This is a genomic window from Nocardiopsis sp. B62 (genome assembly GCF_018070675.1).
GTDB classification, from domain to species: Bacteria; Actinomycetota; Actinomycetes; order Streptosporangiales; family Streptosporangiaceae; genus Nocardiopsis; species Nocardiopsis prasina.
On the sequence record NZ_JAGPXK010000028.1, the window covers coordinates 1 to 57,375 of the forward strand.

At 70.4% G+C, this 57,375-nt stretch carries 47 protein-coding genes and 1 tRNA gene (1 of these 48 only partly in view); 29 read left to right on the forward strand and 19 right to left on the reverse strand.

What is annotated here, in order from left to right:
- Positions 1-1,541: 1,541 nt before the first annotated feature.
- The 5 genes from KBX21_RS22350 to KBX21_RS22370 form a co-directional block, all read right to left on the reverse strand.
- A complete protein-coding gene (locus KBX21_RS22350; protein ID WP_210843504.1) occupies positions 1,542-2,339 on the reverse strand; it encodes a trypsin-like serine protease in 798 nt (265 codons plus the stop codon).
- Positions 2,340-2,494: 155 nt separating this feature from the next.
- Complete coding sequence (locus KBX21_RS22355; protein WP_210843506.1) at positions 2,495-3,481, reverse strand: M23 family metallopeptidase; 987 nt, start codon at positions 3,479-3,481, stop codon at positions 2,495-2,497.
- A gap of 137 nt (positions 3,482-3,618) precedes the next feature.
- Complete coding sequence (locus KBX21_RS22360; protein WP_282104581.1) at positions 3,619-4,188, reverse strand: methylated-DNA--[protein]-cysteine S-methyltransferase; 570 nt, start codon at positions 4,186-4,188, stop codon at positions 3,619-3,621.
- A complete protein-coding gene (locus KBX21_RS22365; RefSeq protein WP_049575683.1) occupies positions 4,185-5,624 on the reverse strand; it encodes an AlkA N-terminal domain-containing protein in 1,440 nt (479 codons plus the stop codon). The genes KBX21_RS22360 and KBX21_RS22365 overlap by 4 nt, the downstream gene beginning before the upstream one ends.
- Positions 5,625-5,676: 52 nt before the next feature.
- Positions 5,677-5,946, reverse strand: a complete 270-nt coding sequence (locus KBX21_RS22370; protein ID WP_049575686.1) for a hypothetical protein — start codon at positions 5,944-5,946, stop codon at positions 5,677-5,679.
- Positions 5,947-6,080: 134 nt separating this feature from the next.
- On the opposite strand from KBX21_RS22370, the gene KBX21_RS22375 reads away from it, so the two are divergent.
- The 3 genes from KBX21_RS22375 to sucD all read left to right on the forward strand — a co-directional run bounded on the left by KBX21_RS22375 (position 6,081) and on the right by sucD (position 8,932).
- The gene (locus KBX21_RS22375; protein WP_017545893.1) at positions 6,081-6,491 is read left to right on the forward strand and encodes a cobalamin B12-binding domain-containing protein; all 411 of its coding nucleotides are present in this window, start codon (positions 6,081-6,083) and stop codon (positions 6,489-6,491) included.
- Between the two features lie 368 nt (positions 6,492-6,859).
- Positions 6,860-8,041, forward strand: a complete 1,182-nt coding sequence (gene sucC, locus KBX21_RS22380) for an ADP-forming succinate--CoA ligase subunit beta (RefSeq protein ID WP_049575688.1) — start codon at positions 6,860-6,862, stop codon at positions 8,039-8,041.
- Positions 8,042-8,053: 12 nt separating this feature from the next.
- The gene (gene sucD, locus KBX21_RS22385) at positions 8,054-8,932 is read left to right on the forward strand and encodes a succinate--CoA ligase subunit alpha (RefSeq protein ID WP_017545891.1); all 879 of its coding nucleotides are present in this window, start codon (positions 8,054-8,056) and stop codon (positions 8,930-8,932) included.
- Between the two features lie 91 nt (positions 8,933-9,023).
- Here sucD and KBX21_RS22390 read toward each other — a convergent pair whose 3' ends face one another.
- On the reverse strand, positions 9,024-9,509 hold the full coding sequence (locus KBX21_RS22390; RefSeq protein WP_210843508.1) for a DUF1707 domain-containing protein: 486 nt from the start codon (positions 9,507-9,509) through the stop codon (positions 9,024-9,026).
- Between the two features lie 221 nt (positions 9,510-9,730).
- Between KBX21_RS22390 and KBX21_RS22395 the strand changes: the two genes are divergently transcribed.
- Positions 9,731-11,329, forward strand: coding sequence for a DUF6350 family protein (locus KBX21_RS22395; protein ID WP_210843509.1), 1,599 nt, complete (start codon positions 9,731-9,733; stop codon positions 11,327-11,329).
- A 102-nt stretch (positions 11,330-11,431) separates the two neighbouring features.
- On the opposite strand, the gene mfd is transcribed toward KBX21_RS22395, so the two are convergent.
- A complete protein-coding gene (mfd, locus tag KBX21_RS22400; protein ID WP_049575699.1) occupies positions 11,432-15,043 on the reverse strand; it encodes a transcription-repair coupling factor in 3,612 nt (1,203 codons plus the stop codon).
- Positions 15,044-15,449: 406 nt separating this feature from the next.
- Between mfd and cysC the strand changes: the two genes are divergently transcribed.
- Positions 15,450-17,033, forward strand: coding sequence for an adenylyl-sulfate kinase (gene cysC / locus KBX21_RS22405; RefSeq protein WP_210843511.1), 1,584 nt, complete (start codon positions 15,450-15,452; stop codon positions 17,031-17,033).
- A complete protein-coding gene (locus KBX21_RS22410) occupies positions 17,033-17,791 on the forward strand; it encodes a MazG family protein (protein ID WP_210843513.1) in 759 nt (252 codons plus the stop codon). The genes cysC and KBX21_RS22410 overlap by 1 nt, the downstream gene beginning before the upstream one ends.
- Before the next feature lie 297 nt (positions 17,792-18,088).
- Here KBX21_RS22410 and KBX21_RS22415 read toward each other — a convergent pair whose 3' ends face one another.
- Positions 18,089-18,619: a hypothetical protein gene (locus KBX21_RS22415; RefSeq protein WP_210843515.1), complete on the reverse strand. Its 531-nt coding sequence runs from the start codon at positions 18,617-18,619 to the stop codon at positions 18,089-18,091.
- Positions 18,620-19,461: 842 nt separating this feature from the next.
- Here KBX21_RS22415 and KBX21_RS22420 point away from each other — a divergent pair.
- Entirely contained in the window at positions 19,462-20,808 is a 1,347-nt protein-coding gene (locus KBX21_RS22420) for a short-chain fatty acid transporter (RefSeq protein WP_210843516.1), read from the forward strand.
- A 6-nt stretch (positions 20,809-20,814) separates the two neighbouring features.
- Here KBX21_RS22420 and KBX21_RS22425 read toward each other — a convergent pair whose 3' ends face one another.
- Positions 20,815-22,266: an FtsW/RodA/SpoVE family cell cycle protein gene (locus KBX21_RS22425; RefSeq protein WP_049575707.1), complete on the reverse strand. Its 1,452-nt coding sequence runs from the start codon at positions 22,264-22,266 to the stop codon at positions 20,815-20,817.
- A 303-nt stretch (positions 22,267-22,569) separates the two neighbouring features.
- On the opposite strand from KBX21_RS22425, the gene eno reads away from it, so the two are divergent.
- From eno to KBX21_RS22455, 6 genes are all read left to right on the forward strand, one after another.
- The gene (gene eno / locus KBX21_RS22430; RefSeq protein ID WP_049575710.1) at positions 22,570-23,853 is read left to right on the forward strand and encodes a phosphopyruvate hydratase; all 1,284 of its coding nucleotides are present in this window, start codon (positions 22,570-22,572) and stop codon (positions 23,851-23,853) included.
- Positions 23,854-24,015: 162 nt separating this feature from the next.
- Complete coding sequence (locus tag KBX21_RS22435; RefSeq protein WP_049575713.1) at positions 24,016-24,390, forward strand: septum formation initiator family protein; 375 nt, start codon at positions 24,016-24,018, stop codon at positions 24,388-24,390.
- A 52-nt stretch (positions 24,391-24,442) separates the two neighbouring features.
- Positions 24,443-25,027, forward strand: a complete 585-nt coding sequence (locus KBX21_RS22440) for a DUF501 domain-containing protein (protein ID WP_049575716.1) — start codon at positions 24,443-24,445, stop codon at positions 25,025-25,027.
- On the forward strand, positions 25,024-26,016 hold the full coding sequence (locus KBX21_RS22445; RefSeq protein WP_049575719.1) for a Ppx/GppA phosphatase family protein: 993 nt from the start codon (positions 25,024-25,026) through the stop codon (positions 26,014-26,016). Before KBX21_RS22440 ends, KBX21_RS22445 begins: the two co-directional genes overlap by 4 nt.
- 379 nt (positions 26,017-26,395) lie before the next feature.
- On the forward strand, positions 26,396-27,772 hold the full coding sequence (locus KBX21_RS22450) for an NAD(P)/FAD-dependent oxidoreductase (protein ID WP_049575722.1): 1,377 nt from the start codon (positions 26,396-26,398) through the stop codon (positions 27,770-27,772).
- A 130-nt stretch (positions 27,773-27,902) separates the two neighbouring features.
- Positions 27,903-27,976, forward strand: a tRNA-Leu gene (locus KBX21_RS22455).
- 538 nt (positions 27,977-28,514) lie between these two features.
- Here the strand turns inward: KBX21_RS22455 and KBX21_RS22460 are convergent.
- Positions 28,515-30,278 (reverse strand): helix-turn-helix domain-containing protein, encoded by a 1,764-nt coding sequence (locus KBX21_RS22460; RefSeq protein ID WP_049575725.1) that lies wholly within the window; start codon positions 30,276-30,278, stop codon positions 28,515-28,517.
- A gap of 220 nt (positions 30,279-30,498) precedes the next feature.
- On the opposite strand from KBX21_RS22460, the gene pruA reads away from it, so the two are divergent.
- The 3 genes from pruA (at position 30,499) to KBX21_RS22475 (ending at position 34,300) form a co-directional block, all read left to right on the forward strand.
- Positions 30,499-32,124, forward strand: a complete 1,626-nt coding sequence (gene pruA / locus KBX21_RS22465) for an L-glutamate gamma-semialdehyde dehydrogenase (RefSeq protein WP_210843518.1) — start codon at positions 30,499-30,501, stop codon at positions 32,122-32,124.
- 174 nt (positions 32,125-32,298) lie between these two features.
- Entirely contained in the window at positions 32,299-33,225 is a 927-nt protein-coding gene (locus tag KBX21_RS22470) for a proline dehydrogenase family protein (RefSeq protein WP_210843520.1), read from the forward strand.
- A 157-nt stretch (positions 33,226-33,382) separates the two neighbouring features.
- Positions 33,383-34,300 (forward strand): Bax inhibitor-1/YccA family protein, encoded by a 918-nt coding sequence (locus tag KBX21_RS22475; RefSeq protein ID WP_049575730.1) that lies wholly within the window; start codon positions 33,383-33,385, stop codon positions 34,298-34,300.
- 64 nt (positions 34,301-34,364) lie between these two features.
- Here KBX21_RS22475 and KBX21_RS22480 read toward each other — a convergent pair whose 3' ends face one another.
- The 3 genes from KBX21_RS22480 to KBX21_RS22490 form a co-directional block, all read right to left on the reverse strand.
- Positions 34,365-34,616, reverse strand: a complete 252-nt coding sequence (locus KBX21_RS22480; RefSeq protein WP_049575733.1) for a DUF4287 domain-containing protein — start codon at positions 34,614-34,616, stop codon at positions 34,365-34,367.
- Positions 34,617-34,823: 207 nt separating this feature from the next.
- A complete protein-coding gene (locus KBX21_RS22485; RefSeq protein WP_210843522.1) occupies positions 34,824-36,044 on the reverse strand; it encodes an acetyl-CoA C-acetyltransferase in 1,221 nt (406 codons plus the stop codon).
- Positions 36,045-36,089: 45 nt separating this feature from the next.
- Positions 36,090-37,148 (reverse strand): SGNH/GDSL hydrolase family protein, encoded by a 1,059-nt coding sequence (locus tag KBX21_RS22490; protein ID WP_210843524.1) that lies wholly within the window; start codon positions 37,146-37,148, stop codon positions 36,090-36,092.
- A 323-nt stretch (positions 37,149-37,471) separates the two neighbouring features.
- Here KBX21_RS22490 and KBX21_RS22495 point away from each other — a divergent pair, with 323 nt between their 5' ends.
- The 3 genes from KBX21_RS22495 to KBX21_RS22505 all read left to right on the forward strand — a co-directional run bounded on the left by KBX21_RS22495 (position 37,472) and on the right by KBX21_RS22505 (position 41,100).
- Positions 37,472-38,839 (forward strand): cystathionine beta-synthase, encoded by a 1,368-nt coding sequence (locus KBX21_RS22495; RefSeq protein WP_049575746.1) that lies wholly within the window; start codon positions 37,472-37,474, stop codon positions 38,837-38,839.
- A gap of 127 nt (positions 38,840-38,966) precedes the next feature.
- Positions 38,967-39,695, forward strand: coding sequence for an acyltransferase (locus KBX21_RS26985; protein WP_210843526.1), 729 nt, complete (start codon positions 38,967-38,969; stop codon positions 39,693-39,695).
- Between the two features lie 259 nt (positions 39,696-39,954).
- Positions 39,955-41,100, forward strand: coding sequence for a cystathionine gamma-synthase (locus KBX21_RS22505; protein WP_049568624.1), 1,146 nt, complete (start codon positions 39,955-39,957; stop codon positions 41,098-41,100).
- Positions 41,101-41,205: 105 nt separating this feature from the next.
- Here KBX21_RS22505 and KBX21_RS22510 read toward each other — a convergent pair whose 3' ends face one another.
- Positions 41,206-41,451: a hypothetical protein gene (locus tag KBX21_RS22510; RefSeq protein ID WP_049568627.1), complete on the reverse strand. Its 246-nt coding sequence runs from the start codon at positions 41,449-41,451 to the stop codon at positions 41,206-41,208.
- Between the two features lie 300 nt (positions 41,452-41,751).
- Here KBX21_RS22510 and KBX21_RS22515 point away from each other — a divergent pair, with 300 nt between their 5' ends.
- Together KBX21_RS22515 and KBX21_RS22520 are read left to right on the forward strand one after the other, a co-directional pair.
- Positions 41,752-42,483, forward strand: a complete 732-nt coding sequence (locus tag KBX21_RS22515; protein WP_049568630.1) for a GntR family transcriptional regulator — start codon at positions 41,752-41,754, stop codon at positions 42,481-42,483.
- Positions 42,484-42,491: 8 nt separating this feature from the next.
- Positions 42,492-43,301 (forward strand): GntR family transcriptional regulator, encoded by an 810-nt coding sequence (locus KBX21_RS22520; protein ID WP_210843528.1) that lies wholly within the window; start codon positions 42,492-42,494, stop codon positions 43,299-43,301.
- Positions 43,302-43,313: 12 nt separating this feature from the next.
- Here KBX21_RS22520 and KBX21_RS22525 read toward each other — a convergent pair whose 3' ends face one another.
- Together KBX21_RS22525 and KBX21_RS22530 are read right to left on the reverse strand one after the other, a co-directional pair.
- Positions 43,314-44,468 carry a VWA domain-containing protein gene (locus KBX21_RS22525; RefSeq protein ID WP_210843530.1) on the reverse strand — a complete coding sequence of 385 codons (1,155 nt, stop codon included), beginning with the start codon at positions 44,466-44,468 and terminating at the stop codon, positions 43,314-43,316.
- Entirely contained in the window at positions 44,468-45,889 is a 1,422-nt protein-coding gene (locus KBX21_RS22530; RefSeq protein WP_210843538.1) for a sigma 54-interacting transcriptional regulator, read from the reverse strand. The genes KBX21_RS22525 and KBX21_RS22530 overlap by 1 nt, the downstream gene beginning before the upstream one ends.
- Positions 45,890-46,081: 192 nt before the next feature.
- Here KBX21_RS22530 and KBX21_RS22535 point away from each other — a divergent pair, with 192 nt between their 5' ends.
- Together KBX21_RS22535 and KBX21_RS22540 are read left to right on the forward strand one after the other, a co-directional pair.
- Positions 46,082-47,236: an FIST N-terminal domain-containing protein gene (locus KBX21_RS22535; protein ID WP_199776481.1), complete on the forward strand. Its 1,155-nt coding sequence runs from the start codon at positions 46,082-46,084 to the stop codon at positions 47,234-47,236.
- 132 nt (positions 47,237-47,368) lie between these two features.
- Positions 47,369-48,730, forward strand: coding sequence for a hypothetical protein (locus KBX21_RS22540; RefSeq protein ID WP_210843541.1), 1,362 nt, complete (start codon positions 47,369-47,371; stop codon positions 48,728-48,730).
- A gap of 129 nt (positions 48,731-48,859) precedes the next feature.
- Here KBX21_RS22540 and greA read toward each other — a convergent pair whose 3' ends face one another.
- The gene (gene greA / locus KBX21_RS22545) at positions 48,860-49,360 is read right to left on the reverse strand and encodes a transcription elongation factor GreA (RefSeq protein WP_049568645.1); all 501 of its coding nucleotides are present in this window, start codon (positions 49,358-49,360) and stop codon (positions 48,860-48,862) included.
- Positions 49,361-49,508: 148 nt separating this feature from the next.
- Positions 49,509-49,925 carry a DUF4307 domain-containing protein gene (locus KBX21_RS22550; RefSeq protein WP_049568648.1) on the reverse strand — a complete coding sequence of 139 codons (417 nt, stop codon included), beginning with the start codon at positions 49,923-49,925 and terminating at the stop codon, positions 49,509-49,511.
- A 156-nt stretch (positions 49,926-50,081) separates the two neighbouring features.
- Here KBX21_RS22550 and mca point away from each other — a divergent pair, with 156 nt between their 5' ends.
- From mca to KBX21_RS22575, 5 genes are all read left to right on the forward strand, one after another.
- The gene (gene mca / locus KBX21_RS22555) at positions 50,082-50,960 is read left to right on the forward strand and encodes a mycothiol conjugate amidase Mca (protein WP_049568654.1); all 879 of its coding nucleotides are present in this window, start codon (positions 50,082-50,084) and stop codon (positions 50,958-50,960) included.
- A gap of 5 nt (positions 50,961-50,965) precedes the next feature.
- A complete protein-coding gene (locus tag KBX21_RS22560; RefSeq protein ID WP_049568657.1) occupies positions 50,966-51,250 on the forward strand; it encodes a hypothetical protein in 285 nt (94 codons plus the stop codon).
- Positions 51,251-51,333: 83 nt separating this feature from the next.
- Positions 51,334-52,032, forward strand: coding sequence for a GntR family transcriptional regulator (locus KBX21_RS22565; protein WP_210843543.1), 699 nt, complete (start codon positions 51,334-51,336; stop codon positions 52,030-52,032).
- 96 nt (positions 52,033-52,128) lie between these two features.
- Entirely contained in the window at positions 52,129-53,133 is a 1,005-nt protein-coding gene (locus KBX21_RS22570; RefSeq protein ID WP_210843546.1) for an ornithine cyclodeaminase family protein, read from the forward strand.
- Positions 53,134-53,177: 44 nt separating this feature from the next.
- Positions 53,178-55,211: a thioredoxin domain-containing protein gene (locus tag KBX21_RS22575; protein ID WP_210843549.1), complete on the forward strand. Its 2,034-nt coding sequence runs from the start codon at positions 53,178-53,180 to the stop codon at positions 55,209-55,211.
- An 88-nt stretch (positions 55,212-55,299) separates the two neighbouring features.
- On the opposite strand, the gene KBX21_RS22580 is transcribed toward KBX21_RS22575, so the two are convergent.
- The gene (locus KBX21_RS22580) at positions 55,300-56,667 is read right to left on the reverse strand and encodes a serine/threonine-protein kinase (RefSeq protein ID WP_049568670.1); all 1,368 of its coding nucleotides are present in this window, start codon (positions 56,665-56,667) and stop codon (positions 55,300-55,302) included.
- Positions 56,668-56,981: 314 nt separating this feature from the next.
- Here KBX21_RS22580 and KBX21_RS22585 point away from each other — a divergent pair, with 314 nt between their 5' ends.
- On the forward strand, positions 56,982-57,375 hold the 5' portion of the coding sequence (locus KBX21_RS22585) for an RNA polymerase sigma factor (RefSeq protein WP_049568674.1). It continues 218 nt past the right edge of the window; 394 of the gene's 612 nt are visible here — the first part of the coding sequence; its start codon is at positions 56,982-56,984; its stop codon lies beyond the right edge, outside the window.

Below are 57,375 nucleotides of genomic sequence, written 5' to 3' on the forward strand. Positions count from 1 at the left end.
GCCCTGTTGTGGGGTGGGAGAGTAGGTCGCTGCCACGGTTTTTCTTGATAGGGGAGGGGAAGGGCTTGTCCTTTGGGGCGGGTTCTTTCCCTTCTTTTTTGTTGGGGTTGTTTGTGCGTTTGTGAATTGTGTTGTGGTTGTGGTTGTGGTTTCTGGGTTGGGGGATGGGAGAAGCCCTGGGGGTCGAGGGCCGCTGGGGGTTGTGTGGGTGTTGGTGTGGGTGCGCGGCCTTGAGGGTTGTGGTTGCTGTTCGCTGTGGGTTCTGGGGTTGTGGTGCTGTAGCGGGAGGGTTCTACGGCCAACCCGTTTTTCCCATTAGCTAAAGGCGGTCGGGTGCCGGTTACTGCGTACCCCTTGGGGCTGAACTTTCCAATCAGGGCGGGGTGGGTGGATGGTGCTGTGCCCGCACCGCACTTGGCGGATGAGCGGTTTGGTGACACGTCTGGTAGTTCAGGGCCAAGTACGGCGACGGGCCACCCCCCAGGACTACCGGTGTGTTCCAGAGATGCGTGTCCCCACCTCTGGCGAAAACCCCCGCCGTCTAAGCACCGTTTACCGCTCTACGGCCAACCCGTACACACCCAGGCGGGCACACCACCAACCGTTTCTAGACCCCCAGAGTCTGAGGTGCGTTGCGCCGTGCGGGTTACTACAGCGCGTGATGAGGTTCAAGCAAACCCCTTGGCGCTGGGGGATCTGCGCACCGTGCACGTTCAACCACCCGGGGCGGGGGCGGTAGTAGCCCGTGCGCACCAACCCCCTGCCACCGGGGGTGTGAACGTGCACTTGTGCGCTGCCCCGGCCCGTGCGGGGTTGGAAGCGCAACCGTGCGCTGTAGTGACCCGCGCGGCACCAACCCCCTCAGGCCACAGGGGGTGTGCGCGTGCAGGTGTGCAGCCGCCTCAGCCCCCGAGGGTTTGTTTGAAGCCTCGTCCCCGCTGGTTGAACCCGCACGGCGCAAACCCCCTCAGACACAGCGGGGTACAGAGGTGCAGGTACGCGCTTCGCTCGGTGGTGCGGGTTGGCGGGAGTGCGGTGGTCGGCGCTCAGACGGCGGGGGTTTTCGCCAGTGCTGGGGACACGCATCTCTCGAACACGTCGGTTGTCCTGGGGGGTGGCCCGTCGCCGTACTTGGCCCTGACCTACCAGTCGTGCACCGTTCTGCTCATCCGCCAAGTGCGGTGCGGGCAGAGCACCATGCGCCCACCCCGCCCTGACCAGACTGAATGACCCCAAGGGGTACGCAGTAACCGGCACCCGACCGCCTTTAGCTAATGGGAAAAACGGGTTGGCCGTAGAACCCTCCCGCTACAGCAACCACAACCCCAACCCCAGAACCCTCCCGCTACAGCAACCCCAACCCCAGAACCCACAGCGAACAGCAACCACAGACGGACCCCCAGGTGGCCTGCGCCCCCAGGGGTTTTCACCTGCGGCCCCCGGGGGTTTTCGTCCGCGGTTCCGACCTCCTCGCGGTTCCGACCTCCTCGGGGTTCTGGTGCCGTGCGGGTGACGGGTCGGAACCTGCGGCCCCGCTCTGGCTACTTCCTGATCGTGTCGGTGGCCCAGGCGTTGTGCTTGGCCGTTTCGGTGAAGACCCACGGGCCCACGCAGGCGACGCTCTCGTCGTAGTCGCCGTCGCGGCTGACCAGGCCGACCAGTTCCCAGCCGTCCTCGGTGCCGCGGATCATGGGGCTACCGGAGTCGGTCGAGCAGACCTGAGCCTGTTCAGTGGGGTGTTCGGAGCAGAGGTCCTCGTCGAGCTCCGCGCAGCGGTCGTCGGGCACGATCTCGGTGTCGATCTGCTGGAGGATCTCCGGCTTGGGTACCTGGCCGAGCTCGTCGACCACGCCCCAGCCGAGGGCACGCACCTCGGTGCCCGGGGCCGGCCGGTCCTCGGCGATGCGGATGGGGGTCTGCTCGACCGGGGAGTCCAGCTTGAGGAGTGAGATGTCCTTGCGCACCAGGAGGAACGAGTGGGGGTAGTCGGGGTCGTCGCTGACGTCCTGCGCCTCGTAGTCCGGGTGCTGGACCACGTCGACCACCTCGCGTTCGCTGCCGCCCTCGTCGCGATGGTTGCTGCCCACCCGCACTGAGATCTTCTCCGTGCCGAGCAGGTCGAAGTCGGAGCAGTGGGCGGCGGTGAGCACCCACTGCTCGTCGATCAGCGAACCCCCGCAGTAGTGCAGGCCCTGGTCGTCGAACAGGGCGGTCACGAACGGGTACTCCTCGGTGGCGTCGACCCCGCCGATGATGGCGGAGGCGGGAGGGGCCAGCGCCAACGGGCCCAGCAGCGCCGCGGCTCCGATCGTCCCCAACACTCGGCTGTTCCTGAGCATGTCCGTCCCTTCGGTTGTGGTCTGCACACGAACCTAGGGGGGCCGCCCCCGTCGGGGCATCGGCCGCGAGAGCTAGCCTGCGGCTACGAAAGTCGCGCCCTTGCGGGGTACGAACGGAGGTGAAGCGCCCGGCCGGGCAGCCGGGCGCTTCGACTTCAGAAGCCGTAGTTGTGCATCGAACCGCCCGGGTAGACGGTGCCCACCCCGTCGCGGTAGGCGTAGCCGCCGTAGTTGGCGCCCTCGACGAAGGTCCAGCCGCCCAGGGTGAGGCCGTTCAGCGCCACGTACCAACCTGCGGCGTTCGGGTCCGTGTAGCCGCGCAGGGAGAAGTGGATGTGCGCGCCGGTGGTCGAGCCGCCCGCGCAGAGGCTGTTGCCCTGGGTACCCAGGTAGTGGCCGGTGCCCACGTCGTTACCGGGCAGCCACTGGTAGTCCTCCAGGTGGTAGTAGTCCGTGGAGTATCCGTTGTCGTGGATGACCCGGGTCCAGCCGGAGCAGAGCGAGTAGGCGTAGCCGCCCCGGGCCGCGCGGGCCTGGCCGTTGCCTCCGGCGAAGTCCACGGAGCTGTACGGGGGGCCGCCGCTGAACCCGTGCGGGCCGCCGGTCATGATCATCGAGGTGCCGATGGAGAACGGCAGACCCACCCCGGTGTAGGCCATCGGGGAGAGCTGGTCCGGGTCCGTGGAGGCCGCGACGGTCTCGCGCTGCTCGGTGTCCATCAGGGCCGAGTCGGCGAGGATCTGGGAGAAGTCCTCGGTGCCCTCGAGGCCGATGTCCCAGGTCGCGCCGTCGAGTTCGGCCGCGAACAACCAGGCGTGGGGGTCCTCGCCCTCGATCTCGGGGGCGGTGACGATGGCGACACCGAAGGCGGCCTCGTCGTTGGCCTCACGGATGTCGACCCGCACGTCCCGGTCCTGGGCGGCGAGGGTGGACAGCTCCGTGGAGCGTTCCGCCAGGACGTCCTCGATGACCGAGTCGGCCAGGGAGGACGTGGTGGTGGGGAGGTCTTCGGCCACCTCGGTGAGGATCTCCACGTTGGCGGCGGTGCTCAGGGGTTCGGTCTGTGCCGACGCGGGGGTCATGGAGGTGACGACCAGCGCGACCGAGGCGGTCAGTACCAGGGGGGTGGTGGGTAGTGTCAACGCTTCTCCTGGGGAGTCGAGCGAACGGGGTGTGACACCACAAGCTCGTGGCTACCGCAGAGTAACCAGGCCCCCACAAGCGGACAAGGGGTGTTCCGGAAACTTTCTCCGGCGACACCCCTTGTTTGGTTGGTTCCCTACCGAGTGGTTCTCTCCAGCGCCAGCAGGAACTCCTTGCGCTCCAGGCCCCCGGCGTAGCCGGTCAGCTTCCCGTTGGCACCGATGATCCGGTGGCACGGAACGATGACGCTGATCGGGTTCCGCCCGTTGGCCATGCCCACGGCGCGGGACGCGGTGGGTCGGCCCAGTTCCCGGGCGAGCTGGCCGTAGCTGGAGGTCTCCCCATAGGGGACGGTGGTCAGCGCCCGCCACACCCGGAGCTGCCAGGGCGTCCCGGAGGGAGCGAGTGGCAGGTCGAAGTGCTGGAGCTCCCCGGCGAAGTAGGCGGCCAGCTGCTTCCTCACCTCGGTGAAGGAGCCCTCGTCGGCCACCCAGTCGGACGGGATGGCACGCGTTCCCTGTTGGGGCGGCGTCAGGAGGCCGCCCAGGGCCTCGCCGTCACCGAAGAGCGTCAGCTCGCCCAGGGGTGAGTCCATCGTGCCGTGGCGGGTCGGGCCGGGCAGCGGCGAACGGAACGTCACCGCGGCCTCGCGGGACGGAGCGGGCTGCTCCAGGTCCATGGGAAGTGTGTCCTGTTCGGTGATCATGCTGACTCCTTCAGGCTGAGTGACGCCCACAGGAGGTGGGTCGCGTAGGAACGCCACGGGCTCCAGGCCTCGGGCTCGGCCTCCTGCTTCAGGGCCTGGCGGACGCCGAGATCCGTGGACAGGAAGACGTCCGGGTCGCCCAGGCCGCGCATCCGGACGTATCCGGCGGTCCACGGGCCGATCCCGGGCAGTTCCATCAGTTGTCGCTGCGCCTCGTCCCGGTCGCAGCCCGGACCCAGGTCCACACGGCCGGAGGCGATCGCCCCGGCCATCGTGGTCAGAGCCCTGCCCCGTGAGACGGGGATGGACATCCCGGTGGGATCGGCACCGGCCAGGGAGTCCGGGGAGGCGAACGTGTGCGTGAGTTCGGGAAACAGGTCGCCGAGCCCCGAGGGCAGCGGTTCCCCGTAGCGGGACACCAGCCGTCCTGCCAGGGTACGCGCGGCCTTGACCGACACCTGCTGGCCGAGGACCGCGCGGACCGCGAGTTCGGCGGGGTCCACGTGGCCCGGAGCGCGGGTTCCGGGACGCTGACGCAGCACGGGGCCGAGTACCGGGTCGGGCCCCAGGACCTCGGCGACCGCGTCAGGGTCGGCGTCCAGGTCCAGGAGGCTCCGGCAGCGGCGTACGGCGCTCGTCAGATCGCTGGGGTCGGTGAGCCACAGTCGGCACAGGACGTGGTCGGAGCCGGCGGAGAGTTCGACGACGCCGGGTCCGTGGGGCAGGCGCAGGGTCCGACGGTAGGAGCCGTCGAACCCCTCCACGCCCGGAACCGCACGGGCGCCGAGGAAGGAGAGCATCCCCTCCAGATCGATCGGTCCCCGGTAGGGGAGCCGCAGCACGATCCCGCCCGGGGTCGGCGCCGCCCTGCGGGTGGTCGCGCGCATCTGGGAAGGGGAACGGTCGAAGACCGCCCGCATCGTCTCGTTGAACTGGCGCACGCTGCTGAACCCGGAGGCGAACGCGACGTCCGCCATGGGCATGTCGGTGGTCTCCACGAGGACGCGGGCGGTGTGTGTGCGCTCGGCCCGCGCCAGGGCCAGGGGCCCCGCGCCGACCTCGGCCGTGAGCAGCCGGTTCAGCTGGCGTTCGCTGTAGCCGACGTTCTCCGCGAGGGCGCCCACACCGCCGCGGTCCACGGCGCCGTCGTGGATCAGCCGGATCGCCCGGCCCACGACGTCGGCCCGCACGTTCCACTCGGGGGAGCCGGGAACCGTGTCCGGCCGACACCGTTTGCAGGCGCGGAACCCCGACTCCTGCGCGGCGGCCGCGGTGCGGTAGAACCGGACGTTCTCCCGGCGCGGGGTCACCGCCGGGCAGCTCGGGCGGCAGTAGATGCCGGTGGTGCGCACGGCGGTGTAGAAGACCCCGTCGAAACGGGAGTCCCTGCTCCGTACCGCTCTGTAGCGCTGCTCGTCGTCCATCACAACCACCATGTTCGTCGACTCCGACGAGGCGTGCTGGCGGTTTTCGGACACGTAGGTCGGGTCAGTCCTCGCTGGTGAGGTAGTCGATGTAGACCGGGCGCAGCGCCTCGTGGACCTTGGGGTCGTGCTCCGCCGAGAACGCCTCGTAGAGGAGCCCGGTGGCCTGGGCGACGCTGGCCTCACTGGCCTCGGGGTTGCCCGCGGCGGCCTCGGCGGCGGGGATCAGGCGCAGCAGCCGCCAGAGGAAGCCCACGTCCCAGCGCCTGCGCGCCAGGTCCAGGGCGCGTTCCCGCAGGTCCTCGGTACTGGTCTGTTCGAATCCGTCATCCATCCTCGGACGATACCCGCCCCCGTGCCCCGCACCCGCGAGTGACCTGGGTTACTCTTCACACGAGTCGATCATCTCCCCCCGCGGGGAGGGCCCTCACAAGGGGCGCCCGAGGGGAACGTAGTGAGGGGTACGCCATGGCCGAGGCCGCCGCGCGCGTCGTCGTCGCGAAGCCGGGACTGGACGGGCACGACCGGGGGGTCAAGATCGTCGCCCGGGTCCTGCGTGACGCCGGGGTGGAGGTCATCTACACCGGTCTGCGTCAGACCCCGGAGATGATCGTCGCCGCCGCGCTCCAGGAGGACGCCGACGCCATCGGCCTGTCGGTGCTCTCGGGCGCCCACATGACGATGTTCGGTCGGGTCATGGAGCTGCTCCGGGAGAACGACGCCACCGACATCAGGGTCTTCGGAGGGGGCATCATCCCCGACTCCGACATCGCGGAGCTGGAGGCGATGGGGGTCGCCCGGATCTTCACACCCGGGGCGCCGACCGCCGAGATCGCGGAGTGGGTGCGCGAGAACATCCGGCCCGCGCACGCCGCCTGAGGGGTTCGTGACCTTCGTCGCAGTTCGTCAGGGGGCCGATCCAGGGCGAATCGACCCCGAACCGGTGTTATCAGCGGTGTCTCTCGTCACATATCTTCCCAAGCCGGAGGGGCCGCAACGCCGCATGAGCGGCATTTGTGCGCAAGACCATGGGGTGAACGCGACCCTGGTGTCCGGCGGCCAGACGACGGGCGACTAAGCTTTGCGCATGTCGCGGGTGGCAACGCCGCGGCGATCTCGATCTCTGTAGGCGGCTCACCCCCAACGGGGCTCTGCGTCGTGGCGTGACACCCCTTTCAGTGCGTCACGCCGATCGACACGCCACCCCGGTACACACTTGAGCCAGCGAGTTACAAGGACGGACCCTCGTGGACCTGTTCGAATACCAGGCGAAGCAACTCTTCGCAGAGTACGGGGTTCCCGTACCCCAGGGGAAGGTGGCGAGCACGGTCGCTGAGGCGCGTGCCATCGCCGATGAGTTCGCCGCCGCGGGCAAGCCCCGCGTCGTCGTGAAGGCCCAGGTCAAGACCGGTGGTCGCGGTAAGGCCGGCGGCGTCAAGGTGGCCGAGGGCCCCGAGGACGCCGAGGCCAAGGCCGGGCAGATCCTTGGCATGGACATCAAGGGCCACACGGTCCACCGTGTCCTCGTCGAGGAGGCGAGTGACATCGCCGAGGAGTACTACTTCTCCTTCCTGCTCGACCGCGCCAACCGCAACTTCCTCTCCATCTGCTCCAAAGAGGGCGGCATGGAGATCGAGGAGGTCGCCGAGACCAACCCCGACGCCGTCGCCAAGATCTCGATCGACGCCCTGAAGGGCGCCCCGGCCGACGTCGCCGCGGAGATCGTCAAGGCGGGCAACCTGCCCGAGGCCGCCGCCGCGGGTGCCACGGAGATCGTCTCCAAGCTGTGGGACGCCTTCGTGGGCAAGGACGCCACCCTCGTGGAGGTGAACCCGCTCATCCTGACCAAGGACGGCCGGGTCGTCGCCCTCGACGGCAAGGTGACCCTGGACGAGAACGCCGAGTTCCGCCAGGACCTCGAGAGCCTGACCTTCGCCGAGGAGGGTGACCCGCTCGAGGTCGCCGCCAAGGCCAAGGGCCTCAACTACGTCAAGCTCGAAGGCGAGGTCGGCATCATCGGTAACGGTGCCGGTCTGGTCATGTCGACCCTGGACGTGGTCGCCTACGCCGGTGAGGACCACGGTGGCGTCAAGCCCGCCAACTTCCTCGACATCGGTGGCGGCGCCTCCGCCGAGGTGATGGCGAACGGCCTGGAGATCATCCTGGGCGACCCGGACGTCAAGAGCGTCTTCGTCAACGTCTTCGGTGGCATCACCGCCTGCGACGCGGTCGCCAACGGCATCGTGCAGGCTCTGGAGCTCCTGGAGCAGCGCGGCGACGACGTCAGCAAGCCGCTGGTCGTGCGCCTGGACGGCAACAACGCCGAACTGGGCCGCCAGATCCTCGACGAGCGCGCCCACCCGGCCGTTCGTCGGGTCGACACGATGGACGGCGCCGCCGCTCAGGCCGCCGAGCTCGCGGCGAAGTAGGGACAACACACCATGGCTATCTTCCTCAACAAGGACAGCAAGGTGCTCGTCCAGGGCATGACCGGCTCTGAGGGCACCAAGCACACCCGCCGTATGCTCGCGTCCGGCACCAACATCGTTGGTGGCGTGAACCCGCGCAAGGCCGGGCAGAGCGTCGACTTCGACGGCACCGAGGTGCCCGTCTTCGGCTCCGTCGCCGATGGCATGGCCGCCACCGGCGCCGACGTCACCGTGATCTTCGTTCCGCCGAAGTTCTCCAAGGACGCCGTCGTCGAGGCGATCGACGCCGAGATCGGTCTGGCCGTCGTGATCACCGAGGGCATCCCGGTCCACGACACCGCCGCCTTCTGGGCCTACGCCGGTTCCAAGGGCAACAAGACCCGCATCGTCGGCCCGAACTGCCCCGGTCTCATCACCCCGGGCCAGTCCAACGCCGGCATCATCCCGGCCGACATCGCCAAGCCGGGTCGCATCGGCCTGGTCTCGAAGTCGGGCACGCTCACCTACCAGATGATGTACGAGCTGCGCGACATCGGCTTCTCGTCCGCCGTCGGCATCGGTGGCGACCCGATCATCGGCACCACGCACATCGACGCCCTGGCGGCCTTCGAGGCCGACCCGGACACCGACGTGATCGTGATGATCGGTGAGATCGGTGGCGACGCCGAGGAGCGCGCGGCCGACTTCATCAAGGCCAACGTGACCAAGCCGGTCGTCGGCTACGTCGCTGGCTTCACCGCCCCGGAGGGCAAGACCATGGGCCACGCCGGCGCCATCGTCTCGGGCTCCTCCGGTACGGCCGCCGCCAAGAAGGAGGCCCTCGAGGCCGTTGGCGTCAAGGTCGGCAAGACCCCGAGCGAGACCGCTCAGCTGGTGCGCGACCTCTTCTAGGGGACGTGCCCCGCAGGGCGCTCGTTCAGCACGGCTCCGCCCCGCCGCCGGTGATCCGGTCGGTGGGGCGGAGCCGTTTCGTGTGCGGGGTTCAGTCGCCGAGCTGGTCGCGCCGTCGGCGTTGGGAGATGAGCTGCCCGACGAGGGGGCCGACGACCATGAGGCAGAAGAACCCGAGGAAGACCGTGATGCCGTAGACGTTGCCGCTGACGAACGAGGGCGTGCCCCACACGAGCAGGAGGAAGCCGCCCCAGCCGAGGAGTCCGCCGATGTTCACGCCCCGGTCCTTCTCGGTGACCTCGGACCCGTCCTCGTCGGGGACGGCGGGGGAGGTCTCGGAGGACGGGTGGGCCGGTTCGGGTTCGGCGACCGAGCTGGGGGCGAGTCTGCGAGGCAGGTCGTCGAAGAGCGGGACGAGGTCGGCGTTGTTCACCGCCCTGAGGGCGACGTCCGAGCGGTACTCGTGCTCCTCGGTGTCGAGCCGTCCCTCCTCGAACGCCACGCGCAGTTTCCCGAGAGCCTCGTCGCGTTCGGTGTCGGACAGCCGGTAGCTGCGGTCGGGTTCGAGTTCTGCCATGTGGCGTCCTTGGTGCGGGGGGAGCGGGGTCTCATCTTACGACGTATCGCGTTTGTGGGGCGTTCCGTCGTGGTGACGCGCACACGACACGCGTGGCCCGGATACCACGGAGCATTCCGGTCCCTGGCAGCATAAGTCGGGTGAGTACGCCAGGATCTCCCCCCGACCGAGGCCGACAGTCGAAGCGGTCCACGAGCACCAGCGACGGGGCCTCCGGGAGTGTGCCCGACTCACCGCCGGAGGCGGCGGGCCGACCGATCTACTCCACGGGCGGGGTGGCCGCGGCTTCGGCTGCGGGCATCGGCCTGGCGGTGATCGTCACGCTCACCATGGCCGGATGGGTGGCGGCGCCCCACGACACCTTCGGCGAGGACATCGCGGACCTGCTGCGCGGTGCCGTGCTGGCCTGGCTGGTCGGCCACCACGTGTCCTTCTCCATCGCGGAGGGACAGATCAGCCTGCTGCCGATGGGTCTGGTCCTGCTGCCGGGGATGCTGCTGTACCGGTTCGGTCGATGGTTGGCGGGCTGCTGCGTGATCGAGCGGCTGCGGCACGTGCACCGGGCGGCGCTGGCCATCGCCGGTCCCTACGCGGCGATCGCGGGCACGCTCGCGCTCCTGGCCCGCACGGACGAGGCCGTGCCCAGCATGCCGCGCGCCCTCCTCATGGGGTTCGTGATCGCATTCATCGCGGGCGGACTGGGGGTGCTGCGCCAGCTCATGCGGGACAAGGGAGTGGCCGCACGCGACCTTCTCGACCTCATGCCCGCGCGGACGAGGTCGCTGCTGGTGGGCATGCTCGCGTCCACGGGAACCCTGCTGGTCGGGGGGCTGGTGCTGTTCCTGGTGGCGCTGGGGATGAACCTGCCGGAGGCAGTCGAGATCACGCGATCCCTGGGCCCGGGGGTGGTCGGCGGTTCGCTCCTGCTGATCGTGCAGTTGGCGTACCTGCCCAACGCGGTGGTGTTCGCGGTCTGTTACGCGCTCGGCCCCGGGTTCGCGATGGGTGCGTCCACGGTGGTCGCGCCGACGGAGGTTTCGGTGGGCGCCGTTCCGGCGCTGCCGATGCTCGCGGCGCTGCCCTCCAACGGCGCCGCCCCGGTGCTGTCCCTGGGCGCGCTGGCGGTGCCGTTCGTGGCGGGAGCGATCGGCGGCGTGCTGACCCAGCGCAGCGCGCCCGACGTGGTCAGCGAGGCGGCGCCCCTGTGGGGGTTCGTGTGCGGTGTGACGACGGGCCTGTTGTTCGCGGCCCTGGCCGGGGTGGCGGGCGGTTCGTTGGGGGCGCAGCGGCTCAGCGACATGGGCCCCTCGGCCTGGCAGGTGGGAGTGGTGGCCGCCCTCGAGGTCGGGGTGGCGGCGGCGGTGGCGGCCTGGATCGCCAACTGGTGGTACACGCGCAAGCAGTCCCGTGAGGTGGCCGCGGAGCGGGAGGAGGCCGCGGACGAGCCGACCCCCGAACCCGCCGTGCCCGTGGTGGAGTTGCCCGAGGACGTCCCGGTCGGCAAGGGGCTGGCCACCGTCACGGCGCTGCGCCCCCGCGAGGCGGAGCGCGAGGAGAAGGTGGTGGAGGAGGCGCCGGAGCCGACCATCGCCGAACGCCGGGCGGTGCTGCGCCGTGTGCGGCAGGCCCGTAGGCGCGACCGCGTGGTGGAGCGGCAGGCGCGCAGGGAGGCCCGCCGGGAGCTGCGGGGGCAGCGCCGCGCGGACCGGCGCGCCGAGGGCGGCTGGTGGCGTCGCGGCCGCGCGGACGAGGAGTCGGAGGAACAGATGTACGGCATCACCTACGAGGCCGTTCCCGAAGACGCGGACCGGCGCGACTGAGGCGGGAAGCCCGGGGAGGAGACCGCTCCCGAACCCGGAGACGACGCAGGGCACGGCCACCGGCCGTGCCCTCCGCCGCCTCTCGGGCCGTCTCTCGGGCCGTCAGTCGCCCTTGGGGGCGACCCGGCGCTTGTCGGGCTCGAAGATGGAGTTCACGAGGTCGGAGCACCACTTGAGGAGTTCGAGGTCGCGCAGCGGCTTGCCGCCCAACCCGCCCGCCTTGGGGACCGGTACCAGGAGGGTCTTCGCGGACTCCTTCTGGATGGACCTCGGGTACATCCGCCGCAGCCTCAGTTCCTGCGACTCGCGCAGCTCCACCGGGGAGAACCGGATCTGGTTGCCCTGCATGACCACGTCGGCCAGCCCCGCGGACTTGGCCAGCACCCGGAACCGGGCCACCGCCATGAGGTTGTCCACCTGCTGCGGCGGTGTGCCGAAGCGGTCGGTGAGCTCCTCGTAGGCGGCGAGGATGTCCTGCTCGCTGGTGACGCTGGCGATCCGCTTGTACGACTGCAGACGCAGGCGCTCGCCCGGGACGTAGTCGTGCGGGATGTGCGCGTTGATCGGCAGCTCCACCTTGGTCTCGACCTCGGCCACCGCCTCCGGGTCGCCCTTGAGCTCGGCCACGGCCTCACCGACCATGCGCACGTACAGGTCGAAGCCCACGCCCGCGATGGTCCCGGACTGCTCCGCGCCCAGGATGTTGCCCGCGCCGCGGATCTCCAGGTCCTTCATGGCCACGTACATGCCCGCACCGGTCTCGGTGTGCTGGGCGACGGTGGCGAGCCGTTCGTAGGCGGTCTCGGTGAGCGGGCGCTCCGGCGGGTACAGGAAGTACGCGTAGGCGCGCTCACGGCCACGGCCCACACGGCCGCGCAGCTGGTGCAGCTGGGACAGCCCGTAGGTGTCGGCCCGGTCGATGATGAGCGTGTTGGCGTTGGGCACGTCCAGGCCGGACTCGACGATGGTCGTGGAGACCAGCACGTCGAAGTTCTTCTCCCAGAAGTCGACCATGACCTTCTCGAGCTGCTGCTCGTTCATCTGGCCGTGCGCGTAGGCCACCCGGGCCTCGGGGACCAGGCGCTTGATGGAGGCGGCCACCTTGTCGATGGACGCCACCCGGTTGTGCACGAAGAACACCTGTCCCTCACGCATCAGCTCGCGCCGGATCGCCGCGGTGATCTGTTTGTCCTCGTAGGGACCCACGAAGGTGAGCACCGGGTGGCGCTCCTCGGGCGGGGTGAGGATCGTGGTCATCTCGCGGATGCCCGTCAGGCCCATCTCCAGGGTGCGCGGGATGGGCGTGGCCGACATCGCCAGTACGTCGACCTGGGTGCGCAGCCGCTTCAGGGCCTCCTTGTGCTCCACTCCGAAGCGCTGTTCCTCGTCGATGATGACCAGGCCCAGGTCCTTGAAGCGGGTCTCCTGCGACAGGAGCCGGTGCGTGCCGATCACCACGTCCACCTCGCCGGAGCGCAGGCCCTCGCGGGTCAGCTCGACCTCGCCGTCGGTCTGGAACCGCGACATCGGCTTGACCTTGACGGGGAAGGACGCGTAGCGCTCGGTGAACGTGGACAGGTGCTGCTGGACCAGCAGGGTGGTGGGCACCAGCAGCGCCACCTGCTTGCCGTCCTGCACCGCCTTGAACGCGGCGCGCACCGCCACCTCGGTCTTGCCGTAACCCACGTCGCCGCAGATCAGCCGGTCCATCGGGACCGACTTCGACATGTCCTTCTTGACCTCGTCGATGGCGGCCAGCTGGTCGGGCGTCTCCACGTAGGGGAAGGCGTCCTCCAGCTCGTTCTGCCACGGGGTGTCAGGTCCGAACGCGTGCCCGGGGGAGGCCTGTCGCGCCGAGTACAGGCGGATGAGGTCCCCGGCGATCTCGCGGACCACCTTGCGGGCCCGGCTCTTGGCCTTGCTCCACTCGGCGCCGCCCATCTTGGACAGCGTCGGCGCCTCGCCGCCCACGTACCGGGTGACCTCGCCGAGCTGTTCGGTGGGCACGAACAGGCGGTCGCCTGGCTGGCCGCGCTTGGAGGGCGCGTACTCGATGAGCAGGTACTCGCGGGTGGCGCCCTGGATCTGGCGGCTGACCATCTCCAGGTAGCGGCCAACGCCGTGCTGTTCGTGCACGACGTAGTCGCCGGGCTTGAGCTGGAGGGGGTCGACCGTGCCCTTGCGGCGGCTGGGCATGCGGCGCATGTCGCGGGTGGAGGACTTCTGCCCCACGAGGTCGGTCTCGGTGAGGACCACCGTGTGCACCGACCGCAGCAGGAAGCCGTGGTCGACCAGGCCGGTGGTGACGGTGGCGATCGCCTCCTTGGGCGGCTCGGCCAGGTCGGCGGCGAGCGTGGCGCCCAGCCCCGCGTCCCTGAGCATGGCCACCAGGCGCTCGGCCGGGCCGTGCCCCTGGGTGACCAGCACGACGCTCCAGTTGTCGTGCAGCCAGCTCTTGACGTCGGCCAGGGCGCGCTCGGTGTCGCCGCGGTAGGAGTCGGCGGGCACCGCGCCCACCACGACCGCGTCGTCCTCCTCGCTCGGGTCCTGCCCGGTGCCCTCACCGGCGCTGAAGGGGGTCAGACCCCACCAGGGCAGGCCCAGCCCGGTCGCGACCGAGCGCAGATCGGAGATGGCCATGTAGGCGGACTCGCCGAGGTCGATGGGGGCCTCACCGCCGGAGGCGGCGTTGATCCAGGAGGCGTCCAGGAACTCGGCGCTGGTGGCCTCCAGCTCCACGGCGCGGGTGCGGATGCGCTCGGGGTCGCAGCCCAGCACCATGGCGTTCTTCGGCAGGTACTCCAGGAAGGGTTCCATGCGTTCGGCGAGCACCGGGGCGAAGGCCTCCATGCCCTCGACCGAGACGCCGTCGGCGATCTTGTTGAGCACCTCGGCCAGCGAGGGGTGTTCGGCGGCCAGGGCGCGGGCGCGCTCGCGCACGGTGTCGGTGAGCAGCAGCTCACGGCAGGGCGGGGCGAACAGGCCGGAGGCGGCGCGGGAGTCGGCGGCCTCGCCGGTCTCGCCGGGGGTGATGGAGCGCTGGTCGGCCACCTGGAAGTAACGGATGTCCTCGACGGTGTCGCCCCAGAACTCCAACCGGAGCGGGTGCTCCTCGGTGGGCGGGAAGACGTCCAGGATGCCGCCGCGCACGGCCATGTCGCCGCGCTTCTCCACCAGGTCCACGCGGGCGTAGCCGGTGTTGGTCAGGGAGCTGACCACGTCCTCAAGAGAGGCCTCGTCACCGGGCCGGATACGGACGGGTTCGAGGTCGCCGAGCCCTGCGACCAGCGGCTGGAGGACGCTGCGGACCGGGGCCACCACCACGCGCAGCGGCGTGGTGAGCGGGTCCGAGGGGTCCGGGTGCGCCAGACGGCGCAGCACCGCGAGGCGCTGGCCCACGGTGTCCGAGCGCGGGGAGAGCCTTTCGTGCGGGAGCGTCTCCCAGGCGGGGAAGAGCGCGACCGAGTCCGCGGGCAGCAGCGAGCCGAGCGCGTCGGTGAGGTCGGCGGCCTCCCGCTCGGTGGCGGTGACGGCGAGCACCGGCCGGTTCGCGCCCACGGGGGAGTCAGCGGCCAGCGCCCCCACCATGAAGGGGCGCAGTGCCGCCGGGGCGACGAGGTCGAGGTGGGGATCGCGGCCGCTCCGGGCGGTCTCGATCGCACTGTGCAGTGCCGGGTCCTTGGAGACGTCGGCGAGAAGTCCAATGAGGCTCATAGCACCAAAAACTGGAAGTGGTCCGGTTCAGGAGTCGGGTCCTGCCCTGACGCCGACACCCGCGTGCGGCGGGCACGGTTACCGCCGTCCCTCGAGGCGAGTGGGGACGGGTCCGTACGTGAACGGTGACGGTTGTGGGCGGCCGATGGGCGTGACCACCCGGCTTCTCTCAGCTTATCCAGTACCACCGTCACACGCGGGCCGGTCGCGGGGGCGGCGTTCGGGTCCCGCCGCGTCCGCGCCCCACCCCCGCACTCGGGGAACCGGAAGGGTCACTTCCTACCGAACCCATCCTGAACTGGTGATATTCCGCAGCGACGGCCTCGACGCCGGGGTGTGGGGACCGGCGGGCATACGCTGGACGCTCGTGGAGGGTCCCGCAGGACGGACAGAGAAGAGGATGTGCGTGGTGAGTGCCCACAGAGACGGGAGCGGGCCGGGCGGGGGCGCGGGCCGATCGAGTGCCCCGGCCTTCGCCCCAGGTCCGGACGGCCTCGCCCACTTGGAACTCATCCTCAGCGGCGCCTACCCGCTGGCCGGGTTCATGACCCGCGAACAGGCGGAGTCGGTGGCGCTCCGGGGACGCCTGCCCGACGGCCGCCCCTGGCCGGTTCCGGTCACCCTGGAGGTGCCGGAGGAACTGGCGGGACAGGAGCGGCTCACGCTCACGGACCTGGAGGGTGCCCCGCTGGCCGAACTCGTGGTGAGCGAGCGCTGGGAGTCGCCCGGTGAGGCCGGAGTCCACCACCTGGCCGGAGACGTCACCCTGCTGCGGCCGCCCACCTACGGGGTCCTGCGGGAGCTGCGGTCCACCCCCGCCGAGGTCCGCGCCCAGCGCGGGCTGGAGCCCACCCCGGACCGGCCCCTGCTCGCCGTGGTCACCGACCGGCCGCTGCACCACCGCGCCCTGCACCAGATCCGCGCCGAGGCCGAGGCGCTCGGGCGCGCCGAGGTCCTCGTCATCGTCGACACCGGGCTGCACGACGAGGGGCTGGCCGCGACCGTGCTGGCGGCCGAGCCGCTGCTGCCGCCCCGGACGTCGTTCGCCGTGGTCACCCTGCCCCGGTCCGGAGCACGCTCCACGAGCACGCTCGGCGGGGCGTGGACCGAACGCGACGCCGCGCTGGCCGGGCACGTCGCCGCCGCCTACGGCGCCACCCACCTGTTGGTCGAGGCGGGCGGTAGCCCGCCCGAGACCGAGCGGGTCATGGCGCTGCGGCCGCCGCTGACCGTCCTGGACCCCGAGCCGTGGCGGTACGACGCGAACGAGGCGCTGTGGAAGCCCCTCACCCATGTCGACCCGCGCACGGTCCTCGCTGAGCTGACCGACGACGAGGTCGCGGGGGAACTCGCGCACGGCCGCGAACTCCCCTCCTGGTTCACCCCCGCACGGGTGGGCGCCGAACTCGCGCGGCTGCGCCCCGCCCGTACCCGTCGCGGCCTCACCCTGCTCTTCACGGGCCTGTCCGGTTCGGGCAAGTCCACCATCGCCCGCGGGGTGTGCGACGGCGTCCGACGATCGGGCCGCACGGTGAGCCTGCTCGACGGCGACGTGGTGCGGCGCGTGCTCTCCAAGGGGCTCACCTTCTCCCGGCAGGACCGCGAACTCAACATCCGGCGCATCGGCTACGTCGCCGCCGAGATCACCCGCCACGGCGGGGTGGCGGTGTGCGCGCCGATCGCGCCGTACGCGGCCGGGCGGGCCGAGGTCCGTGCCATGGTGGAGGAGTTCGGGGACTTCTTCCTGGTGCACGTGGCCACGCCCCTGGAGGAGTGCGAGGCCCGCGACCGCAAGGGCCTGTACGCCCAGGCGCGGGCGGGGCGGATCCCCGAGTTCACCGGGGTCTCCGACCCCTACGAGGAGCCCACCGACGCCGACCTGGTCGTCGACACCGTGGGCGCGGACCCCGCCGAGTCCGTGGCCCTGGTGCTGGACGCCCTGCGCGAGGGCGGTTGGCTCCCCTCCGACCAGCACGTGAGCGAGGAATGATGACGAGCGACGCCCCGACCCCATCGGTGCCCGGGCACCGGATGCTCCGCCTGGTCGAGGTGATGGAGACGCTGCGCCGGGAGTGCCCGTGGGACAGCACGCAGACCCACGAGTCCCTGGCGAAGTTCCTCATCCAGGAGTCCTACGAGACCCTGGAGACCATCGAGGACGGTGACTACCCGCAGCTGCGCGAGGAGCTCGGTGACGTGCTTCTCCAGGTGGTCTTCCACTCCGCGATCGGCGCCGAGCGCCCCGAGGGCGACCCGGCCCGGTTCACCGTGGACGACGTCGCCGACGCGATCATCGACAAGATGACCCGCCGCCACCCTCATGTGTTCGGGGGCCAGGACGTGTCCGGCACCGACGAGGTGTGGTCGAACTGGGAGGCCATCAAGGCCGCCGAGCGCGCCGAGAAGGCAAAGGCCAATGGCGGAACGGGTGAGACCTCGGTCCTGGACGGGGTGCCCTTCGCCCAGCCCGCCGTGCTGCTGGCGTACGAACTCCAGAAGCGGGCCGTGCGCAACGGCTTCCCCGCCGACCTCGTGGGCGACGACGGCTCCGAGGGCGGGGAGCTGTTCGCGGCGGTGGCCGCCGAGCGCGACCAGGGTCGTGACGCCGAGACCGACCTGCGTTTGGCGGCCCGCCGCTTCGACACCCGCGTGCGCGCCGCCGAGGAGGCCGCTCGCGCCGAGGGGCACGAGCCCCGCGAGCTCACCGACGAACAGTGGCGCGCCTACTGGTCGAAGACGGGCGAGTAGACGGAAGGCGAAGACGGCCCCGTCCGGTCGGTGATCCCGACACACAGGAATGGTTGGAGAGTGCGCGCGGCGCAAACCTGGGGGTTGTCCCCGGGTCCTGAATCCAGGTTGGTTCGTTCAGGGGATCGGGCTTCACAAGGCCATGGAAACCAAGCCACCCGGCAGCAAGCACATGCACCCCCGTGCTCTCATCGGTCAGTCGGCCGCGGTCCTCCACCACCAGTGACCCGGCGGACATGAAGGGGAACTGCGGCAGGGGTGGCCTGCGCGTGAGGCAGCCTTTCGCGCAGCTCCGCTCTACACTCCATCCCAGCGATCGTATTCGAGGCGTGAGTTTCGCTCAGCCTCGCTCATGTCCTGTTGCCGTGGCGCGCGCCACCACCAGTGACTCTCTGGAACCCAGTTTGGAATCTCATCTTCCCGGACGGGCGGGGCCTCGTCGGAGACCTCTCTGAGGGACTGATCAATGTCGGCGATCTCGCCGCGGAATCCCTCGTGGACGACCGTGCTTCCAGCCTGACTCCATGCTGCGAACTCGTCGTCGAAAACCTGTAGAACAGAACGCATCAGACAGGCTTGTGCGTATCCATTAAGTCTTCCAAGATCCGCGTAGTCAGAGCAATCCCCCAAGTAGCGATAGAGGCCCGTGAAGTTTGATTCGCTGGAGATGAGTCGAGTGAATCGGGTTCGAAATTCGTCGACGTCACCAGTGGGAACTTTGGAAGATCGCAAGTGGAGTGACAGGGGAACCACGAGGCTGAGAGCTGTCCTTGCTCTGGTGTTCGCCTCCGCATCTTGGCTTTCGAGGCTCTCAATGATCGCGTTCATGTAGTCTCGAGGATGATTGAAGTCTGACATCATTTCCACCGTCCTCGCGCCTTCACATCTTGCCAAAAGTCGGGACTGGAGCACGTCCATCGAGGGTGGTCGGGAGTTGGGCTTTGACTGATCCGACCCCTCCCTCATTGTTGATCATCAGGTTTCCGCCCCTGTCTGTGAACCGCTCAAATGCTATCCTTCGAGATCCGTCGTCAGATATCACTGGCTCGCTCGAGATGCGACCCTCGCGTATGGTCAGCTCCAGGCTTCCGTCATTCATGGAGTTATCGTCGCGGTCAGAGTTGCCAGTGCCGAGTCGGAGTTCTTCTCGGATTGGTTCTGGATGGTGTTCTTGTTGTCCTGGAGGTCCGCACCACGGTCGCCTCTGGTGTTGTCGGAGATCTCGTTGCCTGAGCGGTTGCCGGTCTCAGGGCGTCGATGTCGGTCGCGTTGGTCCGGACCTGTTCGGTCTGGAGATCATGACGGGCCTGCCCGACGCCTGTGCCGGGCTCCCGGAGCCCCCTCGGGCCGTTCACCGCCCACCTCGGGGAGCACCGTGACTGGGTGGTCGGCCGCCCTGCGCCGCCCGCGGTTCTCGCCGGGCCCTGACCCTCTGGGTCCGGCTGCACAGCGTCCTCTCGCTGGAACTGTCCGGTCACTTCAGCGGCTTCGACCCCGTGCTGTTCGAGTCGGGAGTGGACGACCCGCTGGCCTGACTCTGAAAACCCTCAAATCGCCCAGTTTGATCTTGACTCCCATGTGACCCATGCAACACAGTGCTCTCACCTCGGGGCCAGGGGCTCCGGCACCCTCCGCCGGAGCCGGGCCCCCGAACCCGTGGGAGCCTCCTCATGCGCCGCTTCGGAAACGCGCTCGCGGCGTTCAGCACCAGGTGGGTGCCGGACGCCTTCGTCTTCGCGGTCATCCTGTCCGCGCTCGTCTTCGGAATGGCCCTGTTCCTGACCGACCGCACCCCGATCCAGCTGGTCGGGGACTGGTACGGCGGGTTCTGGGGCCTGCTGGAGTTCGGCATGCAGATGACCCTGGTCCTGGTCACCGGGTACGCCCTGGCCTCGTCGCCTCCGGCGCGACGGGCGATCCACAGAGTGGCGGGGCTGGCCCGGGGTCCGCTGACGGCGGTGCTGGTCACGGCCCTGGGCTCGGCGCTGCTGGGCATGCTGCACTGGGGGCTCGGTCTGATCGCCGGTGCGCTCCTGGCCGTGGAGGTGGCCCGCTCCTGCAAGGAGCGCGGGATCAGGGTGCACTTCCCGCTCGTCGTCGCGGGCGGCTACACGGGGCTGATGGTCTGGCACAGCGGGCTGTCCGGATCGGCGCCGCTGCTCGTCAACACCCCGGGGCACTTCCTGGAGGACCAGATCGGCCTTGTGCCGCTCAGCGAGACCATCTTCCAACCCTTCAACCTGGTCTTCCTCGCGGCCATGCTGATCGGCGCCCCTCTGCTGCTGATGAGCATGACCCCCAAGCCGGAGGAGAGCGAGGAGATCGGCGACACCGCCGAGAGCGGCCCCGGCGGGATCGGGCGGCCCGCCAAGGAGGAACTGCGCGCCCTGTCACCGGCCCAGCGCCTCATGCACAGCCGTGTCCTGGTGTACGCGGTGGTCGCCGTGGGGCTGGTGTACCTCGTGCCCGCCATCGTGACCAACGGTGTGGTGGGCATGGACATCAACATGCTCAACTTCGCGTTCCTCATGGCCGGGCTCGGCCTGCACGGAACGCTCGCCAGCTACTCGGCGGCGGCCGCCGAGGGGGCGAGGAACGCCTCCGCCGTGATCATCCAGTTCCCCTTCTACGCCGGGATCATGGGGATCATGGACACCTCGGGGCTGCTGGAGGTCATCACCCAGTGGTTCATCTCGTTCTCCACCCCGTTCACGTATCCGTTCTGGGCCCTGATCAGCGCGTGCCTGGTCAACCTGGCCGTGCCCTCGGGCGGCGGCCAGTGGGCCGTGCAGGGGCCGGTGGTCATCGGCGCCACCGAGTCCCTGGGCATCCGCCCCGGGGTGGGCGTCATGGCGGTGGCCATGGGCGACCAGCTGACCAACGGCATCCAACCGTTCTGGGCGCTGCCGCTGCTCGCGCTCACCAAGCTGCGGGCGGGTCGAATCCTGGGCTACTCGGCGGTCGTGATGCTCTTCGGCATCCTCGTCGCCTCCCTGTGCATCACGTTCCTGACCTGAGCCCCGTCAGCGGCGGTCCCGGATGCCCTCGGGCAGGTCGCGCACGTTGATCACCTCGGTCTCGGGGTCGCCCGGCGCCAGCCCCGAGCTGAACGACTCCTGAGGACGGCGGGCGGTCTCGCTGATGGTCAGCAACAGGCCCACGATCAGCCAGTTGGCCATCAGCGCGGACCCGCCCGCGGACAGGAAGGGTGTGGTCATACCGGTGAGCGGGATGATCAGCGTCGCCCCGCCCAGCACGATGAACACGTCGAACGCGGTGATGAAGCCGTAGCCGAGCGCGGTGAGCTTGAGGAACACGTCCCGGCAGCCAAGGGAGATGCGCAGCGCCCGCTGGGCGAAGAGCAGCAGCAGGGTGAGCACCGCCATGAGCCCGGTCAGGCCCAGCTTCTCGCCCATCGACACCAGGATGAGGTCGCTGTCGGCGGCGAACAGGTTCTCCGCGTTGCCACTGTGGAAACCGGTCCCCAGCAGCCCGCCGTAGGCCAGGGCGATCATGCCCTCCACCACCTGGAAGCTGCCGCCCTCGCTGTGGTAGACGTCCGGGTCGAACGCGTTCAGCCAGATCCGCACCCGGTTCTGCACGTGCCCGAAGATCAGGTAAGCCACGTAGGCGCCGGCGGAGAAGGCCACCAGCCCGATCAGCACCCAGGACTTGCGCGCGGTGGCCGCGTACAGCACCGCCAGGAACGTGCCGAACAGCAGCAGCGAGGTGCCGAGGTCCTTGGTGCCCACCAGGAGGAGGATCGCCACTCCCCAGCCCACGGCCATCGGGGCCAGGTCCCGGGCGCGCGGCGCGCTGAACACCTTCACCCCGCCCACCCTGAAGGTGCGGGTGACCAGCGCCATCACGTCGCGCTGGCGGCCCAGGTACGAGGCCAGGAAGATCACCAGCAGCACCTTCGCGAACTCCGAGGGCTGCATGGTGAAGGGCCCGATCATGATCCACCGCCGGGCGCCCAGCACCTCGTGGCCCAGGGGCGACAGCGGGAGCAGCAGCAGGACCAGCGCGGCCAGGGCGATGAGGTAGGTGTACATGGTCAGGCGGCGCGGCTGTCTCACGAACACGATGGCGGCGGCGCACAGCACCATGCCGACCAGCGTCCACATCAGCTGCCTGTCGGCCTCACTGCTGCCGGGGGCGAGGTCCCGGGTCATCTGGAGCGCCCAGATCATGGTGATGCCGAGCCCGCTGAGAGCCGTGGCGACCGGGAGCAGCACGGGGTCGGCGTAGGGGGCCACGAACCGCAGCAGCACGTGCAGGGCGATCGCGCCCGCGCCGAGCACCACGCCGTACAGCAGCACCCGGTCGTCGACGCCGCCGGTCACCGACAGCGACGCGTACACGAGGGCGGCGAAGGTCACCCCGATCGACGCGAGCAGCAGCGCCAGTTCGGCGCGTCTTTGTCGTGCGGGGCGCAGAGCCCCGTCCAGTGGTTCGGTCCGCGGGTTGGCCATGCTCGTCCTCTACCGTTCACGCGGGGCCGTGGCTGTTCCGGTGTGGATGGGGGGACGGGCGGCCCTCAGTTGGAACTATAGACACGGGTGGGGGCCGGGCAAGCGGAACGGCCACTTCCGGGCGGTTCGGTTTAACCGGTACGTACCGATGTGGAGGTCACCCGGGCCGCGCCGGTGGGCGAATCGTCCGCTATGGACTAGACCAATCTGGCAGGGCGGGCACCACCCACCGGTCCGGGGGTCGCTAGTCTCGTGTCCGGGTCCGGAAACTGTGGGCCCAGACATCGAAGAGACGGAGAGATCGTGGCGTCCATCGAGGCAGTAACGGCGCGGGAGATCCTTGACTCCCGGGGCAACCCGACAGTCGAGGTCGAGGTCCTGCTCGACGACGGGACCCTCACTCGCGCTGGTGTCCCCAGCGGTGCCTCCACCGGCAGGTTCGAGGCGGTCGAGCTGCGTGACGGCGGCGACCGGTACGGCGGCAAGGGCGTGACCAAGGCCGTCACCGCCGTCAACGACGAGATCGCCGACGAGCTGCTCGGCCACACCCCCGACGAGCAGCGCATCATCGACCGCGCGCTCATCGACCTGGACGGCACCCCGGACAAGTCCCGGATCGGCGCCAACGCCATCCTGGGCACCTCCCTGGCCGTGGCCAAGGCCGCCGCCGAGGAGGCGGGTCTGCCGCTGTTCCGCTACATCGGTGGTCCCAACGCGCACGTCCTGCCCGTCCCGATGATGAACATCCTCAACGGTGGCGCGCACGCCGACAGCAACGTCGACATCCAGGAGTTCATGGTCGCGCCCATCGGCGCCCCGACCTTCTCCGAGGCCGTGCGCTGGGGTACCGAGGTCTACCACTCCCTGAAGTCGGTCCTGAAGTCGCACGGCCTGGGCACCGGCGTCGGCGACGAGGGCGGCTTCGCCCCGAACCTGGAGAGCAACCGTGCCGCGCTGGACCTGATCGTCGAGGCGATCGAGAAGGCCGGGTACAAGGTCGGCACCGACATCGCGCTGGCCCTGGACGTGGCCGCCAGCGAGCTGTTCTCCGACGGCGTGTACACCTTCGAGGGCAAGTCCCGCACCGCCGAGGAGATGGCCACCTACTACGGGGAGCTCGTCGACGCCTACCCGCTGGTCTCCATCGAGGACCCCCTCGACGAGGAGGACTGGGACGGCTGGAAGAAGCTCACCGAGCAGCTCGGCGCCAAGGTCCAGCTGGTCGGCGACGACCTGTTCGTCACCAACCCGGAGCGGCTCCAGCGCGGCATCCTCGCCGACACCGCCAACTCGCTCCTGGTGAAGGTCAACCAGATCGGTACCCTCACCGAGACGCTGGACGCGGTCTCCCTCGCCCAGCGCAGCGGTTACACGGCGATGATCAGCCACCGGTCCGGCGAGACCGAGGACACCACCATCGCCGACATCGCGGTGGCCACCAACGCCGGGCAGATCAAGACCGGTGCCCCGGCGCGCAGCGAGCGGGTCGCCAAGTACAACCAGTTGCTGCGTATCGAGGAGGAACTGGACGACGCCGCCGTCTACGCGGGCGTGTCGGCCTTCCCGAGGTTCGCCAAGCGCGGCTAGTCTGCCCCAGTGTCCCGCGAAACCAAGCAGCAGCCCACAAAGGCCAAGAAGGCGACCAAAGCCGACAGGCCTGCGAAGGCCGCTGCCCGCAAGGGCGCCAAGCGCGCGGGTGACGCGGGCACGAAGGACGCGGGCGTGGGCCGCACCCCCAGGGTGCGGCCCATGCTCACCAGCCGCGCGGCCATCCTCGCGCTGGTCGTGTGCGTGATCGCCCTGAGCCTGGCCTATCCGCTGCGCGAGTACGTCATGCAGCAGTCGGAGATCGCGCAGCTCAAGGAGGAGCGCGCCCGCATGGAGGAGAATGTCGCCCACCTCCAGGAGCGCGAGGAGGCCCTGGGCGACGAGGGCTACGTGGAGCGCGAGGCCCGCGCCCGGCTCCACTACCAGTACCCCGAAGAGACCGCCTACATCGTCATCAGGCCCGGTTCCGAGGCCGAGGCCGAGGCGGGCCCGGCCGAGCCCACCGAACCGTGGTTCACCGAGCTGTGGCGCTCGGTGGAGGAGGCCGACAGCCCGGACCCGGACGCCGGTCTCTAGGTCCGACGGACCCGGCCCGGGCGGGTACGGCGGCAACTATGCTGGGCTGGTCATGACTTCCGCAGATCAGCCCGTTCCGGGGCACACCGACGGCGGTCCCGCGTCCGAACGGGACCTCGCCGCCATCGAACTCCAGTTGGGCCGCCAGCCGCGCGGGGTCCGTGCCGTAGCGCACCGGTGCCCGTGCGGCCTCCCCGACGTGGTGAAGACCGCTCCCCGCCTGGAAGACGGCACCCCCTTCCCGACGTTGTACTACCTGACATGCCCACGTGCCGCCTCGGCGATCGGCCGCCTCGAGAACGAGGGCCGTATGCGTCGGATGCAGGAGCGCCTGGGCGAGGAGCCCGAGCTCCAGGAGGCCTACACCCGGGCCCACGAGTCCTACCTGGAGGAGCGCGCCGAGCAGGCGCGCGCCGACGGGATGGAGCCGTTGCCCGAGGGGATGCAGAGCACCGGGGGCATGCCGAGCAGGGTCAAGTGCCTGCACGCGCTGGTCGGCCACGAGCTGGCGGCGCCGGGCACCAACCCGTTCGGGGCGGAGGCCCTGGCCGAACTTCCGGACTGGTGGGCCAAGGGCCCGTGCGTGTGCGTGGACGAGAACGCCCCTGAGGGCGCTGAAGGGACGGACGCTTCATGAGCGGTGTCGCGGCGATCGACTGCGGAACCAACTCGATCAGGCTGCTGATCGCCGACGTGGTCTTCCTGGGCGACGACGAGGTCCAGGTGGTCGACGTCGACCGTCGGATGGAGATCGTGCGCCTGGGCCAGGGGGTCGACGAGACCGGGGCGTTCGCGCCCGAGGCCCTGGAGCGGACCTTCGAGGCGCTGCGCGGCTACGCGGAGACCATCGAGGCGCACGGGATCGAGCTGGGCCCGGACGCGGTGCGCATGGTCGCCACCAGCGCGACCAGGGACGCCAGTAACCGCCAGGAGTTCGTGGACGGTGTCCGCGAGATCCTGGGCGTGGAGCCCGAGGTGGTGACCGGTCTGGACGAGGCCGAGCTGTCCTTCGTGGGCGCCACGGCCGAGCTGGAGGCACAGGCCGCCGAGGGCGAGGCCGACGCGGACTTCACGCCGCCGTTCCTGGTGGTCGACATCGGCGGGGGCTCCACGGAGTTCGTGCTGGGCGGTCTGGACGACGACGAGGACCTCGTACGCGCGGCCCTGTCGGTGGACGTCGGCTGCGTGCGCATGACCGAGCGCCACCTGCGCGACGACCCGCCCACCAGGGAGCAGATCGAGGCGGCCACGGCCGACATCGACGCCGCCCTGGACGAGGTGGAGAAGGTCGTCCCGCTGCGGGAGGCCGGTTCGGTGGTGTGTGTGGCCGGGACCGCGACCACGGTCGCCGGGATCGCGATGGACCTGCCCGAGTACGACTCGGAGCTGATCCACCACTCGCGGGTCTCGGCCGAGGACCTGGAGCGGATCACGGGTGAGCTGTTGGTCTCGCGGCACGCGGAGCGTGCGGAGATCGGCGTGATGCACCCGGGCCGCGTGGACGTGATCGCGGCGGGCGCGCTGGTGCTGTCCCGTGTGCTGGCGCGGACCGGAGCGGACCACTTCACCACGAGTGAGCACGACATCCTCGACGGTGTCGCGTGGAGTCTCATCGTCCCTGAGTAAGAACCAGGGCAAACTAGTACTGAATAGGACATAACCTCCTCGAAAGGGACCTTCGGGTGATCCGGAGGGGCCTTTCGAGGGGGGTCCAGCAGGGCCCTCGGGTGAGACGCGTCACCCGGAAGACCCTTGTGAATGCATTCACAACTCATCTGACCTGCACAAACGTCCTCGCCTCGCACGTGGGGATGGTGGGAAGGTGGGCGGATGTGAACCTTCTCTGCGGGGAGGGGCTTGTGAAAGAATGCACAAGCAACCTTCCAGAGAGTCGGGAGCAAGAACCACGGCTCCACGGACCCCGGTGCGGGGAACCGGGAACGTGACAGCCTTCGCGGCCCTTGAGGCAAGGGCGCCAAAGATTAACCGTTAGGGCGGAAATGCGATGACCGAGAGCAGGAACTACCGGCTGGTGCACGGTGGCGGGGACGAGGCGGAGATCCCGCACATCCTCATCGTCGGCGGCGGTTACCTCGGGATGTACACCGCGAGGCGACTGGAGAAGAAGCTCGGATCCGGTGAGGCCCGCATCACCGTCATCGACCCGAACTCCTACATGACCTACCAGCCCTTCCTGCCCGAGACGGCCGCGGGCAACATCTCGCCGCGCAACGTCGTGGTCCCGCTGCGGAAGGTCTTCGACCGGGTCCGCGTGCTGGGCGGCCGCGTCGTGCGCATCGACCACGCCGACAACACGGTCCGCTACGAGCCCAACGTCGGTCAGCCCGAGACGCTCCACTACGACTACCTCGTGATGGCGGCCGGAGCGGTCTCGCGCACCCTGCCCATCCCCGGCCTGGCCGAGTGGGGCATCGGGATCAAGACCGTCGAAGAGGCGGCCTACCTGCGCAACCACGTGCTCAACCAGCTCACCATCGCCGACTCCACCGATGACGAGGCCGTGCGCGCCAAGGCGCTCAACTTCGTGTTCGTCGGCGGCGGGTTCGCTGGCGCCGAGGCCATCGCCGAGCTGGAGGACATGGTCCGCGACGCGATCCGCATCCACCCGTCGATCGACCACTCCGAGGTGAACTTCTACCTCATCGAGGCCGCGGACAAGATCCTGCCCGAGGTCGGCCCGGAGGTCGGCGGCAAGGCGCTCAACCAGCTCCGCCGCCGTGGCATCGACGTCCGCCTCAAGACCTTCCTCGAGTCCGCCGTGGACCAGCGCATCAAGCTCAGCGACGGTGCCGAGTTCGACGCGGGCACCCTGGTGTGGACCGCGGGCGTCAAGCCCAGCCCGGTCGTCTCCGCCAGTGACCTGCCGCTGGGCCCCAAGGGTCACGTCGACACCAGCGAGTACCTCACCGTCAACGGCACGGACAACGTCTTCGCCGGTGGCGACAACGCCCAGGTCCCCGACGGCAACGGCGGCTACTACCCGCCCAACGCCCAGAACGCGGTCCGCCAGGCGCCGGTGCTCGCCGACAACGTCATCGCGACCCTGCGCAACGGCAAGCTCAAGGCCTACCAGCACAAGAACCTCGGTGCGGTCGCCGGGCTCGGCCTGCACAAGGGCGCGGCCCAGCTGTTCGGCAAGATCAAGCTCAACGGCCGCCTGGCCTGGTACGCGCACCGCTCGTACCACCTGCTCGCGGTGCCGACCTTCAACCGCAAGCTGCGGGTCCTCTCGGACTGGACGCTCGCCTTCTTCCTGCGCCGCGACTTCGCCGCGCTTCCGGAGATGTCCGAGCCGCGCCAGGCCTTCGAGGAGGCCAGCCAGCCGCAGGTCGAGGACGGCCGCCTGCGCCGCGTGAGCTGATCCCGCGCGACGCCTTCGGCGCGAACACGAACGAAACGACCGGCCTTCTCGCGAAGCCGGTCGTTTCGTGTCCCCATCCGGCCAAGCTGAACCAAAGTGGGCAATCGGCCCGGCCGGTATGATGGGCCACGCCCTCGTAGCCCAATGGAAGAGGCAGGCCCCCTAAAAGGGTCACAAGTGTCGGTTCGAGTCCGACCGGGGGTACTTTGTTTGCTTTGGGCCTCCGCTTCGCTTTGGCCCGGGTTCGGCGCCTTTGCAGAGGAACCTTCGGTGTCTGCGGTGTGATGGCTCGTTCCTCGCAATCCCACCTCCACCACCTCCAGAACCCTCTCCGGCGCTTTGGCTTTCTCTGGGCCTCCGCTTCGCTTCGGCCCGGGTTCGGCGCCTTTGCAGAGGAACCTTCGGTGTCTGCGGTGTGATGGCTCGTTCCTCGCGATCCCACCTGCGCCACCTCCAGAACCCTCTCCGGCGCCGAACCAAAGCACCCCCCTTGCGGCTGGGGCGTACAGGCTGGACTCACGCCTGTGGCTGAGGTGTCCGGTCCGTACTCCGCCGGTGGCTGAGGTCCCGATTCGCTCCACCCGTGGCTCAGGTGCCTGGTTCGCACTCCGCCATGCTGAGGTGCCTGGTCAGGTCTCACGCCTGTGGCTGAGGTGCCTGGTCCGCATTCCACCATGGTTGAGGTGAGCGGTCGGGACTCCGCCAGTGGCTGAGGGGGTGGGCGTGGGCGCTCGTGTGGGGGTCAGCCCTGTTCCATGAGCAGTTGGAGCTGGGCGAACAGGCGCTCTCCCGGGTCGGAGAGGTCGATTCCGCTCACCGAGGCCGCGCGGCGCACGCGGTAGCGGAGCGTGTTGGGGTGGATGTGCAGCCGCTCGGCGGCCGCCCTCGCGTCACCGAAGGCCTCCAGATAGGCCAGCAGGGAGTGGACGAGGTCGGCGCCGCCCGCCTTGTCGTACTCGATCAGTCGGCTCACCCGGGGGTCGCGCAGCGACGGGTCGGCGCGCAGGTGCGCCAGGGTCTCGCTGATCAGAACCCGGGAGCGCACGTCGGAGATGGTGGCCACCTCCCAGTCGGTGCCGCCGTCCAGGTCGCGGCCCATCGCGTCCAGCACCCGGTCGGCCTCGGCGCGGGACTCGGGGACGTCGCGCAGCCGCTCCACCAGTGAACCCACGGCCGCCTGCACGCGCAGACCCAGCGCCGCCCGCGCGGCCGCCACGGTCTTTCGGGTCAGGGCCAGCACCGACTGCTCCACCCCGCGCCAGCCGTCGCCGCCCGGGGCACGGGCCAGGTCCGGCAACAGCACGTACACGCGGCCGTCGAGCTCGGTCACCAGGGAACTGCGGCGGTAGGCGGCCGTGTGCACGGACACCAGATCGATGAGCTGGCGGCGGCGCAGCTCCCGCACGGGCCGGTCCGGGCGCTCACCGTCCGCCCCCTCGGGTTCGGCCTCTCCCGAGGCGGGATGACTGAGCGAGAAGGCCGCCACCAGAGCTGCTCTCTCGGTGTGCACCTCGACGGTGTCCGCGAGGGCGCTGGCGTCGATCCGCCCCTCCAACAGGCTGGACAGCAGGTCCTCGCGCAGCCGCAGACCGGCGCTGGTCTGGGTGCGCTGCCGGATCATCTGGAGCGCGGTCGTGCGGGCGGCCCCGAGCAGCGCCTCCTCGGCGTGCTGGGACAGCGGCTGGGAACCCTCCTGCACCCAGATGGCGCCCAAGGGTTGGCGCCCGGCGTGGATGCCCACCGCAAGGCGGCGGCGGATCCCGAGCTCGGGGTGCTCCTCGACCCGGACCACCTCCTCACCCGCGCGCAGCTTCGTGAACACGCCCCACTCCCGCAGCAGCGCCAGGTAGGACTCCGGCCCCTGGCGGCCGAGCACGGACAGGCGGCGCAGCTCGTCCACCTCCGCTCCGCTGGAGTAGGCCAGCACGCGGCTGGCGGAGTCCTCGATGCTCACCAGCCCGCCGGTGAGCTGGGCGATGGTCTGCGCCATGGAGAACAGGTCCCCGGTGGCCTCACCCAGGTCCTCCGAGGTGTTCAGCCGGGCGTCGTCCACGATGCTCTGGCACACCGACTGGAGCTGGTCCCAGCGCACCTCGGGCCGGACCGCGAGGAGCGCCACGCCGCTCTCCTGCGCCTCGGCGCGCAGCGTCCTCAGCTCGTCGGCGCCGGAGCGGGAACGGCCCCGGGGGTCGCCGGAGGGCGGGATGGTCTCCTCGGCGGGGGCGTACCCTCCGGCCTTGACCGCGACCGCCGTGGCGCCCTGCGCCGCCAGGGCCCGGACCAGACGGCGGGCGGCCCCGCCGCGCACGCCGATCAGTAGGACCAGGTCCCCTTCGCGGGCCTCCACGCGGTCCTCGGGGTCGATGATCACGACGTTGTCCACCTGGACATCCAGCCCGTCCGGTGCGGCGGCGACGTCCAGGATCGGGTCGCCGAGGGCCAGGAGAAGCCTGCGCAGGGGCAGGCCCGACCCCTCTTCACTCTGTGGTACTGAATGACCAGGCATGACGTGGTTCCTCACCGGTCGGGTCCGGTGACCGACACTACTGGAGGGGCGGGGGAGTGGCGTCGGCTCTTGTGAGGTCACAAGTGCCTGGGTTTGTCCTGGTGAACAAATAAGGCTGGCAAAGAGTGGCCCGTCCCACAAGGTCCGCGCGGGGTGGTTCTGGGACTGTTGAATCAGTCAACCCTGCTCATACAGGGACATTCTTTCCAGGGAGGTGCCCATGGACGCAGTGACCAACGTCCCGCAGCCGGTGAACGAGCCCGTTCTCACCTACGCGCCCGGGAGCGCCGAGCGTGCCGAGCTCGTTGCCAAGCTCGAGGAGCTCGGTCGCGAGAGCATCGACCTGCCGATGCGCATCAACGGCGAGAGCCGTATGGGTGGCGGCGACCCGATCGACGCCGTCCAGCCGCACAACCACGCGTCCGTCCTGGGCACCATGCGCAACGCCACCCACCAGGACGCCCGCGACGCCATCGCCGCCGCGAAGGCCGCCGCTCCCGCCTGGCGCGCCATGTCCTTCGACGACCGCGCCGCGATCATCCTCCGCGCCGCCGAGCTGCTCGCCGGCCCCTGGCGCGCCACGATCAACGCCGCCACCATGCTCGGCCAGTCGAAGACCGTCCAGCAGGCGGAGATCGACGCGGCCTGTGAGCTCATCGACTTCTGGCGCTTCAACGTCTCCTACGCCCGCCAGCTCATGGAGCAGCAGCCCCTGAGCGTGCGCGGCGTGTGGAACCGCATGGAGCAGCGTCCGCTGGAGGGGTTCGTCTACGCGATCACCCCCTTCAACTTCACCGCCATCGCGGGCAACCTGCCCACCGCCCCCGCCCTCATGGGCAACGTGGTCGTGTGGAAGCCGTCCCCGACCCAGCAGTTCGCCGCCGAGCTCACCATGCGCCTCCTGGAGGAGGCCGGTATGCCCCCCGGCGTCATCAACATGGTCACCGGTGACGGCCTGGCCGTCTCGGACATCGCGCTCAACGACCCCGAGCTGGCCGGTGTGCACTTCACCGGTTCCACCAAGACCTTCCAGCACCTGTGGAAGAGCGTCGGCGAGAACATCTCCAACTACCGCTCCTACCCGCGCATCGTGGGCGAGACCGGTGGCAAGGACTTCATCGTCGCCCACCCCTCCGCCGACCCGGAGATCCTGCGCACCGCCATCGTGCGCGGCGCCTTCGAGTACCAGGGCCAGAAGTGCTCCGCCGCTTCCCGCGCCTTCGTCGCCCGCTCCGTGTGGGAGAGGATGCGCGACGACCTGGTCGCCGAGACCGAGGCCCTCACCATGGGCGACGTCACCGACCTGTCGAACTTCGTCGGCGCCGTCATCGACCGTCGCTCCTTCGACAAGCTGGCCAAGGTCCTGGAGGACGCCAAGTCCGACCCGACCCTGGAGATCATCGCGGGCGGCACCGCCGACGACTCGGTGGGCTACTTCGTGCGCCCCACGATCATCGAGGGCACCGACCCCACCAACGACGTGTTCCGCACGGAGTACTTCGGCCCGGTGATCGCCGTCCACGTCTACGAGGACGACAAGTTCGAGGACGTCCTCAAGATCGTGGACGAGGGCTCCGCCTACGCGCTGACCGGCGCCATCCTGGCCAACGACCGCAGCGCGGTGGCCAAGGCGACCGAGGCCCTGCGCTTCGCGGCGGGCAACTTCTACATCAACGACCGCCCGACCGGCTCCATCGTCGGTCAGCAGCCCTTCGGCGGCGGTCGCGCCTCCGGCACCAACGACAAGGCCGGTTCCGCCCAGAACCTGTCCCGCTGGGCCAGCCCGCGCGCCATCAAGGAGACGTTCGTCGCGCCGACGGTCTCCTCCTACCCCCACCAGGGGTAGTCACCCGGCGGCGCGCCCACTCCCGTCCGAGTCGCGGCCGCCGCCACCCACGGGGCCCGCTCGTTTCCGAGCGGGCCCCGGCCCCCCGAGGAACCCATCGCGCGGACGGCACACCGCCCGCGCGCAACGCCCGCGCCAGCCCCATCGGCTCGCGCACGTCTCTTCGAGGTCACCATGCTTCGTAAGCCCCTGCTGCTCGCCGCCAGGTCCGCCACCTGCCGCAAGATCGTCGAGCGCACTCCCATGACCCGGGCCATGGTCACGCGCTTCGTCGCGGGCTCCACCCAGGAGGAGGCCCTTCCGGCCGTCCGCGAGCTGGCCAAGGACCGCTACATCACCCTGGACTTCCTCGGTGAGGACACCACGGACCTGTCCCAGGCCACCGCCACCGTGACCGCCTACCAGGACCTGCTCGGGGCCCTCGGCGAGGCCAGTCTGGGCGACCGCGCCGAGGTCTCGGTCAAGCTGTCGGCCGTCGGTCAGTTCCTGAACCAGGACGGCGAGAAGATCGCGCTGGAGAACGCGCGCCTGATCGCCGAGGCCGCCCAGGCGATCGGCACCACGGTGACCCTCGACATGGAGGATCACACCACCACCGACTCGACGCTGGGCATCCTGCGTGAGCTGCGCGAGGACTTCCCGTTCGTGGGCGCGGTGCTCCAGGCCTACCTGCACCGCACCGAGGCCGACTGCCGCGACCTCAGCGGCGCCGGTTCCCGTGTGCGCCTGTGCAAGGGCGCCTACGACGAGCCCGAGTCGGTGGCCTTCCGCGACAAGCACGAGGTCGACAGGGCCTACGTGCGGGCGCTGAAGGTCCTCATGGAGGGCGACGGCTACCCGATGGTCGCCTCGCACGACCCGCGCATGGTCGCCATCGCCGGTGAGCTGGCCGCCGCCAACGGCCGCGGCGCGGACGACTACGAGTACCAGATGCTCTACGGCATCCGGGACGGCGAGCAGGTCCGCCTGGCCGCCGAGGGTAAGCGCATGCGCGTCTACGTCCCCTACGGCGACGAGTGGTACGGCTACTACATGCGCCGCCTGGCCGAGCGTCCGGCCAACATGCTCTTCCTGGCGCGGTCCCTGGTGACCCGCAACTAGGAGAGCGGCCGTCGCCACGGCGACGTCGAACGGGCCCGTGCCGGTGTGATCCGGCTCGGGCCCGTTTCGCAACGGTGACCTTGGCGCCGGAACCCCCGGGCCGGGCCGTACGTTACTTTGTGGGCAGCAATCCACGCGTGAAAGGCCATTACTAGACATGCGGATGCGGAGTTCCAACCCCGTCCTCAAGCGGGCGCTTCAGCAGCAGTCCGGACCCCAGCAGGGGTACGGGCAGCCCGGCTACGGTCAGCAGGGCTACGGGCAGCAGGGTTACGGACAGGCGTACCCGCAGCCCTACGGCCAGCAGGGATACCCCCAGCAGGGCTACCCGCAGCAGGGTTACCCCCAGCAGGCCCAGGCCGAGCAGCCGATGACCATCGACGACGTCGTCGTGCGCACCGGCATGACCCTGGGCGCCGTCGCGATCTTCGGCGTCATCAACTACTTCCTCTTCTTCTCGGGCAACCCGGGCCTGGCCATGGGCCTGATGTTCCTGGGCATGATCGGCGGGCTCATCCTGGGCCTGGTGATCGCGTTCAAGCAGATCACCAACCCGGTCGCGATCCTGTCGTACGCGGCCCTGGAGGGCCTGCTCGTCGGTGGTCTGTCCGCCGTGCTCGGCAACATGCTGTCGATGCAGATGGGCGACCCCTCGGCGGGCACCTCACTGGTCTCCCAGGCCGTGATCGGTACCGTCGCGGTCTTCGGTGTGATGCTCGCGCTGTACAAGTTCCGCATCATCAAGGTGACCGACGGCTTCGTCAAGGCCGTCTCCTACGCCGTACTCGGTGCGGCCGCGCTGATGCTGGTCAACTTCGTGCTCAGCTTCTTCATCGCCGGCGGCATGGGTCTGCGTGAGCCCACCTGGCTGGGCCTCGGCGTCGGCATCGTGTTCGTCGTCCTGGCCGCGCTCACCCTCGCCATCGAGTTCCGTGGCATCGAGGAGGGCGTCAACGCCGGCATCCCGAACAAGTTCGCCTGGCAGTTCGCCTTCGGCCTGACCGTCTCCGTGGTCTGGCTGTACATCGAGATCCTGCGTCTGCTCTGGCTGATCAAGACGATGTTCGCGGACTAGCGCTCCGCGTGACGAGGGGCCGTCGCCCGGGTTCTTCCCGGGGGCGGCCCCTCCGCCGTTTCGGTCAGGCGGAATTCGGGCGGGGCGACGGGATGGAGCGGTTCCGGCGGCGGCGGTCGTACTCGGTGACGATCGCGTGCGCGTAACCATGGGTGAGGTCGTACTCGTCCGCGAGCCAGCGTGACCGGTCGGCGGGGCGCAGGAGGCCCGGTCCCTGGTCGAGCGAGTCGAACCACTCGTGGAGTCCTCGGCCGGTGACGACCGGGATGCGTTCGATGAGCTTGGCGTGGATCTCCGGCGAGTGGGTCACCGTCATAGGCACCTCCGCAGTGCGTTGAACGTGTGGCACTTACCTGCGACCCTGCATCAGGATCGCGGCGGGGACAAGACCCGGGCACCAGCTTTTACCTTGGCGAAGTGGGAACGTTTGCCTGCGGGACGCCCGTAGCCGAACCCGGGGCGCCAAGGGCTCCGGAGACACAGAAAGGGGCCCCGAACCGCTGTCCGGGGCCCCTTCCGAGCGCTAGCTGAGACGCTCGAAGACGGCGGCCATGCCCTGGCCGCCACCCACGCACATGGTCTCCAGGCCGAAGGTCCTGTCGTGGAACTGGAGGCCGTTGATCAGCGTGCCGGTGATGCGGGCGCCGGTGCTGCCGAACGGGTGGCCCACGGCGATGCCGCCGCCGTTGACGTTCAGCTGGGAGTCGATGTCGATGCCCAGCTGGTCGGCGGAGGGCAGCACCTGGGCGGCGAAGGCCTCGTTGATCTCGGCGAGGTCGATGTCGCCGATGGCCATGTTGGCGCGGGCCAGGGCCTGCCTGGAGGCCTCGACCGGGCCCAGGCCCATGATCTCGGGGCTGAGGCCGGTCACGCCGGTGGAGACGATGCGGGCCAGCGGGGTGATGCCCAGCTGCTTGGCCTTGGTGTCGCTCATGATGACCAGCGCGGAGGCGCCGTCGTTGAGCGGGCAGGCGTTGCCCGCGGTGACGGTGCCGTCGGGGCGGAAGACCGGCTTGAGCTGCGAGACCTTCTCGTAGGTGGTGCCGCGGCGGATGCCGTCGTCGGTGCTCACCACGGTGCCGTCCGGCAGCGTCACCGGGGTGATCTCCCGCTCCCAGAAGCCGTTGTCGAGCGACTTCTCGGCGAGGTTCTGCGACCGGACGGCGAACTCGTCCTGGCGCTGGCGGGAGACGCCGGTGATCTCGGCGACGTTCTCCGCGGTCTGGCCCATCTCGATGTAGGCGTCGGGCAGGACGCCGTCCTCGCGCGGGTCGGTCCAGGTGCCCTGGCCGCCCTCCTTGCGCCTCTCGGTGCGCGCCTTGGCGTCGGCGAAGACCGGGTTCTCGTTCTGCGGGTTGTCGCTGCTGCCGTTGACGAAGCGGCTCACGGTCTCCACGCCCGCCGAGACGAACACGTCGCCCTCGCCCGCCCTGATGGCGTGGTAGGCCATCCGGGTGGTCTGGAGGGAGGAGGAGCAGTAGCGGGTGACGGTGGTGCCCGGGACGGTGTCCAGGCCCAGCTGCACGGCGACGATACGGGCCAGGTTGAAGCCCTGGTCACCGCCGGGGAGGCCGCAGCCGAGCATGAGGTCGTCGATGCTCTTCGGGTCGAGCTCGGGGACCTTGGCCAGGGCGGCGCCGACAATCTGGGTGGTCAGGTCGTCCGGCCGCAGGTCCTTGAGGGACCCCTTGAAGGCTCGGCCGATCGGGGAGCGCGCGGTGGCGACGATGACTGCTTCGGGCATGTTCTCGTCCTTGTTCGGTGCACGGCGGGTCTTGTTACTCACCAGTTAACCCGTCCGGCGCTCCGCCGCGCCACCCGGGGTCGGCCTTGGCGCGTCCGCCTCGGCGGGCGGTTCGGGCGGTGTCGGGCGGGCCCCTCCCCGGAGTCGGAAGGGGCCCCGCACGAGGGCGCTCCAACGGCCCTGGGCGCCGCTCGGCTCCTGGTCGGCGGCGCGGGACACCTCCGTGCCGGGGGTCTGCGCGGCCACCACGGCGGCGCGGTCCAGGGGCAGTACGCCCTCGGTGCGCCCCGCCTCGTCGAGCTCGGGGAGCAGCCCCAGGGCCGCGCAGGCGGAGGGCAGGACGACGAACGCCGCCTCGGCGTACCCGCGCGCCGACGGATGGAACCGGTCCGGTCCGAACATGGACAGGGGATCCGAGCGGAAGTCGTCCGCGAGGACGTCGCTCAACGAGACCGTGCGTCCGCCCGCCTGCGTCACCGCGATGGTCTGGGCGGCCGCCAGCTGCCGTGAGGCGCGGCGGGCCACCGAGCGGAGCGGCCAGCCGATGGGGCGGACGGTGCCGAGGTCGGGGCAGGTGGCCACCACCACGGGGGTGCCCAGCCCGACCAGTTCGGCGGTGACCTCGCGCAGCGCGGCCACGGCGTCGTTGGGGCGGACCCGGCGGATGACGTCGTTGGCGCCCACGAAGACCACCGCGATGTCGTAGTGCTTGCCGGGGAGTCCCGCCTCGGCGCGCTCCACCTGGGAGACGAGGTCGGCCGAGGTGGCGCCGGGGCTGGCGGTGCAGCGCAGCCACACCGGGCGGTCGACGGCGGCGGAGATGCCCGCCGCGAGGTGGGCGCCCGGTGTCTGCCGGGACTCGGTCACCGCGAACCCGGCCGCCGTGGAGTCGCCGAGCATCAACAGGCGCAGTGCCGGGCCCTCGCCCTCGCCGTAGGTGCCGTTGGCCCTGGGCCGGTCCCAGTCGGTGTGGCCGATCGCGTTCTTGGCGAGCCGGGCCTGGAGGTAGAGCAGGGCGACGGTGCCGCCGCCCACCAGCGTGAGACCGCCCCCGCCGAACGCGGTGGCGGCGGCGATGCGTCGGGCTCGCGCGGCTCGCAGCATCGGTACCCCCCGAAGCGTCCGACCAGCAGGTTATCCAGTCCGACGTTACCGGCGGGCCCCCTCGGGGTCACGTACCCCGAGGGCACACAATCGGTGCCCGGCGGTCAGCGAAGTCGGTCGCTCCGGTACGGGGTACCGCCCCACTGGTCCGAACCGGTCCACACCGCTCCCGGGGGCCTTGATCCAGGTGAGCGGCGCGAGACCGGTGAAATCGGCTTAGAGTCTGGATGTGGGAGCCGGACCGGTCCCATCTGCCCCGGGCGTCACCGGGGAAACACACGGGCGGGCCGAAGACCCGGTCGCCACGATGCGAAGGAGCGAAGTTGCGGGTACACGACTCACTGATCGACCTGGTCGGAGACACCCCCCTGGTCCGTCTTCGGAAGGTCACCGAGGGGTTGGCCCCGACGATCCTGGCCAAGGTCGAGTACTTCAACCCGGGCGGGTCGGTCAAGGACCGCATCGCGCTGCGCATGGTCGAGGCCGCGGAGAAGAGCGGAGAGCTCAAACCGGGCGGCACGATCGTCGAGCCCACCTCCGGTAACACCGGAATCGGCCTGGCCCTCGTGGCGCAGGAGAAGGGCTACCGCTGCGTCTTCGTCTGCCCCGACAAGGTCGGCCCGGACAAGCTGTCGGTGCTGCGCGCCTACGGGGCCGAGGTCGTGGTGTGCCCGACCACGGTCGCGCCCGAGCACCCCGAGTCCTACTACTCGGTCTCCGACCGCCTCGCCGCCGAGATCCCCGGTGCCTGGAAGCCCAACCAGTACGAGAACGAGAACAACCCGGAGTCCCACTACCACTCCACGGGTCCGGAGATCTGGGACCAGACCGAGGGCCGGATCACGCACTTCGTGGCGGGTATCGGCACCGGCGGCACCATCAGCGGCACCGGGCGGTACCTCAAGGAGGCCTCCAAGGGCGCCGTCCAGGTCGTCGGCGCCGACCCCGAGGGTTCCGTGTACTCCGGCGGCAGCGGCCGTCCGTACCTGGTCGAGGGCGTGGGCGAGGACATCTGGCCGGGCACCTATGACACGGCGATCTGCGACGAGATCGTACCGATCAGCGACAAGGACTCCTTCCTCATGACCCGCCGCCTGGCCAAGGAGGAGGGCCTGTTGGTGGGCGGCTCCTGCGGTCTGGCGGTCGAGGCGGCCCTGCGCGTGGCCAAGGACGCCGGGCCGGACGACGTCATCGTGGTCCTGCTGCCCGACGGCGGTCGCGGCTACCTCGGCAAGATCTTCAACGACGAGTGGATGTCCGACTACGGCTTCCTGTCCGCCGAGACCGAGGAGGCCACCGCCGGCCAGGTGCTCGCGGACAAGGAGGGGGAGATGCCCGACTTCGTGCACAGCCACCCCGACGAGACGGTCGGCACCGCCGTGGCGATCATGCGCGAGTACGGCGTCTCCCAGGTACCGGTGATGAAGGAGGAGCCCCCGGTCATGGCGGCAGAGGTGGTCGGCTCCATCGCCGAGCGCGACCTCCTGGACGCCCTGTTCGACGGCCGCGCCGAGCTGGACGACCTGGTCGAGACGCACATGGGCAAGCCGCTGTCCACGGTGGGCACGGGCACGCCGGTCAGCGACTGCGTCCGCCTGCTGCGCACCTCCGGCGCGCTGGTGGTGCTCCGCGACGGCAAGCCGGTGGGCATCCTCACCCGACAGGACCTGCTGGCCCACCTGTCCGGCTGATCCCCGCTCCCCGGGGACCGAACGACATTCGGGCCCCGGGGTTCACCTTCCGGACACGGTGCCGCATACTCGGACACTGCTAATGTTCGCGTCAGTACGTACTGGCCGGTAATAAGTAGGTGCACCCGTGTCGCGGCTCCTCAACTGGATCATCCGCTCCGCCTGGTCGTACGCGCGGAGCCACGGAGAGATCCGAGCCGACTCCAGGGCGGCCCGCAGGTTCGCGCGCTTCGGCGTCGGTTCGGCGATCGCCTTCCCCACGGCCACGCTCTACGGCGAGCCGTGGATCGAGATCGGCGTGCACACCGTCCTGGGCGGGGACATGACCCTCGCGGCCGGGATGGGCCCTGACTACGACCTCGGTGAGGGCTCCGTCGTGCGCATCGGTTCCGGCTGTGCCATCGGGCGGGGGTCGCACATCGTCGCGCACCGCTCGGTGGACATCGGCGACCACGTGTACACCGGTCCCTACGTCTACATCACGGACCAGAACCACGCCTACGCCAACACCGACATCCCGGTGGGCCTCCAGTGGCCCGTGGACGACCCGGTGAGTATCGGGGACGGGAGCTGGCTGGGCGCCAACAGCGTGATCCTGCCCGGGGTGCACCTGGGGAGGAACTCCGTGGTGGCCGCGGGGACCGTCGTGCGGCCGGGCAGATACCCGGACCACGCGGTGATCGCGGGCGTCCCCGGCAAGGTCGTGCGCTCGTACGACGAGCAGCTCGGCTGGGACCCGCCCCTGCGCGAGACCGGGACCCCCACCCGGGTCCCCACCCCGGTCACCGGGCTGCCTCCCGAGGCCCCCACCGAGCCCCCCGAACCCGGTTCGCCCACCCGCTTCCCCCCGGCCTGAGCGAGGCCTCGCGGGACGGAGCCCTCGTGCCGTCCCGTGCCGCCTGATCGTGGCGACCGAAGCCGCGGAACCCTCCAGATGAGGGCACCCCTTGTCCGGGATCGGCCCCGGACGTCGCATACGTCCGGGGACCGTCGCGGTGGGCCGTCCCGGAGGTGGGCCGGACAGCCGCGCGGGCACGCGGACCGAGGTGACCGCATCCTGAGATGTGCCTGTTGACAACGGGTTCCAGGCCGTTCCGGGGCACTAGGCTGGCCCCATGAAGTTCGACGGTTTTGAAACGCTGGCCATCCACGCGGGGCAGGAGCCGGACGCCGGTACCGGCGCCGTGGTTGTGCCGATCTACCAGACGAGTACCTACGCCCAGGACGGCGTGGGCGGGATGCGGCAGGGGTACGAGTACTCCCGCACCAGGAACCCCACGCGCACCGCGCTGGAGGAGTGCCTGGCGGCCCTGGAGTCCGGGGCGCGCGGTCTGGCCTTCGCCTCCGGCATGGCGGCCGAGGACACCCTGCTGCGCGCGGTCCTCTCCCCGGGCGACCACGTCATCATCCCCGGTGACGCCTACGGCGGCACGTTCCGCCTCATCTCCAAGGTCGTCGAGCGCTGGGGCGTCAGCTGGGACGCCGTCGACCAGACCGACGTGGAGGCGGTCCGCGCCGCCATGCGCCCCGACACCAAGGTGGTGTGGACGGAGACGCCCACCAACCCGCTGCTGGGGATCACCGACATCGAGTCGGTCGCGCAGATCGCCCACGAGGGCGGTGCCCTGCACGTGGTGGACAACACCTTCGCCTCGCCCTACCTCCAGCGCCCCCTCACCCTGGGCGCCGACGTGGTCGTGCACTCCACGACCAAGTACATCGGCGGTCACTCCGACGTCGTGGGCGGCGCCCTGGTCGTGGCCGACGCCGAGCTGGGCGAGCGCCTGGCGTTCCACCAGAACACCATGGGCGCCATCCCGGGCCCGTTCGACTCCTGGCTGACGCTGCGGGGGGTCAAGACGCTGGGCGTGCGCATGGACCGCCACAGCGAGAACGCCGAGCGAGTGGTGGCGGCACTGGAGGGCCACCCCGCGGTGCGCCGGGTCTACTACCCGGGCCTGGACAGCCACCCCGGGCACAAGATCGCTGAGCGGCAGATGCGTTCGTTCGGTGGCATGGTCTCCTTCGCGCTGCGTGACGGGGAGCAGGCCGCTTTGGAGCTGTGCGAGCGGACCAGGGTGTTCACCCTGGGCGAGTCGCTGGGCGGGGTGGAGTCCCTGATCGAGCACCCGGGACGGATGACGCACGCGTCCACCGCGGGCTCTCCGCTGGAGGTTCCGGCCGACCTGGTCCGGATCTCCGTGGGCATCGAGTCCGGTGACGACCTCGTCGCCGACCTGACGCAGGCCCTCGAAGGCTGACACGGCGGCTTGGGGTGCCCGCGCCGAGCCGCGCGGGTCCCCCGGCCGTGTGCCGGGCCCGCCGCGGCCCCTGATTCGGTGGTGCTCCTCGGACGTGTGTCCGGGTCAGACAGCGGTGGGGGTACGGCCGCGGTCCGGAAGGTCGCCCCGGTCGTCCCGGAAGCGCAGGCCGACGACGGCCCGGCTGGAGCGGGAGAGGGCGTTGTCGTTGCCGTTCCGGCGCAGGGAACGGTAGGTGCGGTTGCGGTCCGCGCGGCGGATGCCGATGGAGACCGCGAGGAGGAATCCGGTGGCGAGTCCGAACAGGAGGAGTCCGGCGAGGATGAGGATGACGAAGGCGATCTGCTGCATGGGGAAGTGGTCCTCTGTGTGGTGGGTGGTCAGATCCTGAGCGGCCCCCTGGCGAGCCGGGGGAGGGTACTGCCGGGATTCATCGGCGGTCGCTTCCTGTGGCGGTATGGGGCGGGTGGTCCTGGAGGGGTCTGCGCATCACGGGGGTCTCCGTTTCGGGCCCGGGGGCGCCCTGTACTGAGGGTCACCTTCCTCTAGGATGGGTTCATGAGAACCAGGTGAACCTGTTCGGCTGGTGTAGCACTTAGCTTGTTGGTACAAGCTGTGATGTTGGTCTTTTACCCCTCCTAGGGCGGACTTATGCGGGCAGAGAGCAGATATCGACAGATCGCCCGTGTCCTACGGCGGGAGATCCAGGAGAGGAGCCTGCCCCTGGGCGGGCAACTCCCCTCGGAGAAGCAGCTGGAGGAGCGCTTCGAGGCCTCCCGCAACACGATCCGCCTCGCCTTGGGCATGCTGCGCAACCAGGGCCTCATCGTGAGCAGACCCGGGCGCGGCCACTTCGTCCAGGACGTGGTCCCCGAGATCTTCTACGCCACCCGCAAGGCGGGCGGCCCCGACGGGCTCAACGAGTTCAACATGAGCGGCCTCACCCTGGAGGAGCTTCAGCTGCTCAGCGCCACCCCCGACATCGCCAGCCGACTCCGCGTCCCGGAGGGCGAGATGACGGTGGTGCGGCGCATGCACCGCTTCTCCGGGGAGCGCTCCGGATCGATCAGCTCCGCCTTCTACCCGGTCGACCTGGTCCAGGGCACCTCACTGATGCTGCCCGAGAACGTGGAGAGCGCCCTGAGCGTCCTTCTTGAGCACGGGCACCGCCAGGTCGGCTACGTGGACGAGCTGGAGACCCGCATGCCCACCCCGCAGGAGGCGTCCGAGCTCGAACTCCCGCCGGGGGTCCCGGTCCTCGACGTCCACCGCACCGACTACTCCGACGACCGTCCCCTCCGGATGGTGCATACCGTCCACGCGGGGCACAGCATCCGCTACCAGTTCGAGCACGGCAACCTCCAGGCCTACCACCGGGACTGATCCAGCCAATGAGCGCGACGAAGAAGACCGTGGTCGCTGACTACCTCCGTGAGGCCCTGTCCAGGGGCGACTACCGCCCGGGCGACCGGCTGCCCGGCGAGGAGGAACTCGCCGAAGAACTCGACGTCTCCCGTGCCACCGCCCGGTTGGGGATGCGCATCCTCCAGGACGAGGGCCGCGTCTCCATCCGCGTCGGTCGGGGCGCCTTCGTCGCCGACCACCACCCGGTCATGCACAAGGCCACCCCCGACGCCTCGGACGACCCCTCCCGGTTCGACCTCGGGTACCACGAACGCCTACGCCAGGCCGGGTACAGCAACATCGACGAGAAGGTGAAGGTCAGCCTGGACACCATGCGCCCCAAGGTGGCCAAGAGGCTGATCGACGCCGTCGCCGGCAGGGCGGCCGGCGGCGGACTGGTCGTGATCCGCTCCTCGGAGCACTACGTGGACGGCGGGCTGTGGCAGTCCCACGTCACCTACTTCCCCTTCGGGATCGCCAACAACACCCCGCTCATGTCTCCCGAGTACCTGGAGAACGGCATCGGCACCGCCATGCGTGGCCTCGGGTTCCACGAGGACTGGAACTGGGACGTCGTGGGTGCGCGCATGCCCTCCCAGGACGAGGCGGACGCCTTCGGTCTGGGCCCCGGCATCCCGCTGCTGGTGCAGGAGCGGGTGACCTACGAGGGCCAGCGCCCGCTGCGCTACACCGAGACGCTCATGCCCGCCAACCGCCACCAGCTCCTGTACGCGGGCGGCGACGCCCCCGAGAACCTGCCGGTCATGGACTCCGACGTCAACGTCTTCGACCACTGACCCGACCCCGCCTCAGGGCCCGGGCCGCCGCCTCAGGTACCGGTCGATCACCGACGGCCCCAGAGCGTCGGCGTCGGCGTTCACCACGCCCACGCCACGGCGGCGTTCGAGCAGCGCCCGGAACTCCCGCAGCCGGGGGTCGTCGGCGAGCAGGAAGAACGTCACCGTGGCGCCCTCGCCCAGCACGGCGTCGAGTTCGGCCGCGGTGACCTCCACCGTGCGCGGCGCGGGCGGCCAGGCGAACCGCGCGTCCCCGTCCTCGCCCAGGTGCGCGGTGGGCTCGCCGTCGGTGACCACCAGGACCAGCGCACGCAGACCCCGGTGACGGCGCAGGTGCCGCCGGGCCAGGTGCAGCGCGTGCTGGAGGTTGGTGCCGGGGACGCGCGCCCAGTCGTGCTCCACCAGGTCGGCGGGGGTCATCTCGCGGGCGTGGTCCCCGAAGCCGATCAGCATGCCCCGGTCCTCTGGGTGCCGGGTGCGCACCAGGGTGTGCAGCGCCAGCGCCGTGCGGGTGGCGGCCTCGTGCAGGCCCCGCGTGACCATCGAGTGGGACAGGTCCACCAGCAGGCACACGGCGGCGGCCCCGGCGGGTTCGGTCTCCGTGTACCGGACGTCCTCCGCCCGCAACGCCGCGCCGGACCCACCGGCGGCGGCCCGCCGCAACATGGCCTCGCGCAGGGTCGCGACGGCGTCCAGGGTCCGATCCAGGCCGTCATGGGGAACGGCGGCCCCGGTGGGATCGTCCCCGGCCCCGTCCCCGCCCAGGTGGCCCCCGGGCGCGGCTCGCCCGGCCGCCTCGATGTCGCCCAGCGCCACCTCCCCGAGCCTGCGCAGCTCACGCGGGGTCAACTCGTGGTCGGCGGCGTCCAGTCGATCCAGCGGGCCGTACGCGGCGGGTCCCAGGGTGCCCCGGAGCGTCGCGATGTCCAGCCCTACCAGCGCGTCGCGGTCGCCGTCGGCGTAGCGGGTCAGTGCCTCCTCGGCGGCGGCGAGCGCCGCTTCCGGAGGGGCCTCCTCCGTGGTGCCCGCCCGCCCGCCCTCGTCGGCGCGCGCCCCGGCGATCAGTTCCAACAGGCCCACGGCGGACCGCACCGCCTCCTGAGGGGGCGGATCGGTCTCGGCCAGAGGGTCGGGGCCACCCATGTACTCCCGGTACCGGAACCTCATCAGAAGCGGTAGACACCCCCGTCGGGCACGGTGTCCTTGGACAGCCGACGTTCCAGGTACAGGCCCTCCAACGCGAACTCCACCACGGCGGCGGCCAACCCCGGGGTGGGCGGTCCGTCCGCCGACTCCGGCGCGGCCCGCTCCATCAGCCCCGACAGCCCGGGCACCGTGCCCACACGGCGCAGCAGCTCGGCCGCGCCCACGAGGTCGCCGCTCTCCACCGTCCCGCCGCCCGCGAACCGGTCGCTGAGCGGTTCCAGGTCGGCGTCGCCCAGCCGGGCCCGGAAGGTCTCGGCCACCGCCCGCCGCAACAGGGTCTCCAGGACCGACGCCTCACGCCCCTGTGCCCCGGCCTCGAACTCGACCTTGCCCAGGAGCGGTTCGGCCACCCCCGACAGGTCGCAGACCCGGGCCACCGGGACCTCCTCGCCGACCAGCGCCGCCCGGCGCAGAGCCGAGGCGGCCAGGGTCTCGGCGGCCGCCACGGAGAAGCGCACGGACACCCCCGATCCCTGGTCCACCCGGTTGGAGGCGCGCACCAGCCGGGTGAAGCGGCCGACCGCCTCCAGCAGGTGCGACGGGACGGTCGTGCCCGGGGGCAGGTCCGCCTCCTGCCGGATCAGGGCCAGCTCGTCGTCGAGGTCCGGGGGGTAGTGCGTGCGCACCTGCGCGCCGAACCGGTCCTTGAGCGGGGTGACGATCCGCCCCCTGCTCGTGTAGTCCTCCGGGTTGGCGCTGGCGACCAGCAACAGGTCGAGGGGGAGGCGCAGGGTGTACCCGCGCACCTGGAGGTCGCGTTCCTCCAGCACGTTGAACAGGGCTACCTGGGCGCGCGCGGGGAGGTCGGGGAGTTCGTTCACGCAGAACACACCCCGGTTGGCGCGCGGCAGCAGACCGTAGTGGACCGTCTCCGGGTCGCCGAGGGAGCGCCCCTCGGCCAGCCGCGCCGGGTCCACGTCCCCGATCAGTTCCGTGGTGCCGGTGTCGGGTGTGGCCAGCTTCTCCCCGTAGCGGAGGTCGCGGTGCCGCCAGGCCACCGGCAGGTCGTCGCCCTCGGACGCGCTCCGGCGCAGGCAGGCGGGGCAGACGGGGGCGTAGGGGTGGTCGTTGACCGGGCAGCCCTCCACCACGGGGCTCCACTCGTCGAGGAGACCGGCCACCGTGCGGATCAGCCGGGTCTTGCCCTGGCCGCGCTCGCCCAACAGGACGACGTCGTGCCCGGCGATCAGGGCCCGTTCCAGCTGGGGCAGGACGGTGTCGTCGAACCCGTGCACCCCGGGGAAACGGGGGCGGCCCGAAGCCATCCGGGCCAGCAGGTTCTCGCGCACCTCCGCCGTGGTGGTGCGGTGGACGTGGCCGGACTCGCGCAGCGCGGCGCGGGTGCGCGGGAGCCCGCTCGGAGCAGGTGCGGCATGGGTCACAAGGGGAGTGTAGGGCGTGCCCGACGGGTGCCGCCCGCCCACAGGGAAGGGGATTCGTCGGACACGCGCCGGGGCGGAGGCGTTTGAGGGGCCATCAGGAGGAAAGCTCCTGTTGGGAGTCTGGATGGAAGAATGGGACGGCAAGGTTCCCAGGACCGGTCCGGTGACCGGTGAAGGCGGGGGTGGCAGCTGGTGGCTAGGTTCGGGGATGCACTGACGACGGGGGCCGACCTCGTGAACGCGGCCGAGCGCGCCGTGCTTCAGGCCCTGGAGCAGATGGACGGCCCGGCCGACCTGGTCTGCTTCTTCGTCAGCGGGGCGGACCCGGACGAGGTCACACTCGCCGGAAGGCGGGTCATGGAGCTGGCCGGTGACGCGCTCACCCTGGGGTGCAGCGCCACCGGCGTGGTCGGCGGCGGCAGGGGCGTGGAGGGCCAGGGCGCGGTCAGCGTGTGGAGCGCCCGCCTGCCCGGTGTCGAGCTGACCCCCTTCCGCCTGGACACCGTCGTCGAGGGCGACCAGCTGGCCGTCGTGGGCATGCGGGAACCGTCCCCGCGTGACCGGGCCGGCATCCTGCTCACCAATCCCTACGAGTTCCCCACCCAGGCGTTCGTCCGGGAGACCACGGCGGCGCTCGACGGGCTTCCGCTGATCGGTGGCATGGCCGACGGTCTGCGCGGCGAGGAGTCCGTGCGGCTCTTCTGTGAGGGCGAGGTGGCCGACAACGGCGCCATCGGTGTGCTGATCGGCGGCGAGGGGGTGCTGGGCACGGTGGTCAGCCAGGGCTGCCGCCCGGTCGGGCCGAGCATGACCATCACCAAGGCCGAGGGCAACCTCGTGCTGGAGCTGGCCGGGACCAACGCCTACGAGCGGTTGGAGAGCCTGGTCGAGGAGCTCTCCGAGGAGGACCGCGAGCTGGCCGCGCGGGGGCTGCACATCGGGATCGCCATGGACGAGTACGCGGACCACCACGAACAGGGCGACTTCCTCATCCGCGCGCTCAGCGACGCCGATCCCGAGCTGGGGGCGCTGACGATCGACGAGATGGTGGAGGTGGGCCAGACCGTCCGCTTCCAGGTCCGCGACGCGAGCACCGCCGACGAGGACCTCGCCCGCAAGCTGACGGACTTCGGCACAGAGCACGCCGTGGGCGGGGGTCTCCTGTTCTCGTGCAACGGCCGGGGTGAGGCGCTGTTCACCCAGGCCGACCACGACGTCCTCGCGGTCCGGCGCATCCTCGGTGCGGGCCCGGTGGCGGGCTTCTTCGCGGCGGGGGAGATCGGGCCGGTCGCCGGGGTCAACCACGTCCACGGCTTCACGGCCTGTCTCCTGGCCTTCGCCGCCTGACACCCGCCCAAGTCGGACTTTTACCCTCGGATCACCAACACCCTGACCAACCTGCTTGAGTGTGCGCACACCAGGGTGATTACTAAGAGTGACTGTTTTCATCACTTTGCGTGTTTGGTGAGAGAAGGAACGATGGCCGACTTCCGGCGCACGACCACGTCCCTCGTGGCCCTCGGGGCGTTCGCCCTCCTGGCTCCGCTGGCGACACCCACGGCGGCCCTTGCCGACTCCGCCTGGCTGGAGCAGGACCTGTCCTCGGCGGACCGGATCGGCCTGGCCCTGGACGCCGGGGGGCTGCGCCTGAACCCGGGTGAGCGCACCCAGCTCGGCGCCTCACCGCGCCTGGACCCGTCCCTGCGCCACGCGGGGCTGGCGACCTTCCCCGAACAGGAGCTGGGGGAGGCCACCGACACCATCGACGTGGCCGTGCGCGTCACCGGGGACGCCGAGGAGGTCCTCACCGAGGCCCGGGGCGTGCGCTCCGACGGCATGTGGACCGAGTGGCACCCGACCGGCCCGGGCGGCGGCCGAGTGACCCTCCCGGAGGCGGTCAGCGAGGTCCAGCTGAGGATCGGGGTGGAGTCGGCGCTCGGGTCCGTGTCGCGGGTGCGGGCCGACCGGACCTCCGTCACGGACGTCCGCGTCCGCGCGGTCGAGGGAACCGGAACGCCTCCGTCCCCGGAACCAGAGGTCGGGGAGACGCAGGGGTCCGACGAGGGCTCCGGTGAGCAGGCGCGGGGAGACGACGTCCCGCGCCCCTTCTCCGCGCGCCTGTTCGCCACCCGTATCGGCCTGGTCGGAAACACCACCGCCAACGGGCACAAGGTCCGGACCGCCGACCAGTTCGCCGCACTGCCCTCCCGGAGGGGCCTGTCCAACCGGGGCGGCGGGGAGTACACGGTCCGGGTGTGCAGCACCGGGGCTCTGGGCCCCGAGGCCAGCGGCGACACCAGGAACCACGTCCCGCGCTGCGCCTACCTGCCGGTGTGGGACGTCGGGCCGTGGAACATCACCGACGACCACTGGAACGCCGACCGCGAGTCCTGGCGCGACCTGGACCGGGGACGCCCCCAGGCGCAGGCCGCCTACAGCGAGAACCACAACAACGGTCTGGACGGGTTCGGCCGCAAGGTGCTCAACCCCGCGGGCATCGACCTCGCCGACGGCGCCTTCCACGAGGGGCTCCAGCTCCCCACCAACGGATGGGTGCGGGTCGACTACCTGTGGACCGCCCAGTACCGGGCCCGCGCCGAGATCACCACGGCCTCCGGTACCGATCCGGTGATCGTGCGAGAGGGGCCGGGCACCGACTTCGACACCGTGGGCCTGGCCGCGCACAAGGCCAACGTGGACGTGGCCTGCCGCACCACCGGCGACCGGGCCACCGGGCCGACCGGGACCTCGGACGTCTGGTACCGCATCGGCCAGGGCCACTACGTTCCGGCGGCCTTCGCCGAGGGCGGCGCGGACGCGCCCAGGTGCGCCAGGAGCTAGCGCACCAGCCCCGCCAGGACCCGGACCATCAGGCAAGGACACGGGGGCACGGCACACACACGACAGGGGCGGCCGGAGCCGCCCCTGTCGTACTACGTGCCTGGTCCACCCGGTGGCCGCACGGCGATGTCACATGCCGCTGTAGGGAACCGCCTCGATGATCTCGACACCGAGGCTCTTGCCGTTGGGCAGGTTGTAGCTGACCGTCTCGCCGACCGCCTTGCCGTTGATGGCGGAGCCGAGCGGGGACTTGGGGGAGTACACGTCGATGGGAGAGCCGCTCTCCTCACGCGAGGCGAGCAGGAAAGTGACCTCGTCCTCGTCGCCGTCGAACTTGACGGTGACGGTCATGCCGGGACCGACCACGCCCTCGGTGCGGGGCGCTTCGCCGACCCGCGCGGTGCGCAGGATCTCGGTGAGCTGGAGGATGCGGGCCTCCATCTTGCCCTGTTCCTCCTTGGCGGCGTGGTAGCCACCGTTCTCCTTGAGGTCACCCTCTTCCCGGGCGGACTCGATCTTTTCCGCGATCTCGATGCGCCCGGGCCCCGAGAGGTGGTCCAGCTCTCCCTTGAGCCGGTCGTACGCCTCCTGGGTGAGCCAGGTGACGTTTTCATCGCGGGTCTGGGTCACGGGAACTCCTTGTGTACTAGTAGCAATGGCCACCAGGCGGCCAGAGCTGAACTCACGAGAATATCACCGTGCGCGATCGCGCACCGGTGACACGACTCTCGGGGGCCCGCTCCGGTACCTGTGCCGGACAGGGGGAAAGCTCGGTGGATCAGTCCTGCGAACCTTGTTCCCTGCACGAGGCCACTTCTACCGTGGAAGCCTGACGAACCGTCTCAACGGTCTGGCTCACCATTCGGTTCCCGCCCTCCACCTCGACGCGTTCCGTGCCGACCTCGACCATCTGGCTGTCCAGCGCGCGGAGCAGGCACTCGGCCCCGTTCTTGCTGTTCACCTCGAAGTCGATCCGGGCCTCGCTCCCGGTGGGCGCGGTCACGGCGACCACCTGGTGGTACACGCCCCCGCTCAGCCCGGTGTAGCTCATGACGGAGTAGCCCCAGCCGATGCTGACGGCCACCGCGAAGATGGTCGCGACGACGAAGAAGACGGGCCCGTTGCCGTGGCGCTTGCGTAGCGCTGGCGCGGTGTCGGCACTGTTCACGGCATCATCTTCCGGGGTCGCTGACATTGGGAATCTCCGAGCAAGGGGACGGTGTTGTCTAAGATATCCCCGACCTGACAGCCCCCCTACGCGGCCCGCACGTGAGTCGTCCACGCCGTGACCCGGGGTGGTGTCGGACAGCCGCGTGCAGTGGCCGTCGACCGAGCCAAGGAGAAGCCTTCGTTGACCGAGCGTCTGCGGCTTATGGCCGTCCATGCCCATCCCGATGACGAGTCCAGCAAGGGCGCCGCGACCATGGCGCGCTACGCGCGCGAGGGCGCGGAAGTGCTGGTCGTCACCATGACCGGTGGCGAACGCGGTGACATCCTCAACCCCGCGATGGAGCGCCCCGAGATCCGCGAGAACATCGCCGAGGTGCGCCGCGAGGAGATGAACCGCGCCCGCGAGATCCTCGGCGTCGAGCAGGAGTTCGCCGGTTTCGTCGACTCCGGCCTGCCCGAGGGCGACCCGCTTCCCCCGCTCCCCGAGGGCAGCTTCGCGACCCTTCCGGTGGAGGAGGGCGCCGAGCCCCTCGTGGCCGCGATCCGCCGGTTCCGCCCGCACGTCATCCTCACCTATGACGAGAACGGCGGCTACCCGCACCCCGACCACATCATGACCCACAAGGTGTCGATGCACGCCTTCGACGCCGCCGCGGAGCCGGACGCCTACCCCGACGCCGGTGACCCCTGGCAGCCCCTCAAGCTGTACTACTTCGTCTCGTTCCCGCCCGAGCGGTTCGAGGCCCTGGCGAAGATCCTGGTCGAGCGCGGCCTGGACAACCCCTTCGCGGAGTGGATGGAGCGCCTCAAGGACCGTGAGCGGCCTCGCTGGGAGATCACCACGCGCGTGAGCTGCAGTGAGTACTTCGACACCGCGCACGACGCCCTCCGGGCGCACGCCACCCAGATCGACCCGAACGGCTTCTGGTTCGCCGTGCCCAACGAGGTCGTGGCGGAGGCCTGGCCGACCGAGGACTACCACCTGGTCCGATCCCTCGTGGACACGGAGGTCCCTGAGCAGGACCTCTTCGCGGGTGTCCGCGAGGCAATGAGAGTATGAGTGACATGAACACCCTTCTCGCGTCCACCACGGTGCTCGCCCAGGACTTCGCGCTGGACAAGGACACCGTCACACCCGGTGTCATGGGCTTCCTCGCGATCTTCGCGATCGGTGTGTGCCTGTACTTCCTGATGCGCAGCCTGATGGGCAAGCTGCGCGGTGTCTCGGCCCGCGCCGAGGCCGAGGAGGCCGAGGAGGCGGCGCAGAGGGACGGCCAGGAGGTGACCTCCGGGGTGGAGGCCACCGCTGGCGGATCGTCCTCCACGGAGGACCCCTCCGCCAGGGCCTGACCCCGGTCCCGCCCCCGCCGCGCACCCGCGGGGGCGGTCTCGGCGGGCACGCCCCCCGGCGGGGGAGTGCCTACCATGGGGGGATGCAGCCCGAGCCCTCCCGAGCCCCCTCCCTGCGCGACCGGGTGCACGACCAGCTCAGGTCGCGCATCATCGACCTCGAACTGCTCCCCGGACACCGGATCACGGAGCGCGAGGCCTCCGCCGAGCTCGGCGTCTCCCGGGTCCCGTTGCGCGAGGCGCTGCGGCTGCTCGAGGCCGAGGGGCTGGTCGTCCTGGTTCCCCGGCAGGGCGCCATGGTGGCCAGTTGGTCCCGTGAGGACATCGAGCGCCTGTTCGAGGTCCGCGAGGAGCTGGAGACCCTGGCCGCCCGCCTCGCGGCCACCCGTCGCTCCGACGCCGACCTGCGTCGCATGCGCGACCTCCTGGACGACGCCGAGCGCGCCCTGGAGGCGGACGACGAGTCCGCCACGGCCGCCGCCAACGCGGGTTTCCACCGGGCCGTGGTGGCCGCCTGCGGCAACCCCCTCCTCCAGCGGATGATGGCCCCGCTGGACTCCCGTGTGCAGTGGCTCTTCCACCTCACCAAGCACCGTGACACCCGCGAGCAGCGCGACGAGCACGTCCGCCTGCTCGAACTGATCGAGGCGGGTGACGGTGACGGCGCAGCCGCGCTCTACCGCGCGCACATCGCGGCCGGACTCGAACCCACGCTGGCCGTCGCCGACACCTGGGAGCGGTTCGATCCGGTGGACGTCACCCGGACCCGTCAACGGAGGTAGACCCCCCGCGTTGGGGCGCCGTACGAGGGGTGTCCCCGTGCCCGGATCAGTGGTATACCGCTAATGGACCGCAGTGGACCCACGGAGAAGGCAACGATGACGCTCATCCTCACCCGTTCCGAACTCACCGGACTCGTCACACCGCGCCAGGTGGCCGACGCCGTGGAGACCGCCTTCGCCGACCTCGCCGAGGGTCGGGCCGCGCAGCCCCGCGCCGAGCCCGCGCGACTGGCCGGGCACGACGCCCAGTTCGTCCCCATGGTCGGGCTCCTCGGGAGCGCAGGCGTGGCAGCCAGCAAACTCCTCAGTGACATCCCGGGCAACCGGGCGCGTGGTCTGCCCGCCCAGCAGTCGGTGGTGCACCTGGCCGACGCCGAGACGGGAGAGCCGCTGGCGATCCTGGACGGCGCGGTCCCCACGCGGCTGCGCACCGCGGCCACCACCCGCGTGGCCACCCGACACCTGGCCCGCCGGGGCTGGGACACCCTGGGGATCGTCGGCGCCGGACCCCTGGCCGCCGCCCATGTGGTCGCCCTCGCGGACGAACACGAGCTGGACCGCGTCCTTGTGTGGTCGCGTTCGGCCGCCACGGTCGAGGCGCTCCGCGAGACGGTGGCCGCTCAGGCCCCCGGACTGGAGGTGGTCCGGGCCGCCTCACCCCGCGAGGTGGTGGAGGGCGCCGACGTCGTCTGCACGGTGACCCCGTCCCGCGAACCGCTGGTGGAGGGTGCCTGGCTGCGCCCGGGACAGCACCTGAACGTGGTGGGATCGCCGCCCAGGACCGACCACCGCGAGGTGGACGCCGCCGTCCTCGCCGCCGCGCGGGACTCCGGCCTCCTCGTGGTGGACTCCACCCCGGCCGCCCTGCACGAGTCCGGGGACGTCGCGCACGCCGTGGCCGAGGGCGCGATCACCGCCGAGGACTGCTCCCTCGAACTCGCCGGGGTGGTCGGCGGCCAGCACCCCGGACGCACCTCGGACCGACAGATCACCGTGTTCAACTCGGTGGGCGTCGGCCTGGAGGACGCCGCCGTCGGCCGTCTCCTTCTTGACGCCGCCCGGGAGCGCGGGCTGGGCACGGAGATCACCCTCTCCTCCTGAGACCGGGGCCCGCGCACCCGGCGCCGGAGTGGCACAGTGGAACCATGTCCAACCGCCTGAGCGACGCGACCAGCCCGTACCTGTTGCAGCACGCCGACAACCCGGTGGAGTGGTGGCCCTGGGGCGAGGAGGCCTTCGCCGAGGCCCGCCGCCGCGAGGTCCCCCTCCTCATCTCCGTGGGCTACGCGGCCTGCCACTGGTGCCACGTCATGGCCCACGAGTCCTTCGAGGACCACGAGACCGCGAACCGGATGAACGAGCTGTTCGTCAACGTCAAGGTCGACCGCGAGGAACGCCCCGACGTCGACGCCGTGTACATGGAGGCCACCCAGGCCATGACCGGCCAAGGTGGCTGGCCCATGACCGTGTTCGCCACTCCCGACGGCGCGCCGTTCTACTGCGGCACCTACTTCCCCCGCGACCACTTCCAGCGGCTGCTCGAGGGCGTCGGCTCCGCCTGGCGGGACAAGCGGGCCGACCTCCTCGACCAGGGCCGCCGCGTGGTGGACGCGCTGGCGGCCCCGCGCCGCCTGGCCTCCTCCCCGCCACCGACCGCCGCCGACCTCGACCTGGCCGTGCAGGCCCTGGTCCGCGACTACGACGTGGTCAACGGCGGGTACGGCGACGAGCCCAAGTTTCCGCCGTCCATGCTGCTGTCCTTCCTCACCGCTCAGCACGAGCGCACCTTCCCGTTCCAGAGCGCCGACGAGCCCACGCCCGCCGCCCTCATGGCGGGCGGCACCGCCGTGGCCATGGCCAGGGGCGGCATGTACGACCAGATCGGCGGCGGCTTCGCCCGCTACACGGTCGACGGCGCGTGGGTGGTCCCGCACTTCGAGAAGATGCTCTACGACAACGCCCTCCTGCTGCGCGCCTACGCCCGCCTCTCCCGGCGCCCGGTGGGCACCGACCCCGCCGCCGTGGCCGGACGGTCCCTCATGCTCAGGGTGGTCCAGGAGACCGCCGACTGGATGCTGCGCGACCTGCGCACCGCCGAGGGCGGGTTCGCGTCGGCCTTGGACGCCGACAGCGAGGGCGAGGAGGGCACCTACTACGTGTGGACCCCCGATCAGCTCACCGAGATCCTGGGGGAGGAGGACGGCGCCTGGGCCGCCGAACTGTTCGAGGTGACCCCGCAGGGCACCTTCGAGCAGGGCACCTCGGTGCTCCAGCTCCGCCGGGACCCCGACGACCCCGAGCGCTACGACCGCGTGCGCGCCGCCCTGCTCACCGCTCGCGCGGACCGGGTCCCGCCCGCCCGCGACGACAAGGTGGTGGCCGCGTGGAACGGCCTGGCGATCGCCGCGCTGGCCGAGGCGGGCGCCCTGCTGGAGCGCCCCGACTGGATCCGGGCGGCCCGGGAGGCGGCCGACCTCGTCCTCGACACCCACGTGATCCGCGGACGGCTCGTGCGCACATCCCGGGACGGTCGCCCGGGGCCCAGCGCCGGGGTGCTGGAGGACTACGCCGACCTCGCGGAGGGGCTGATCGCCCTGCACGGCGTGACCGGTGAGGCCCGCTACGTGCGCGAGGCCGGGAGCCTGCTCGACACCGTCCTGGACCACTTCGGCGACGACGACGGCGGGTTCTACGACACCGCAGACGACGCCGAGAAGCTGTTCAGCCGCCCCCAGGACCCCACGGACAACGCCACACCCTCGGGCCGGTTCGCCGCCGCCTCCGCGCTGCTCTCCTACGCGGCCCTGACCGGCGGCGAGCGCCACCGGGCCGCCGCCGAGGGCGCACTGGCCGTGGTTCCGCTGCTGGCCGAGAAGGCCCCGCGCTTCGCCGGTTGGGGCCTGGCCGCCGGTGAGGCGTTGCTCAGCGGGCCGCGCGCCGTCGCCGTGGTGGGGGAGCCGGGTGACCCGGAGACCGAGGAGCTGGTGCGTACGGTGCTGCGGTCGGCGCCCCTGGGCACGGTGCTCTCCCGGGGAGACGGAAACGACAGCGGGGGAGTGCCCCTGCTCGAACAACGAGTCCGCGTCGGCGGCAGGGCCACCGCCTATGTCTGCGAGGGTTTCGTCTGCAAACTCCCCGTCACCACTCCGGAGGAACTCAGGGCGCAGCTGACCCTTTAGTCGGCCTCAAGTCGGCTTTTTGGTTGAAATGTGAACCACATTCGTCCGATGCGCCGCATTTCCAGGGGAAGAGGCGGACCCCAAAGGGTCACAGCAGCTCAATGCCCTCGACGATCTCGTCCACGACGTCGGGACGGTAGTCGGGCTGACGGATTTCCAGGTACACGGTCCTGGGGGTGTCCGGCGGGTGCACGGCGACGGAGGCGAAAGCACCGTTGCCGTTGCACTCGGGCCACTCCCAGACCATTCCCTGCCAGTCGCCGTCGTTGATCGCCCGCTCCTCCGGTTGCCCCGGGCAGGGTTTGGTGTCGGCGACGGTGTCCAGGTTCGGCGCACCCGGGACCACGGTCGCGTACACCCCGTACGAGGGGACGTCGGTGGAGTGCCAGTCGTCCACGTCGGTGGCGGCCAGCAACCCCTGCCCCGCTCCGGCGTCGGTCACGGAGTCGCGGGCGTCGTGGTCGGTGTGGAACTCCCGGGCCCACACGGAGGGCACGTCCACGCGCATCTCCATGGCGGAGTTGCGCACGGTGGTCAGCGCCATGCCGGGCGCCCCCAGGGACGAGCTGACCCCGGCGACGAGCAGCCCGCAGGCCAGGACCAGGGCGCCCGCCCGCTGCCAGGGCATCCGGTAGCGGCGCCACCAGGACGAGTCCTCGGGCATGTTGGGCGCCATACGGATGGCACGGACGCGGTCGGTGAAGGTCTTGGCGTCGGCCGGGCGGCTCTCCCGGTCCACGGACAGCGCGGACAGGATCAGTTCGTCCAGCGCCGGAGGCAAACCTGGCCGAATCCGGCCAGGCGCCACCCTCACCGGAGGCCGCGACGGTGGCCGACCCGTGATGAGCTCGTAGGCGACCGCGCCCAGCGAGTACACGTCGGAGCGCACGTCGAGGTCGCCGCCGGGGATGCTCTGCTCGGGGGACATGTACCCGGGCGTTCCCGCGGCCGCCGTGAAACCGGACGCCTCGTCGATCGCCTTCGCGAAGCCGAGGTCGGCCACGAGCACGCGCTGGCCCACGGGGGAGGACTGGAGGAGCACGTTCGAGGGCTTGATGTCCCGGTGGATCGTGCCGTGGCCGTGCAGCACGGTGATGCCCTGGCCGATCTCCGTGAGCAGCCGCAGCGCCTCGTCCAGGGGCAGCTGGCCCCGGTGGACGAGATCGGCGACACTGCCCTGGTCGGCGTAGGTCATCACCATGTACGGGCGCCCGTCGGGCAGCACGTCGACGTCGTGGACGGCCACCAACCACGTGGAGTCGGTCTGGCGCAGGATGCGCGCCTCCTCCAGGAACCGGTGCTGGATGTCCATCTGGTGCGCCCAGTTCTCGGCGAGTACCTTGATGGCCACCGGGTAGTTCAGCAGATCATCCTGCGCCAACCAGACTGTGGCGAAGGAACCGGAACCCAGGCGCCTGATGACGCGGTAACGTCCGAAGGCCTCCGGTTGGCTCATCTTCGCCTCGGTCTGTCGGGGGTGAATACGCGGTCGTTGCCCACTAATACACCATCTGCGCCTTCACGTTGACTTCCGTGGATATGATCCCCTCCCCCGGGTATCGTCGACGCCTTCGGGGCATGGAGACTGGAGGTGCCCTTCGAGTTCCGTGCGCCATGTGCACCACGGGGCGGAGATCGTGAGGATTCGTGAGGCGGGAGCCGAACGGGGCTCATAGACGTCCCATTGACGTGTGACCCTCTCATAAGTGGGCGCGTACGCGTTCGTGCGGACGATCGGACGTCTGTCGCAAGCCAGGAAGAGAATGAGCCATGCACAGTAGTGACAACTCGGAGAACGAGGAGACCCCCACCCCCCGACGTCGGGTGGCCAGCAACGTGGACGAGGAACTGGAGGAGCTCGCGCGCCGCGCCAAACACGGTGACGCCGTGGCCCTGGACGACCTCCTGCGTCGCATCCAGCCCGAGGTGCTGCGTCGCTGCGCCCGGTTCCTTCCCTACCGCCAGGACGCCGAGGAGGCCTGCCAGGACGCGCTCCTGCGGGTCGCCCGCAAGATCGACAGCTTCAAGGGCGACTCCCTCTTCACCACGTGGCTCTACACCGTGGTGTCCAACTCCGCCCGCCAGACCTACCGCTCCATGAAGCGTCGCTCCGCCGAGTTCCCCACCGAGGCCGAGCGGATGCCGCACCAGCAGGACCCGCGCA

Excerpts from the sequence above, each read along its gene's own strand:
- mfd (WP_049575699.1), bottom strand. The coding sequence starts at position 15,043 with ATGAGCCTCATTGGACTTCTCGCCGACGTCTCCAAGGACCCGGCACTG.
- KBX21_RS22440 (WP_049575716.1), top strand. The coding sequence starts at position 24,443 with ATGACTTCCGCAGATCAGCCCGTTCCGGGGCACACCGACGGCGGTCCC.
- KBX21_RS22450 (WP_049575722.1), top strand. The coding sequence starts at position 26,396 with ATGACCGAGAGCAGGAACTACCGGCTGGTGCACGGTGGCGGGGACGAG.
- KBX21_RS22370 (WP_049575686.1), bottom strand. The coding sequence starts at position 5,946 with ATGGATGACGGATTCGAACAGACCAGTACCGAGGACCTGCGGGAACGC.
- KBX21_RS22360 (WP_282104581.1), bottom strand. The coding sequence starts at position 4,188 with ATGATCACCGAACAGGACACACTTCCCATGGACCTGGAGCAGCCCGCT.
- KBX21_RS22350 (WP_210843504.1), bottom strand. The coding sequence starts at position 2,339 with ATGCTCAGGAACAGCCGAGTGTTGGGGACGATCGGAGCCGCGGCGCTG.
- KBX21_RS22505 (WP_049568624.1), top strand. The coding sequence starts at position 39,955 with ATGAAGTTCGACGGTTTTGAAACGCTGGCCATCCACGCGGGGCAGGAG.
- KBX21_RS22575 (WP_210843549.1), top strand. The coding sequence starts at position 53,178 with ATGTCCAACCGCCTGAGCGACGCGACCAGCCCGTACCTGTTGCAGCAC.
- KBX21_RS22540 (WP_210843541.1), top strand. The coding sequence starts at position 47,369 with ATGGCCGACTTCCGGCGCACGACCACGTCCCTCGTGGCCCTCGGGGCG.
- KBX21_RS22475 (WP_049575730.1), top strand. The coding sequence starts at position 33,383 with ATGCGGATGCGGAGTTCCAACCCCGTCCTCAAGCGGGCGCTTCAGCAG.
- KBX21_RS22390 (WP_210843508.1), bottom strand. The coding sequence starts at position 9,509 with ATGGCAGAACTCGAACCCGACCGCAGCTACCGGCTGTCCGACACCGAA.
- KBX21_RS22520 (WP_210843528.1), top strand. The coding sequence starts at position 42,492 with ATGAGCGCGACGAAGAAGACCGTGGTCGCTGACTACCTCCGTGAGGCC.
- KBX21_RS22425 (WP_049575707.1), bottom strand. The coding sequence starts at position 22,266 with ATGGCCAACCCGCGGACCGAACCACTGGACGGGGCTCTGCGCCCCGCA.
- KBX21_RS22565 (WP_210843543.1), top strand. The coding sequence starts at position 51,334 with ATGCAGCCCGAGCCCTCCCGAGCCCCCTCCCTGCGCGACCGGGTGCAC.
- KBX21_RS22470 (WP_210843520.1), top strand. The coding sequence starts at position 32,299 with ATGCTTCGTAAGCCCCTGCTGCTCGCCGCCAGGTCCGCCACCTGCCGC.
- KBX21_RS22485 (WP_210843522.1), bottom strand. The coding sequence starts at position 36,044 with ATGCCCGAAGCAGTCATCGTCGCCACCGCGCGCTCCCCGATCGGCCGA.
- KBX21_RS22460 (WP_049575725.1), bottom strand. The coding sequence starts at position 30,278 with ATGCCTGGTCATTCAGTACCACAGAGTGAAGAGGGGTCGGGCCTGCCC.
- pruA (WP_210843518.1), top strand. The coding sequence starts at position 30,499 with ATGGACGCAGTGACCAACGTCCCGCAGCCGGTGAACGAGCCCGTTCTC.
- sucD (WP_017545891.1), top strand. The coding sequence starts at position 8,054 with ATGGCTATCTTCCTCAACAAGGACAGCAAGGTGCTCGTCCAGGGCATG.
- KBX21_RS22570 (WP_210843546.1), top strand. The coding sequence starts at position 52,129 with ATGACGCTCATCCTCACCCGTTCCGAACTCACCGGACTCGTCACACCG.
- KBX21_RS22480 (WP_049575733.1), bottom strand. The coding sequence starts at position 34,616 with ATGACGGTGACCCACTCGCCGGAGATCCACGCCAAGCTCATCGAACGC.
- KBX21_RS22365 (WP_049575683.1), bottom strand. The coding sequence starts at position 5,624 with ATGGTGGTTGTGATGGACGACGAGCAGCGCTACAGAGCGGTACGGAGC.
- KBX21_RS22525 (WP_210843530.1), bottom strand. The coding sequence starts at position 44,468 with ATGAGGTTCCGGTACCGGGAGTACATGGGTGGCCCCGACCCTCTGGCC.
- KBX21_RS22560 (WP_049568657.1), top strand. The coding sequence starts at position 50,966 with ATGAACACCCTTCTCGCGTCCACCACGGTGCTCGCCCAGGACTTCGCG.
- KBX21_RS22420 (WP_210843516.1), top strand. The coding sequence starts at position 19,462 with ATGCGCCGCTTCGGAAACGCGCTCGCGGCGTTCAGCACCAGGTGGGTG.
- KBX21_RS22490 (WP_210843524.1), bottom strand. The coding sequence starts at position 37,148 with ATGCTGCGAGCCGCGCGAGCCCGACGCATCGCCGCCGCCACCGCGTTC.
- KBX21_RS22415 (WP_210843515.1), bottom strand. The coding sequence starts at position 18,619 with ATGAACGCGATCATTGAGAGCCTCGAAAGCCAAGATGCGGAGGCGAAC.
- KBX21_RS22515 (WP_049568630.1), top strand. The coding sequence starts at position 41,752 with ATGCGGGCAGAGAGCAGATATCGACAGATCGCCCGTGTCCTACGGCGG.
- KBX21_RS22580 (WP_049568670.1), bottom strand. The coding sequence starts at position 56,667 with ATGAGCCAACCGGAGGCCTTCGGACGTTACCGCGTCATCAGGCGCCTG.
- KBX21_RS22550 (WP_049568648.1), bottom strand. The coding sequence starts at position 49,925 with ATGTCAGCGACCCCGGAAGATGATGCCGTGAACAGTGCCGACACCGCG.
- KBX21_RS22510 (WP_049568627.1), bottom strand. The coding sequence starts at position 41,451 with ATGCAGCAGATCGCCTTCGTCATCCTCATCCTCGCCGGACTCCTCCTG.
- KBX21_RS22375 (WP_017545893.1), top strand. The coding sequence starts at position 6,081 with ATGGCCGAGGCCGCCGCGCGCGTCGTCGTCGCGAAGCCGGGACTGGAC.
- KBX21_RS22445 (WP_049575719.1), top strand. The coding sequence starts at position 25,024 with ATGAGCGGTGTCGCGGCGATCGACTGCGGAACCAACTCGATCAGGCTG.
- KBX21_RS22410 (WP_210843513.1), top strand. The coding sequence starts at position 17,033 with ATGACGAGCGACGCCCCGACCCCATCGGTGCCCGGGCACCGGATGCTC.
- KBX21_RS22435 (WP_049575713.1), top strand. The coding sequence starts at position 24,016 with ATGCTCACCAGCCGCGCGGCCATCCTCGCGCTGGTCGTGTGCGTGATC.